Below are 44,530 nucleotides of genomic sequence, written 5' to 3'. Positions count from 1 at the left end.
CGCATGGCACCGACAGCGCGGTTGACGGCCTGGCCGGAGGCTTCGGCGTCGCGCGACGACTGCCGGGCGATCTTTTCGGTCTGGGCGGCATTGTCAGCGTTCTGCTTGATGTTCGCTGCCATCTGCTCCATCGAGGCGGAGGCCTCTTCGGCTGACGATGCCTGTTCGGTGGCACCCTGCGACAGGGTTTCCGAACTTGCCGAAAGCTCCTGGCTGCCCGACGAGACATTGCTCGACGCGGCCAGCGCATCGGCAACAACGCCCCGAAGGCGTTCAATCATGACATTGACGTGGCCAAGTAGTTCGCCGATCTCATCCTTGGTAGAGATCTCAACCGTGCGGGTAAGGTCACCCTCTGCAACGTTGCGCACGCCAGCAGTTGCTCGAGCAAGGCCCCGGCTGATTGTCATCGAAATCCAGATGGCGGCTGACAACGCGATGACGACTGCAACGCCAGCGACGCCGACCATAAGGTTTCGCGTGGTTTCGTAAAGAATATCGGTTTCGGTGTTCGCATCGGCCAGCTGCTGTTTCGACAATGCCACCAGTTCATCGACGGCTGCGTCCAGTCCGTTGGCGGCCTCGCGCCCTTCGGTGACAGACAAGCGCTGGGCTTGGTCAGTCGCTCCCGCCTGAACGGCTGCGCGAATGCGATCGTCGACGGCATCTGCCTTGGCGGCGAATTCCTGAATCTTCAGCCAGCGAGGCTTGCCTTGCTCTGTGGCAATGCTGAGCGCTTTGTCGAGCGCAGTCTTCAACTCGACGCGTGCTGCGTTGCCCTTCTCGCGCGCCGCATCGATCTCCGTGGGAGTCGTGGCGGCAATCAGGTTCTTCTGCTGGCGGATGCTTTGCAACTGCGCCACGCTGACCCTCTGGGCGAGATCCAGGCGAGCGACAGGTCCGTTGGACATCTGCGTCATCGCATTATTCAGCTCGGAGAGACTGGTAACTCCATAGATCGCTGTCGCAAGCAACAGGACGATCATGACAGCGAAGGCCAGGCTAAGCTTGAGTTTGATCGTGAATTTCATGGTCTCACCTTTGTGCTGAGCCGTGGGAGATGGATGAATTGATGCGATCTGCCTCGGCGGCAAAAATCGCATTGAGATTGGGGACGATGATGAATTCCGTCCCTCGCTTGACGAGGCATTCGATGAAATCCGGCCGCCAACGCATGCCGACGCTCGGCGGCGGCTCGCCCGCAGCCCGAAGGAGTGTCGTCACCTCGTGCACCTTGTCCGTGCGGATGCCGGCGAGAACAGGCTCGCCATCGATGTTGATCGCGATGACGATGATGCGGCTGTCGATGGTCGGCTTCGTCGCTTCCATACCGAAAGCGAGCCGTATATCGGCAAGCGGAATAACCTTGCCACGGAAGTTGATCACGCATCCCACGAAGGCTTTGGCCCCCGGGACCACGGTCTCGGGCAGGAGATCCAGGATTTCCTGTACGATCACGGCTTCCAGCGCAAACATCTCGCCGGCGATGTCGAATGTGAGGACTTCCAGCTCGTTACGGCCGTTCCAGAGGTCTTCCGAAATCTTTCTGACTGCTTCGTTCATCCGGCCGCCCGCAGATGCGCCTCCTGTTGTTGTCCTTCGGTCACCAGATGTCCGACGTCGAGAATCAGCGCCACGTCGCCGTCGCCGAGGATGGTCGCACCGGAAAAGGTCGCGACGTCATGATGCAGTTTCGACATGGCCTTGATGACGGTCTGGTGGTCGCCGATGATCTGGTCGACCACCAGCCCCACGCGTTCCGAACCGGTCGAAATGACCACCACTTTCTGGAAAGGATCTGGTTTGGTGCCGGTGCGGAAGAGGTCGCGGAGCCGGAGGAAGGGCACCAGGCTGTCGCGCAGCGAGATGAAGCTGCGTCCGCGGGAGCGCATGTCTTCCTCGATCGACAGTTCCAGGCATTCTTCGACGGCAGAGAGTGGAATAACGTAACGGCCGGCGCCGACACGGACGAGCAGCCCGTCGATGATCGCCAGAGTCAGAGGGATCGCCAGCGAGATTTCAGAGCCCTGGCCCGCATGGCTGGCCACGTTGATCGTGCCGCGCAGGGCGTCGATGGTCCGCTTGACCACGTCCATGCCGACGCCGCGGCCGGAGAGATTGGTGACCTGCTGCGCCGTCGAAAAGCCCGGCTGGAAGATAAGCTGATAGAGTTCCTGATCGGTGAGGTTCGCGTTCGGCGGAATGAGGCCCGATGCTTCCGCCTTTGCCCGTACCCGCTCCCGGTTGATGCCGCGGCCATCGTCCTTGATGGTGATGATGACCTCGCCCGCCTGCTGGCGGGCGGAGAGCATGATCCGCCCCGCCTGAGGCTTGCCGGCGGCAAGGCGTTCATCCGGTGTTTCCAGCCCGTGATCGCAGGAATTGCGGACGAGATGGACGAGCGGATCTGCAAGTCGCTCGATGACGCTTTTATCGACTTCGGTGCTTTCGCCCTCGGTGACGAGCTCGATCATCTTCCCGGTCTCGTGGGAAAGATCGTGCACAAGTCGGCGGAACCGGCCGAAGAGCTGGGTGACCGGCACCATGCGCAGCACCATCATGGTATCCCGAAGCTCGCCGGAGAGGCGTTCCACGTCTTCCGAAACGGCGCGCAACTGCAGATCGCCGCTGCCGCCCGCAAGCTGGCTGAGGCGGGATTGGGCAATCACCAGCTCTCCGACCCGGTCCATCAGCTCGTCGAGCTTTTCGGCGGGTACGCGGACATTTTCGGAAGTTTTGCTGGCCTTGGCGTCGGTTGGGAGTGGAGCGACAGTCACAGGGGCCGATACGCGCGACGCTGAAGCCGTGACGGGCTCCGTTGCGGCTGGCTCGGCTGGCTGGACCGGTGTCTCCCGACTTTCCGGGGACCTTGCGGCGGAAGTGGCGGCCTCGACGGCGGTAATCTCCAGCTGCATGTCGTCCATGACGAAGATGAAGACATCCTCGATTGCCGAGCGGGGCTGGGACGTCAGCAGCTCTACATTCCAGGAGATGTGGAGATCCGTGGGGGAGAGAAGATCAAGTGACGGAATTGTGGAACGGTCGGCGACGATCCTGCATTCGCCAAGCTCGCGCAGTTCGTCAAGCAGCGGAAGAGGATTCGTTCCGTTCGCCATCGCGTTCTGCGGCAGACTGAAGCGAATCTTGAATAAGGTCCGGGCAGGTGCACTTAGGGCCTGAGCCGCGCTGGGATTATCGGCGCCTTCGACGGCTGCCCTCAGGTTTGCGAGCAATGCCTCGCTGGTTGCCTCATGATCGGCGGCCGGTGTTTCCACCAGTGCCCGCATGTGGTCCTTCGCTTCAAGAACGGCGGTGATCAGTGCCTGGGTTGCCGGAACCTCGCCTTTGCGGACGCGATCGAAGGCAGTTTCGCAGTGATGGGTGAAGGCGGCGAGGGCGTCGAAGCCGAACATGGCTCCCGAGCCCTTCAACGTGTGGAGACCGCGGAATACCGCGTCTATCCGATCCTTGTCGCCGAGGTTTACGTTCAGGTCGAGAAGGCCGGCTTCGATCTGTTCCAGAAGCTCGGCCGCTTCCGTTCTGAAAACCGCGATAGGATCGGGAAAGCTCATTTGCCAAGCACCTTTCGGACGATTTTCACGAGGCTCTCCGGGTCGAAAGGCTTTGTCAGCCATCCGGTGGCGCCGGCCGCTTTGGCCTGCTGCTTCATGTCGTTATCGGATTCCGTCGTCAGGAAGATCACCGGGACCCCCATGTGAGCCGGCATCTTGCGCAGCTCGCGGATCATCGTCAGGCCATCCATGTTCGGCATGTTGAGATCGGTAACGATCAGATCGAACTGGCCGGCATTGAGCTTGGCGATCCCGTCCATTCCGTCCACCGCTTCGGTAATCTGATAACCGGCATTGCTGAGGGCAACGCGGGTCGTCAGTCGGATGCTGGCGGAATCGTCGACCGTGAGGATACTGGCGCTCATTGAATTCCCCCTTGATGGAGCCAGAATGTTGCATCGTCAGCGGACATTCCTTCGAGGAACCCGCTGCGTTCCAGGACATCGAGAACCGAGCCGTTGGCAGGCTCGGCGAGCACGATGTTTTTCCCGGTGGAAACGGCATAGATGCGCGCAGCTTCCATCAGCTGAACAAAGCTGATGTCCGCCTGGCAGTCATCCGCAAACGCAATGGTTGTGGACCTGTTCTTGTCGATCAGCTGGAGCATTTCCTGCCGGATAGCACCTATTGCGCGTACCGTCAGGTTCGGTGGCAGATGAAAGCAATCTTCTTTAAAATCGGCGATAGACATCGAACCTCAATATAATTCCGCAACAGCTGAAATACCTGCAAAACACTGACCTTACATCGTTAATGGGGTGTTAATGGTCCGTGGCGAAATTTCGCGGCGTAATTATAATAAGTTGTAATTCGCATCCGTTTTCGGAGCGAAAAATTAACTACAAGCGGCAAAACCGGCGGCGTGTTTCGTAGGAATTAACCCCTTCACCCAAAGATTGGTCCCTGCGCAGGGCAAACTCACACCACGACTTTCTGGTGTGGCCCTGTTCCAAAAGGATGCAGGCGAGTTCATCGCCCGAGTTTCGGCAGGAGAAAGCCCCATCGGGGGGCTGAAAGGGTGAGGCAAAGTGGCTGTCAGGGCATCAGTTTTTGAGGTCGCGGAAAGCTCCGAGGACATTCTGTTCTTTATTGACCGGATGGAGGCGGCCCGGTCGCGTATCGAGGAACGATTCCTTGAGGGCGGTGCCGCGCTTCTATCCATTCTCGACGTACTCAACAAGCTGATAGGCTCGCTCGATCAGTTGACGGGCTCGCTTGATGAGGGAACGGCGAACGCCACCATGGCGGAATTAAAGAATACCGTGGACCGGCTATCGCACCTGACGGAACTGGAAGCTGTCCGCCAAGTGGGATTTCAGGAAATCGCACTAACGGAACGCAAGCTTCAGCCGCAGATCGAGGAGATGCAGGAGACGCTGCGCTACCTGCGAACCTTTGCCGTGACCGCAAAGATCACCGGGGCCGGTATTTCGGACTTTGCCGGTTTCGCCGAGGAAATTCTGGAAAGAATCCAGGAGGGCACGCGGCAGGTCAATGACTTTGCCGGCAAGCTCAGCACACTTGGCCAAGGCCTGGGTCCCGTCATGGTCAAGGGCAAGGCGACTTTGGCAAGTTATGACAAGACGGTGCCGCGCATTGTGGAAGGGCTCACGGAGGGCGCAGCGGAGATCGGCAAGCATCGCAAATCGCTTGTCGAGCGCGCTGTCAGAGTGCGCGCCGTGGCCGGTGCCATCCAGACGAAGTTGGCTACGACGCTTTCGGCAATGCAAGTCGGCGACATTACCCGCCAGCGCATCGAGCATTGCCAGTCGAGCCTCCGGATCTTGTCGGAATACCTGCGATCACCCGCTGCCGCCGGATTGAGCGAGGAGCAGCGCGAGAGCCTGTCGCTGATCATTCGCATGCTGGTATCCCAGCAGCTCAATCAGTCGATCTTGGATTTCGATCGGGACACGACGAAAATCGTCGCCACCGTTGCAAGTTTTCGCTCTGACCTGTCGGAGATCGAGGCGCTGCGTGCCGCGACAGCCGAGAACGGCTCCGGTGGAGGCGAGAGCGCGATCCGTGAGCTGGAAAACAGCGTGGCGGATGCCCGCAGTGCCGTACGGAACGTGGAGGGCGTTGCCAGCCAGGCAAGCGAACTTAGCCGATCGACTGGCAAGACGGTGCAGCAATTGCTCGACGGTATCGGCATCGTCCGGGCTGTGCGCACCGACATTCACTACATGGCGCTTAACACAAACTTGCGTTGCGGCAAGATCGGCGAAGAGGGCAGAGCAATCAACGTCGTCACCGCCGAGCTCCGGAATTTCGCGGCCTTGCTTGACGAGACGGCCGAGAAGATTCTCGCGGAACTCCACACTTTGGAGGCCGCTTCCAGCAAGCTGAATGGCGTTCAGGGTGAAAGCGAAGAGGAATCTCTCGATCTGCGCCTGGCTGCGGCGCTCGAAAATATCCGCGTGGTGGGTGACCGGATGGATGCCCAGATGGCAGCACTCGGTGACCAGAGCAAGACGGCTGTGGGTGAGATGGATGCGTCGCTGGCGCGCCTCAACTTCAATGCCGAGCTTGGGGAAGTGCTGCGCTCCTGTGCCAGGGAACTTGAGCTTGACGGTCCCGTGTCTGAAGCGCCCGGCATTGAGGAACCGCTCGCCGATCTCGGCGCCCGCATTGCTCGTCTCTACACCATGGTTGCGGAACGTGAACTGCACGCCGAGGTGTTGGGTACGGCCCCCCCGGTGGAGGTCGCCGCTGTCGCAACGGTTATGTCCGACGAGGACATCGACGATGCGCTCTTCTGACGTCACCGCCGGAAACGCGAAATTCTCCTGCAGTTATATAAGACAACGGCCCCAACCGGTATCTTCATGGCGCCATGAGGGGCGCTTCCAATCCGTATTGCTCGGCGAGTTTGGCGAAAGACTCGCGGGTTGCGGGATCGAGCGGGATGCCGCGCTGGCGGCGTTCCTCCGCGACCGCCCACTCCCGGTCTCCCGGAGCCATGACCCGCATACCGTCTCTTGCGGGCGAGCTGCGCAATGCCTCGAGGTAACGGTGCATGCCGGCCTGGAAGATCTCTTCGGAAACGAAGGCGCCGGGTCTTATCGCCACAATAAAGGCGCCAAGGGCGCGGGGCGTGGAAAAATCCGGCCCGTTCATCGGCAACAGGTCGAAACTCAACCCCATACCGGAAAGAACGGCGCTCAGGATTTCCACAAGGCCCGCCAGCCCCGCGCCCTTGAAACCGAATTCCGCGCCGAGTGGCGCCAGCATTTCCACAAGCGACGGATCCTGTGTGTCTTTACCTTCGATATTCGAAGCGACGGCGGAGGGAAGTTCTCGTCCGAGGCTGCGGTAAAGTTTCACGCGGTTGTAGGGTATAGCGCTCGTTGCCATATCCAGGAGCCATGGGTTTTGACCTTGAACGGGCACGGCAAAGGAAATCGGGTTGGTGCCGTGAAAGCGCATTGCACCATCGTGGAGACGAACGAAGCTGTCCGAGTTGCAGAAAGCGCCGCCGACATAGCCTTTCGCCGCCGCCTCCAGCGCATAGGCGCCGGCCGGCCCGAAATGTGAACTGTTGCGGATGGAGACCGCACCGATGCCGGCAGTTTCGGCAAGCTCGATAGCCTTTTCCATGGCGCGATAGGCGGCGAGCGCTCCATGGCCATGGCCCGCATCGAGCCAGGCAGCCGCTGCGCCGGTCTGGGTGATGCGTATGTCGGGCCGCGGGTCGACCCGTCCTTCTGTCATGACGGCTACATAGTGATCGAGAAGCCTGATCCCGTGGCTGTCAACGCCCAGCCGGGAACCATGCATCATGGCGCGCGTGGCGGCACCGGCCGTGGCTTCATCGGCTCCGACAGCAAGCAGTATCGCCCGGCAGAACCGATCAGCTTCCTCGACGGAGACGCGCATAACGACCTCTTCGGCAGCCGGTTTTGTGTTCATAGGATCGTCCTGTTCGAGCATTTCCGCGAATTAATGTACCATGTGTACACTAGACATCATAAAGCTTGTAGCAAGAACTTTGTACCTATTGTTTGGCGGCGGCGCCGGGACGCATGAATTGAACGATGGCGAGTCAGCTGGTAAAATTTCCGAAAACAGATATCGCGTTCTCAAGATGATCGCGGACAGGAGGCGGCGCGCATGAGCAGCGTGGAACGGCAGCGGCAGAGGCCGGCGGCGGGCGCTGCCCCTCGTCTCTACCAGCAGGTCCTCGAAATTCTGGCGACCCGCATCGCTGAGGGGAGCCTGGCGGCCGGTGTGCGTCTCAACGAATCCTCCGTGGCCGAACAGTTCAAGATCAGTCGTGCTCCTGCCCGGCAGGCCCTGGTCGAGCTGGAACGGCGTGGCCTTCTCGAAAAATCGGCCGGTCGTGGTTACGCCGTCCGCTCCAACACCTTTGGCGGCATGGAGGCCGCTGCTCGCATCCGGCCGATTGAGGACCTCCCCCTTACACAATTCTCTAGCTGGGAGAAGATTTATGGCGAGGTCGAAAGCGAGATCGCAGCCCGGTGTTCCTTCGCCGGCTGGCGCGTCAACGAGACGGAGCTGGCCCGATTTTACGACGTCAGCCGCACCGTGGCTCGTGATGTCGTTGGTCGATTGCAGCAGCGCGGCATCGTCCGCAAGGACGAGCGTTCGCGATGGATCGCGCCGGCTATGACGCCTGATTACGTGGGCGAACTCTACGAGCTTCGGTGGCTTCTGGAGCCGGTGGCGCTGGAAAAGGCTGCGGCAAAGACTTCGCCGCAGTTTATCGCCGGAATGCGTGCCAATCTCGAAGCGGCGGTCGAGAAGGCGGGCGAACTTGCCGGACCGGATCTCGATCGCCTGGAGGAAGAGCTGCATATCACCTTGCTCGGAAACTGCGAAAACCGGACACTGATGCAGGCAATCAGCTTGCCGCAGGCGCTCCTTGTGACACATCGGTTCCTCTATCAATGGATGCCGCGGCTTTTTGGCACCGAGCCGTTCCTCGCCGAACATCTGGAAATCGTCGAGCGTCTGCAGGCTGGGAGGGTCGAGGAGGCTGCGCAGTCGCTCAAGCGCCATCTTCAAGTCTCGCAGGAACGGGCGATCAACCGGATCACACTGGTCACGCGGCAGGTCAGCCCGCACGATGTGCCCTATCTGGAAAAGCTCGATTGAGGTTGCGGAATTGTGCTCCGCATCGAGATAGCTGCACCTAAAGCCTTGACCTTTGACCGCGTCTCCGTCATTTGGACCGCCTTTACGTGATGTAGCGCCGGATATGGGACGAGCCCCGTCGGCGCTTTGGAAGAGAAAACAAAATGACCAAGGCTACATCCTCGGCGCCGTCTCAGCGCATGCTTCGCGTTGGCGAACAGGTCCGCGCCGCCATAACCCAGGTCCTGCAGCGCGGCGACGTGCGCGACGATCTGATCGAAAAAACCGTGATCTCGGTATCCGAAGTGCGTATGTCGCCGGACCTGAAGATTGCGACGGCTTACGTCACTCCGCTTGGGCTTCCGGACCACAAGGCCGTCATCGATGCGCTCAACCGCAACGCCAAATTCATCCGCGGTCGGCTCGCCGGCCAGCTTCGGCAGATGAAATACATGCCGGAAGTCCGTTTCCGCGACGATACCAGTTTCGACAACTACAAGAAAATCGACGAGCTCTTGCGTTCGCCGGAAGTCCAGCGGGACCTCGACAGCGATAGTGAAGACCAGGAATAACCAGAGAACGTATGTCCAAACCACGCAAACCCAAAGGCCGGCCGGTTTCCGGCTGGCTGATCCTCGACAAGCCGATCGATTTCGGCTCGACCGAAGCCGTTTCCAAGATCAAGTGGCTTTTCAACGCCCAGAAGGCGGGGCACGCCGGCACGCTCGATCCGCTTGCCTCCGGCATGTTGCCGATCGCGCTCGGCGATGCGACGAAGACTGTGCCTTACGTCATGGATGGTCGCAAGATCTATGAATTCGCCGTCAGCTGGGGCGAGGAGCGCTCGACTGACGACCTCGAAGGTGAAGTTACGGCCGCGTCAGACGCGCGACCCGACGAACAGTCGATCCGCGATCTCCTGCCAAAATACACCGGCGCGATCAGCCAGATCCCGCCGCAGTTCTCGGCAATCAAGATCGCCGGCGAGCGTGCCTATGACCTCGCCCGCGACGGTGAGACGGTTGAAATTCCGTCCCGTGAGGTGGAGATTTTCCGCCTGACGCTGCTCGGCACGAGCACCGACAAGGCGCATTTCGAGGTTGAATGCGGCAAGGGAACCTACGTTCGCGCTTTGGCTCGTGATTTCGGCCGTGATCTCGGCTGCTACGGGCATATCTCCGAACTGCGCCGCACATTCGTCGCCCCGTTCGGGGAGGACAAGATGGTGCCGCTTGCGGATCTCGTAGCGCTGGAAACGATCGAGGACCGCGACGAACGTCTGGCCGCGCTCGATGAATTCCTGATCGATACGGCGGAGGCGCTTTCGAACCTGCCGCATCTGCCGGTGACCGACGATCAGGCGCATCGCCTGAAGATGGGCAATCCTGTAATCCTGCGCGGCCGCGATGCTCCGCTGGCGGAAGCGGAGGCTTATGCGACGGTGCGGGGCAAACTGGTCGCAATCGGCGAGATCGGACAGGGCGAATTCCGCCCGAAACGGGTCTTCGGCTAACCGCTCCTAAGCCCCGAATATCGGCTCTTCCAATCCGCCGGTGAATGGTTTATAGGCAGCGCCAGCATAAAGGTAGCCTTTGGGGCTCCTTTTTGCGGTTTCACGGCCAAGGCTGGACGACATCCCGGCTTTTGGCGTCCCTTATTCCTCTCCATAGAAAGGATCGTACGATGTCGATCACTGCAGAGCGCAAAGCCGCCCTCATCAAGGAATACGCTACCACCGAAGGTGATACGGGTTCCCCGGAAGTACAGGTCGCGATCCTCACGGAACGCATCAACAACCTGACCGAACACTTCAAGGACCACAAGAAGGACAACCACTCCCGTCGTGGTCTCCTGACGCTGGTTTCCAGCCGCCGCTCGCTTCTTGATTATCTCAAGAAGAAGGACGAAGGGCGCTACACCAAGCTGATCGGCAGCCTGGGTATCCGCCGCTAAGAACTCTTCCGGCGGGCCTGGAAACGGTGCCCGCCGTTTGCTTTTCGGGCCTTGCCCGATGACAATATCTCGCTGTGCGCTAAATAGTACGGCAGGAACCTACGGCGAACCCGGATGGGCCGGTTTCGCCAGCAACCACTGACCTGTCATGGGGCAGGATTGCCGGATGCTTTCGGCCAAAGCTCGAGTGCTTTGGCCAGGTTTTCTTAACAAGAGACCACCGCCAGAAGCCTCCTGCTGTCTTGCCCATGATGCGTCACATTGATTGCGGTCGATCATGCGTTGCGCCGGAACAGGCGGTGCGTGTGCTTCCGCATTGAAGGACAAGACATGTTCAATACCCACTCCGTAGAGATCGAATGGGCAGGCCGCCCGCTGAAGCTGGAAACGGGCAAGATCGCCCGCCAGGCTGACGGGGCCGTGCTCGCAACCTATGGCGAGACAGTCGTTCTTGCCACCGTGGTGTCTGCCAAGGCGCCTAAGCCGGGCCAGGATTTCTTCCCGCTGACCGTCAACTACCAGGAAAAGACCTATGCCGCCGGCAAGATCCCGGGCGGCTATTTCAAGCGCGAAGGCCGTCCGAGCGAAAACGAGACCCTCGTTTCCCGCCTGATCGATCGCCCGATCCGCCCGCTTTTCCCGGAAGGCTACAAGAACGACACGCAGGTTGTCGTCACCGTTGTTCAGCACGACCTTGAAAACAACCCGGACATCCTGTCGATGGTTGCGACCTCGGCCGCACTGACGCTTTCCGGCGTTCCTTTCATGGGTCCGGTCGGCGGCGCGCGCGTTGGCTATATCAACGGCGAATACGTCCTGAACCCGCATCTCGACGAGATGGATGAATCGAGCCTCGACCTCGTCGTCGCCGGTACGCAGGATGCCGTTCTGATGGTCGAATCCGAAGCCAAGGAGCTTCCGGAAGACATCATGCTTGGCGCCGTCATGTTCGGCCATCGCGGTTTCCAGCCGGTGATCGACGCAATCATCAAGCTTGCCGAAGTGGCCGCCAAGGAGCCGCGCGATTTCCAGCCGGAAGATTATTCCGCGCTCGAGGCCGAAATGCTCCAGCATTTCGAGGCCGAACTCCGCGAAGCTTATAAAAACACCCAGAAGGCTGAGCGTTACGCCGCTGTCGACGCCGTCAAGGCGAAGGTCAAGGCTCACTTCCTGCCGGAAGAGGGTGAAGCAAAGTACACGGCTGAAGAAGTCGGTGCCATCTTCAAGCACCTGCAGGCAAAGATCGTTCGCTGGAACATTCTCGACACCAAGAGCCGCATCGACGGCCGCGATCTGGAAACCGTTCGTGCGATCGTCTCGGAAGTCGGCATTCTGCCGCGCACCCACGGTTCGGCACTCTTCACCCGTGGTGAAACGCAGGCGATCGTCGTTGCCACGCTCGGCACCGGTGAAGACGAGCAGTATGTCGACAGCTTGACCGGCATGTACAAGGAGCGCTTCCTGCTCCATTACAACTTCCCGCCCTATTCCGTGGGTGAAACCGGCCGCATGGGCTCCCCGGGCCGCCGCGAAATCGGCCATGGCAAGCTTGCATGGCGCGCCATTCGCCCGATGCTGCCGTCCGCCGAGCAGTTCCCCTACACGCTGCGCGTCGTCTCGGAAATCACCGAGTCCAACGGCTCGTCCTCGATGGCAACCGTCTGCGGCACCTCGCTCGCTCTGATGGATGCCGGCGTTCCGCTTGCAAAGCCGGTTGCCGGTATCGCCATGGGCCTGATCCTTGAAGGCGATCGGTTTGCGGTTCTCTCCGATATCCTCGGCGACGAAGATCATCTCGGCGACATGGACTTCAAGGTTGCCGGTACCTCCGACGGCATCACCTCGCTACAGATGGACATCAAGATCGCGGGCATCACCGAAGAGATCATGAGGGTCGCTCTCAGCCAGGCCCAGGGCGGCCGCAAGCACATCCTCGGCGAGATGGCGAATGCCATCACCGAAAGCCGCGACCAGCTCGGCGAATTCGCGCCGCGCATCGAAGTGATGAACATTCCGGTCGACAAGATCCGCGAAGTCATCGGTTCGGGCGGCAAGGTCATCCGCGAAATCGTCGAGAAGACCGGCGCCAAGATCAACATCGAAGACGACGGCACCGTCAAGATTGCCTCTTCGTCCGCCAAGGAAATCGAAGCGGCCCGCAAGTGGATCCACTCGATCGTCGCCGAACCGGAAGTCGGCCAGATCTACGAAGGCACGGTCGTCAAGACCGCCGATTTCGGCGCCTTCGTGAACTTCTTTGGCGCCCGTGACGGCCTCGTGCATATTTCGCAGCTCGCCTCCGAGCGGGTTGCCAAGACCCAGGACGTCGTCAAGGAAGGCGACAAGGTCTGGGTCAAGCTGATGGGCTTCGACGAGCGTGGCAAGGTTCGTCTGTCGATGAAGGTTGTCGACCAGGCCACCGGCCAGGAGATCCCGCAGGAGAAGAAGAAGGCCGACGGCGAAGCCGCCGAGTAAGCTTCCTTCCTCCCAGGGAGAAAATTGAGGCGCGGAAGCTCTTCCGCGCCTTTTCTTTAGCTGAAACAGACACCTGCCCAGAGAACGACAATGAGCCGCGACGCTTTGAAAACCCTGCTTCATCCCTTCTTCACAGACGCGGTTCCCATGCCCCGCGACGGTGAACGCGTGATCTTCCTGGGCGCAGAAGGCGGCAGTATCCTGCCTGAGGGCTTCGCGGGTGAGATAACAGCCGTGCAACCCTTCCGGCCGCTTTTCCGCACTCTGCGGGAAGGTGCGTTTCCCGAAGCCGAAGGCGACGGCTATGACGTGGGGTTGGTTCTCTGCGGCAAGCATCGCGGCGAGAACGAAAACCGCACGGCGGAGGCTCTGGAGCGGGTCCGGGCAGGAGGCATGATCGTTATTGCGGGCGGCAAGGAAGACGGCATCCAACCGCTCAGAAACACGCTTCTGAAGCTCGGGATCGAGCTGGACTACACACCGAAATACCACGGTGTGGCGGTGTGGTTCGCGCGGCCGGAAAACGCCGATGCGGCGATCAAGGCATTGAAGAAGCAGCCCGTGACATTTGAAGGCCGGTTCGAAGCCGCGCCCGGCATGTTTTCCCACGACCGCATCGATCCGGGTTCGGAACTCCTGGCCGGTCGCCTGCCGACGGATTTCGATGGCAATGCCGCCGATTTCGGTGCCGGTTGGGGCTATCTGTCCGTGATGCTGGCGGAAAAGTCGCCGCGGGTAAATCGCATCGATCTTTTCGAAGCAGATTATCAAGCGCTGGAATTCGCCAATAAGAATCTTGCCCGCAACTGCCCGAACCTTAACGCCCGCTTCTACTGGCAGGATCTGGGCGCCGAGCCGCCGAAGGAAAAATACGACCTGGTGATCATGAACCCGCCGTTTCATGAAGCTCAGGCCGCCGATCCGGAACTCGGCAGGACGATGATACGGACAGCGGCGGCTGCACTTAAGAACGGTGGCCGATTGATGCTGGTCGCCAATCGCGGCCTGCCCTACGAGCCGGTTCTGGCATCTGATTTCCGGGAGCACGGTGAGACCTGCCGCAACGCTCGGTTCAAGGTTCTCTGGGCAAAAAAATAAGTCATAGAAAAAAGACCCTGCCGACATCATCGGCAGGGTCTTTTCTTATTGTTCCTGAGGCTTCGGGATTATTCCACGTCGGCTTTGCGGAGCTTTTCGAGCGTCGGCAGCGACGTGATGCTGTAGCCGGCGTCGACGTAATGAACTTCCCCTGTAACGCCGCGGGAAAGATCCGACAGAAGATAGAGCGCTGATCCGCCGATATCCTCGATGGTCGGCGTGCGGCGCAACGGGGCGTTCTGCTGGTTCCATGAATAGATGGCGCGGGCATCGGAAATACCGGCGCCCGCCAGCGTGCGCACCGGACCGGCCGAGATCGTATTGACGCGGATATCGCGCGGGCCGTAATCGGCTGCGAGATAGCGAACCGACGCCTCCAGAGCCGCCTTGGCAACGCCCATGACATTGTAGTTGGGAATCACTCGCTGGGAGCCGTTGTAAGTCAGCGTCAGCATTGAGCCGCCATTCGGCATCAGCTCGGCGGAGCGCTTGGCGATTTCGGTGAATGAGAAGCACGAAATGACCATCGTCCGGCTGAAGTTTTCCCGCGTCGTGTCCGCGTAAAGGCCTTTCAGCTCGTTCTTGTCGGAAAAGCCGATGGCGTGGACGAGGAAGTCCAGGGTACCCCAGCGTTCCTTGATGGCCGCGAAAGTCGCATCGACCGAAGCGATATCCTCGACGTCACAAGACACGACGAAATCGGAACCGAGTTCCGCCGCAAGCGGCTTCACGCGTTTCCCCAGTGCGTCGCCCTGAAAGGTGAAGGCAAGCTCGGCCCCTTGGGCAGCGACTGCCTTGGCAATCCCCCAGGCGATAGAATGGTTGTTGGCGACCCCCATGATCAGGCCGCGTTTCCCCTGCATGATTCCCGTCATGGAATTATCCGTTGTAGCGCTGGAAGACGAGCGTGGCATTGGTGCCGCCAAACCCGAAGGAATTGGAAAGAGCAATATCGATCTTGGCATTGTCGATGCGGCTGCGAACGATCGGCACGCCTTCGAATTCCGGATCGAGGTTCTCGATATGGGCGCTCTCGCCGATGAAACCTTCCTGCATCATCAGGAGGCTGTAGATGGATTCCTGCACGCCGGCACCGCCCAACGAATGGCCGGTCAGTGACTTTGTCGACTGGATGTGAGGTATCTTTGCGCCAAACACTTCGCGGATGGCGCCGATCTCCTTGGAATCCCCGACCGGTGTGGAGGTGCCGTGAGTATTGATGTAGTCCACGTCGCCTTTTACGGTTGCAAGCGCCTGACGCATGCAGCGCACGGCGCCCTCGCCGGAGGGAGCGACCATGTCGTACCCGTCCGAAGTGGCGCCGTAGCCGACGAGTTCGGCGTAGATTTTTGCGCCGCGGGCCTTTGCATGCTCCAGTTCTTCCAGAACCAGGACGCCCGCTCCGCCGGCGATTACGAACCCGTCGCGGTCGACGTCATAGGCGCGCGATGCCCTGTCGGGATCATTGTTATATTTGGTCGACATGGCACCCATGGCGTCGAAAAGGTTCGACATCGTCCAGTCGAGATCTTCGTGGCCGCCGGCAAACATGACGTCCTGCTTGCCCCACTGGATCATCTCCGCCGCGTTGCCGATGCAATGGGCGGAGGTCGAGCAGGCCGACGAGATGGAATAGTTCACGCCGTGGATCTTGAACCAGGTTGCAAGCGTTGCGGAAGCCGTCGAAGACATGGCCTTCGGCACGGCGAACGGACCGATCCGCTTCGGGCTGTTGTTCTTGATGGTGATCTCTGCCGCTTCGATCAGCGTCCGCGTCGAGGGGCCGCCAGAGCCCATGATGATGCCGGTACGCTCGTTCTCGCTGTAGTCCTTTTCCTCCAGTCCCGAATCCGCAATCGCCTGCTTCATTGCAACATGGTTCCAGGCGCCGCCTTGGGACAGGAAGCGCATGGCGCGGCGGTCCACGAGATCGGTCGGGTCAAGCGACGGTCTGCCCCACACTTGGCATTTGAAGCCGTGTTCGGCAAAATCTGGTGAGAATGAAATGCCGGACTTTGCCTGACGCAAGGATTCGGTGACTTCGGCGGCATCGCTTCCGATCGAGGATACGATACCGAGACCCGTGACAACTACCCGTCTCATCTCATCAAAACCTTTTCTTACTGTCCTGTTTCGGCACGAGCCGCCGTCAGGCTGCCTTTTCCTTCGACAGGCCTACACGGAGGTCGGTCGCCTGATAAATGGTTTCTCCATCCGCCTTCAGCCAGCCATCGGCGGTGCCGAGCACCAGTCGGCCGCGCATGACGCGCTTGAAGTCGATGCCGTATTCCAGAAGCTTGGTGTCCGGGCGGATCATGCCCTTGAACTTCACTTCGCCGGTGGAGAGCGCCATGCCACGACCCGGCTCGCCGAGCCAGCCCAGGAAGAAACCGGTCAGCTGCCACATCCCATCGAGACCCAGGCAACCAGGCATGATCGGATTGCCTTCGAAGTGGCAGGGAAAATACCAGTCGTCGGGGCGCACATCGTATTCTGCCCGAAGGTAGCCCTTGTCGAAAGCGCCGCCCGTTTCGGAGATATCCGTGATGCGGTGAACCATCAACATGGGCGGCAGGGGCAACTGTGCGTTGCCAGGCCCGAATAGCTCGCCGTGTGCACAGGCAATAAGTTCTTCATAAGAGAAGCTGGACTGTCTGCTTGCCATAAAATTCCGTTCCCCCCGTTGAAGCCTTCGACCTTTTGTTGTGTGACCATTATTGCATGAATGGTCGGATTTAAAGCGTGCCGACAGCGCCCCACATTCCGCCCGGGGATGGCGGCCAGATGCGGGAACATCCGTCTGTTCAGGTTCGCATATAGGAAGCTACGGGCGCAAACCAGAGGCTTGTGGAGGAAATAACGCGATTTTCGGCACGTTAAGAGGGGTATCCTCCGGAAAGTATTGAAAGTGGTGCCTGTAAAAGTTATATCGCAAAGTCAAGATACCTTATATTCACATGCACGGTGGGAGCTGACAGGTACTATGGCTGAAGCCATTACTGACATCGAGACGAGATTGCGCCATTCTGGCCTGCGTCCGACCCGGCAGCGTGTGGCACTCGCCGACCTGCTGTTCGCCAAGGGCGACCGTCATCTGACTGTCGAGGAACTGCACGAAGAGGCGACGGCAGCAGGCGTTCCGGTGTCGCTTGCCACGGTATATAATACGCTTCATCAGTTTACCGAGGCCGGCATGATCCGGGTCCTTGCGGTCGAGAGCGCCAAAACCTACTTCGACACGAATATTTCGGACCATCATCACTTCTTCGTTGAAGGCCGAAACGAAGTCATGGATATTCCCGTGAGCAACCTGGAGATCGGCAACCTGCCGGAAGCTCCGGAGGGCATGGAAATAGCTCATGTGGATGTGATCATCCGCCTGCGCGAGAAGAAGGCCTGATAAAGGCTTACTCCCCTCTTTTCCCCTTGATGGCCTCGGCTGCGGGCCTGCCCGGCCGTGGCCTGTATCGCGGCAAAGTCCAGCCGTAATGGATTGCGCCGCCGCGCAGCAGGAACGCGGCTGCCGCCCCCAGGCCGGAGCTGACGGAGAGCGGCAGATCGAGGGCGTTCGCTGCGGTAAAGGTGCCAGCCCCGGCAAGAGTTGCGGTAATATAGATTTCAGGGCGGAGAAGGACGGACGGCTCGTTGGCGAGAAGATCGCGGAGAATACCTCCGAATGCTGCGGTCAGTGCACCGGTGACGATGGCAATGGTCGGCGACCCGGAGACATCAAGACCTTTGGCCGCTCCAAGTACGCTGTAGGCGGCAATCCCTACCGCATCGAGCCAGATCAGCATCCGATAACGCCACTCCACGCGATGCGCCGTGCAGAAAACGAAGGCGCCGGTTGTCACGCAGATCAGGATATAGGTGGGATCCAGAACCCAGAAGACCGGCGTTCGCCCCAGAATGATGTCTCTCAACGTGCCGCCGCCGAGCCCGGTGACGGCGGCAAAGAAGAGGAAGCCAACGAGGTCGAGCTCCTTTCGCGAGGCGGCAAGGGCACCTGTTGCCGCAAACAGAGCGACACCGGCATAATCGAGCATCATCAGCAGTGACATGCAAACTCCAGCGTCGCGCAAGTGGCAGAACCTACCATAACCGCGGATAGTCGCGCCCGCCATCGGTGGTTGCGCGCCGTAAACAGATGAATTTGCGGAGGAAAGCCGTGAAGAGGCTCCTGATCGTTCTCGCCCAGGTCGTGGCGCTGATCCTGGCTCCTGCTCTTGCCCACGGGCAGCAGCAGCTCGTCAGCGATCCGGAAATCTATGAAAAGGATCATTTCCGCAGCGAGTGCAAGATCGCCCAGTTCGATCCGGGCTTCATCGAACGGTTCGATATCAACAACGACGGGATTATCGACCTCGTGTCGAATCACGGCAAACTCGTCTGCGACGGGAAACGCGGCCCGGCCTGCAGCAATGACGGCTGCCCCTATAACTTCTATCTCCAGGCCAAGGAGGGTGGCTATTTCATGATCGCTACCGCGCAGCTCTACGGCTACGATTTCGTCAAGTATTTCGGCAATATGGTCTTCCTGTTGAAGATGCACCCGCGCTATTGCGACCGCACCGACGCCGAACCATGTGAGATGCGCGTGCGTGTAAAGGGCGGGCGCTTCCTGACGATCTCGAAGAAATAGTCACTGCGGAAAAGTCGTCCCGATTCGCCCCGTCAGATAATAGGCGACAAGGCTCATCCATTCCCGTGCGGCGGTGGTGGCAAGTTGGGCGTTGAGAGACGGTTGCGTAAAATCCACCGACCAAGAGACGACGCCGCTCGTGCGGTAGTCCACCGGCCAGGGCGTGAACGCGATTCCCGCTTTACGGAAAAGACCGACCGATCGCGGCATATGATAGGCCGAGGTGATCAGCAGGCAATTTTCGAGCCCCTCGCTTTTCAGGAGCTCGGCTGTCTTGAGGGCATTCTCATAGGTCGTCCGCGAGGCATTCTCCTTGACCAGCCGGTCTGTCGCCACGCCGAAAGCGGCAAAGAAGCGTTCGGCGGTTTGGGCTTCGCCTTCGTAGCCGCCGCTGATCGATCCGTCTCCACCTGAAATCAGGAGCCGTGCCTGCGGATGATTTCGCGCGAGCCGCAGCGCTTCGACAAAACGGTCGGCCGCCTGGTTGAGCTCGATGCCGCCGCGCGCCGTGTTGATCTCGTTGTCGAAGGCCCCGCCGAGTACGATCATGCAGGCAACATCCACTGGATCTGAGGCCTGCCTCGCAAAGCGCGCTTCCAGTATCTGCAGCGCCACGGTGCCTGTCGTCGTGAAGAGTGTAACGAGCAGAACGAGAGCGGCGAGCAGCGCGGAAAGGCCGCTGAGCCCGCGCCGTCCGGCAAAGGCAAGCAGTGCCGCCAGGGCGCTCAACAGAAATGCGACCGACAGCGGCTGGGCGAACACCCAAAAAAGCTTTGAAAGCAGGAACATATGGCCCTTCGGAAGTGTCTATGCGCGGCGCCTTGCGGCCCCCATCGGCTGCTGGTGGAAATGCAGATGCAAGGACCGTGGCAGAAGAATGGTGGCGAAGGCCAGAAAAACCACAGCCAGCACGACGACCCAAAGGGCATTGTTGCCGAGATATTTTGTAACGAACGCCCCGGACACGGCGCCACACGCCATGCCTGTCCAGGGCACCGTCTGAATGACCCACCCTGTCGGATTGCGATCCCCCACGATCCAGCGGCCGATCCCGCGCCCGAAGCGCGACAGCGCACCGGTAATATAGGTGAGCCCGATCGGCAACCCTTCGATATGTTCGACGGTTGCGTTGATCATGCCCATGGCCAGAATGACGAGGTAAAACTGTATCCGCGGATATTCCGCCTCGGGAAGGAACGCCGCTACGGCAAGTGTCACGGCGACGCCTGTGAGGACGACGAAGGTTCGCAGCACCGAAAGCGTGTGGGCAAGCACGATGCCGAGCGCGTTGCCGATGACGAAAACCCATAGGGCGAAATAAAGGATCAGCGCATGGGAATAGTCGCTGTTTGCGAAGGACAAGGCAGCGCGGGTGGTGTTGCCGGTCATGAATGAAACGAAATCACCGGAAAGAAGGAGGCCGACCGCGTCGGTCATTCCGGCGACGAAGGAAATCGCTGCGACGAGCGCCAGACCGGTAACTGTGCGTCTTCTTTTGATGATATAGCGGCGTCTTGCCCTGCTCATGGAGGCCCCTTCCTCCCCTTGTTTTGTGCGAATCGAGTTGCGGATGCGTTCTTCCGGAACGATGCCGGATCAGTTGGAAAGAAATCGGAAATAGTGGCCGGAGGCCAGTCCTATTTCGTCCGTAGCCAGTTCTCGATACCCTTAGCCGCAGCCCGCCCTGTCGAAAAGCACGCTGTGAGCAGGTAGCCGCCGGTCGGCGCCTCCCAATCCAGCATTTCTCCAGCCGCAAAAAGCCCCGGTACCGCCTTCAGCATATAGTTCTCGTCGAGCTCGCTCCAATCGAGCCCGCCTGCAGACGATATGGCTTCGGTGATAGGCCTCGGGCGAAGAAGTGGGATCGGCAGGCCTTTCATAAGGATTGCCAGCTCCTGGGGAGGAAGCTGATTTGCCTGGGGAACGAGTTCGCGAATGAGAGCTGCCTTTACGCCTTCCAGGCCGGCACCCTTGCGAAGCCGATTGGCAAAGCTGGCTTTGGCATCCTGCCGAGCGAGGTCCCGCTCAAGGCGTTCGACCGATCGGCCCGGAGCAAGATCGACGGCCAGGTTTGCATGTCCGTGGCGTTTCAGCCTGTCTCGCAATGCGGCCGAATGCGCATAGACCAAGCTCCCTTCGATCCCATGTTTGGAAATCACGAATTCACCCTGGAGCGTGCCCGCGGCTGATGTGGCCGATACGGATTTGACGGGCGCTCCTTCAAAGCGCTGACGAAACGTATCGCTCCAGTCGACGTCGAAACCGCAATTCGCCGGCTGAAATTCATTGATGGTAATCCCCATCTCTTGCAGCCAGGGCACCCAGGCAGCGTCGGAGCCGAGCCGTGGCCAGCTTGCCCCTCCGAGCGTAAGCAGCGTTGCGTCAGGGTGAAGTGTAATTCCGCCATCCGGTGTCTCGAACCGATAGCCGCCATCGGCGAAGCCGACCCATCGATGCCGCGTGCGGAGCTTTACGCCTTGGACCTCAAGCCTTCGCAGCCAGGACCGCAGGAGTGGTGAAGCCTTCATTGCAGTCGGAAAGACGCGACCGGAGGTGCCGACGAAGGTTTCAATCCCAAGGCCCTCGGCCCAGCGCCGGACATCTTCCGGCGTGAAAGCATCGAGTGCGGGCAGCAGGCGAGCGGAGGCCGCGCCAAATCGTCCTGCGAATCGCTGATATTCCTCCGAATGGGTGATGTTGAGACCGGACTTGCCGGCCAGCAGGAACTTGCGGCCAAAGGTCGGCATGGCTTCGTAAAGCGTAACGGAGTAGCCGGCGGCAGAGAGGACCTCCGCCGCCATCAGTCCTGCCGGCCCGCCGCCGATGATCGCGATCTGTTTTGTCATGACCTCCGGTTACGGCAGATCATCACGCTTTTCCATAGCCGCCTGCCGTTGGCGTCACGACGGTGACGGCTTCGCCCGCGTTGACGACGGTCTGGGCGCAGCCACCAAGCTCTTCCAGCATGCCGTCCAGCCGGCGGACGATCATATGCCCGAGTTCGCCTTCCTCGCCGCCGGCGAGGCCATGCGGACGGATCGTCCGATGCGAGGAGAGGATGGCGCAGTCCATCTTTTCGAGAAAACGGATGGTGCGTCTGGTGCCGTTGCCCGCCGACCATTTGCCCCTGCCGCCGGAATTCTCGCGGATGTGGAAGTCTTCCAGCAGAACGGGATAACGCGTCTCCAGAATTTCGGGATCCGTGAGGCGCGAATTGGTCATATGCACGTGGACGGCATCCGTGCCGGAAAAACCCGTGCCGTCATTGAAGCGGCCGGCCGGCGACCCGGAGCACAGCGTTTCGTAGTACTGGTAGATGGCATTGCCGAAAGTCAGATTGTTCATCGTCCCCTGACTGGCTGCCATGGCACCGAGTGCGCCAAACAGCGCATTGGTGACATGCTGGCTGGTTTCCACGTTGCCGGCGACGACGGCGGCCGGATATTGAGGTTTCAGCATCGACCCTTCGGGCACGACGATGCGGATCGGCCTCAGGCAGCCGGCATTCATCGGGATGGAGCTTTCCACCATGACGCGGAACACATAGAGCACGGCTGCGCGCGTCACCGGTTCCGGCGCATTGAAGTTGTTCTTTTTCTGGGGGCTCGTTCCTGTGAAATCGACAGTCGCTTCCCGCTTTTCCTTGTCGACCGTGATTTTGACTTTGATGACGCTGCCCTGATCGGTGGGATAGGAAAACTCCGCGTCGTTCAGCTTCTCGATGACGCGCCGGACGCTTTCTTCCGCATTGTCCTGCACATGGCCCATATAGGCCTGCACGACGTCCAGCCCGAACTGCGCGATCATCTTGCGCATCTCGTGCACGCCCTTTTCGTTGGCGGCGATCTGGGCGCGAAGGTCGGCTACGTTCTGCGCCACGTTGCGGGCCGGGTAGGGGTGATCGGAAAGAAGTCTTGTGATGCCTGTTTCGTCGAACCGGCCACGGTCGACGAGCAGCACGTTGTCGAACAGCACGCCTTCCTCATCGACGGTCGTCGCAAGCGGCGTCATTGAGCCCGGCGCGGTTCCGCCGACATCCGCATGATGTCCGCGCGAAGCGACGTAGAACAGGATCTTTTCGCCTTTTTGATCGAAGACCGGCGTCACGACGGTGATGTCCGGCAGATGCGTGCCGCCGTTATAGGGGGCATTCAGCGCAAAAACGTCGCCGGGGCGGATCTTGCCCCTGTTGGCGGCAATCACGGTTTCGACTGAGCGGTCCATGGAGCCAAGGTGCACCGGCATATGCGGTGCATTTGCGACCAGTGCGCCGTTCTCGTCAAAAACCGCGCAGGAAAAATCAAGCCGCTCCTTGATGTTGACCGAGGAGGCGGTGTTCTGCAGCGTCACGCCCATCTGTTCGGCAATCGACATGAAGAGATTATTGAACACTTCGAGCAGAACCGGATCCGCCTGGGTGCCGATCGGTTTCGCGCGGGAAAGTTGGGCGACGCGTTTCAGGACGACGTGGTTCAGCCTGGTGATCTCGAAAGCCCAGCCGTCTTCCACGACGATCGTCTGGTGCGGTTCGACGATCAGGCATGGCCCCTTTGCATGAGCACCCGGCTTGATGTCCTCTCGGACATAGACCGGCGCCTCGCGCCATGCGCCGCCGGAGAAGAATTTCGTTTGTTCCGTCGCGGTCGGAGCGGCACTATCCAGCGAGAATTCCGGTTCGGTGGATTCCGCGCCGCCGCCGATCGCCTCGACTTCGTAGGCTTCGAATATGATCTCACGGTTCTCGAAGATGAAGCCGAATTGTTTCCTGTGGGCTGTCTCGAATGCCGAGGTCATGTCGGCAACGCCGCCGAGGACTACGGGCAAGGTCGTATCGGTGCCCTGATAGCGCAGGTGAGCTCGGTGCAGCACGGCTACCCCGGCTCCGGAAACCCCCTGGCTTGCCATTTCCTCGATCACGCTTGCCGTGAGCTCGTCACGGATGGTGTCGAGCGCTTCGAGTGCCACCGCAAGCTCTTCGGAAACCGTGCGTTGGCGGGTGGCGCGGATATCCGCCAGACCCATGCCATAGGCGGAGAGAATCCCGGAGAATGGGTGGATCAGCACCGTCGAGATGCCGAGCGCATCAGCCGTCAGGCAGGCATGCTGGCCGCCGGCACCGCCGAAGCAGGTCAGCACGTAATGGGTTACATCGTAGCCGCGCTGGACGCTGATCTTCTTGACCGCATTGGCCATATTCTCGACCGCGATCGCGACAAAGCCGTCAGCCACTTCTTCAGGAGAGCGCCCGTCGCCGATGACCTTCGCCATCTCCTCGAAAGCGGTACGCACGGCACCTGCGTCGAGCGGCTGGTCGCGGTTGGGGCCGAAGATCCTGGGGAACAGCTCCGGCGACAGCTTTCCAAGCATCACGTTGGCGTCGGTAACTGTCAGCGGTCCGCCGCGCCGGTAGGCTTTCGGGCCGGGATTTGCACCGGCTGAGTCCGGGCCCACCCGGAACCGTCCATTTTCGAAATGCAGGATCGAACCACCGCCGGCGGCGACCGTATGGATCGACATCATCGGTGCGCGCATCCGCACCCCGGCCACCTCGGTCTCGAAGGAACGTTCTAACTCGCCGTCGTAGTGGGAGACGTCCGTGGACGTACCGCCCATGTCGAAGCCGACCATCCGTTCGAAGCCTGCCAGGCGCGATGTTTCGACTGCGCCGACCACCCCGCCGGCGGGCCCGGAGAGGATCGCGTCCTTGCCCTGGAAGAGCCGGGCAGCGGTGAGGCCGCCCGAAGACTGCATGAACATCAGCTGCGGGCCGCCTTCGCCGTCAGCGCCCAATTCGGCGGCAACCTGATCCACATAACGGCGCAGGATCGGCGAGAGATAGGCATCGACCACCGTCGTGTCGCCGCGGCCAACCAATTTGATAAGCGGCGAAACTTCGTGGCTGACGGAAATCTGACTAAATCCGATCTCTCTCGCGACCTTTGCCGCAAGTTGTTCATGAGCCGGGTAACGATAGGCGTGCATGAAGACGATGGCGACGGCGCGGAAGCCGTTCTCGAAGTGCTTCTGGAGAGCCAATCGGATCGCGGTTTCGTCCGGCGTGGCCTCGACGGTCCCGTCGGCAAGGACGCGCTCGTCGACTTCGACAACCGCCTGATACAGCAATTCCGGTTTGACGATCTTCTTCGCAAAGATATCGGCGCGAGCCTGGTAGCCGATCGCCAAAGCGTCGCGGAAACCGCGCGTGGTGACGAGAAGCGTCTGCTCGCCCTTCCGTTCGAGCAGGGCGTTCGTGGCCACCGTCGTACCCATCTTTACGGCGCCGATCCGTTCGGGAGGAATCGCTTGGCCGGCGGGAACGTCCAGCAGCTCGCGAATTCCCTGCACTGCGGCATCGCGGTAGGCTTCAGGATTTTCGGAAAGAACTTTATGCGCAATGAGCGTCCCATCCGGCTTCCTGCCGACGATGTCGGTAAAGGTGCCGCCGCGATCGATCCAGAAATCCCATTTGCCCTTCGTCATGTTCCGCCCCTGTCGCTCGTTGCTTTGCATTAACGAAAACATTTCATCGATAAAACGTCAATGATTAGTTGACAACAAATTGCCTCTTGAAGCATCATGCCTCCATAAAGGGCAAAGAGCCGCAAAGAGCTCCGCCTCATAACGGCAACCGAGGGGAGCCGATCATGATCTTTTATCCTGTTTGCAGGAGGATACCCCATGTCCTCCGCTGAACTGCGCCATAGCGTGCTGCCGGATTGGCTGCGCAAAATTCTTGATGGTCTCTATCTGATTTCCGGCTGGTTGGCCGGCCTGTTCCTCGTCGCCATCTTCCTCCTCATGCTTGCGCTCTCCGCCGGCCGGCCGCTCGACATCGACGTACCTTCCGGCGACGACTTCGCTTCCTGGTGCATGGCTGCTAGCGCCTTCCTGGGGCTCGCTCACACGTTTCGTTCCGGCGAGATGATCCGCGTCGGCCTGTTGATCGAGCGGATCAGCGGTCCGGCAAGACGGGCGTTGGAGGCGACGGCATTGGCGATCGGCACGGTTGCCGCGACCTATTTTGCCTGGTTTGCCTTCGATATGACGCGTACCTCCTTCCAGTTCAACGATCTGTCGCAGGGTGTCATCGCCGTGCCGCTGTGGATCCCGCAGCTTGGTTTCTGCGGCGGGTTGATCATCCTGGCGATCGCATTCGTCGACGAGCTCCTGCACGTCCTGTTCGGCGGATCGCCGCGCTACGAGAAACCGGAGCCGGTCACTGCTGAGGAAGTCATAGAACGCGCCATGCAGAGCGGGGCCTGAGCTGATGGGGACAATCGAACTCGTTGAAATAGCCGGGGTGGTTCTTCTTGTGCTGTTGGCACTGCTCGCCGGCGGAGTGTGGATCGGGGTCTCGTTATTGATCTGCGGCTTCATCGCCATGCTGTTCGTGCCGGGCATCCCGATTGGCGCGGTCCTTGCCACAAATTCCTGGAGCGGCGGCGCCTCCTGGTCGCTTGCAGCCCTGCCGCTCTTCGTCTGGATGGGAGAGATCCTGTTCCGGACCCGGCTGTCGGAAGAGATGTTCCGCGGCTTGTCGCCCTGGCTCGGCTGGCTCCCCGGCCGCCTGATGCACGTGAATATCCTTGGCTGCGGCCTTTTTGGCTCGATCTCCGGCTCCTCGGCCGCAACGACGGCGATGATCGCCAAGATCGCCCTGCCGGAACTCAAGAAGCGTGGCTACGACGAGATGGTAAGCCTCGGCTCGCTTGCAGGCGCCGGCACGCTCGGCATCCTCATACCGCCATCGATCACCATGGTGGTCTATGCGGTCGCGGCAAACGTCTCGATCATCCAGATCTTCCTTGCAGGCTTTCTGCCGGCCCTCATCGTCATGGCGCTCTATTCCGGCTACATCATCGTCTGGTCTCTCCTCAATCCGGACAAGACCCCGCCGGCGCCTCCGAAAATGAGTTTTAAAGAGAAGCTCAGGGAATCGGCGAACCTCATTCCGGTGACGCTCCTGATCGTGCTCGTCTTCGCGACCCTACTTCTCGGCTGGGCGACTGCGACCGAGTGCGCGGCCTGGGGTGTGCTCGGGTCGCTCGCAATCGCCGCATGGTCCGGTTCCCTGACGAGAAAATCCTTCTGGGAAAGCGTCATGGGTGCCACCCGGCTCACCTGCATGATCATGTTGATCCTGACAGGCGCCGGTTTCATGTCGATTGCCATGGGTTATACAGGCATCCCGAACGCGCTCGCGAACTGGGTCGACAGCTTCAATCTGAGCCCCTATGCGCTGATTGCGGTTCTGACCATCATGTATATCCTGCTCGGCGCGGCTCTCGATGGTCTGTCGATGATCGTTCTGACCACCGTCGTCGTTCTGCCGATGATTCAACAGGCGGGGTTCGACCTCGTGTGGTTCGGCATCTTCCTTGTGCTGATCGTCGAAATGGCCGAAGTTTCCCCGCCCGTCGGCTTCAACCTCTTCGTGCTGCAGACGATGAGCGGCCGAGACAGTTTGACGGTGGCGAAAGCTTCGCTGCCCTTCTTCTTCCTGCTCGTGGCGACCGTCGCCATCATCACGGTTTTCCCGGATATCGTGATGGTCCTGCCGAAAATGGCTTTCCCGGGTTAGCTTTGGCGAAAAAGATTAGCTTCATAGAAAAAGGAAGGGAACTGACATGAAACGCTTGCTTTCGAACCTCATTTTTTCGGGTCTTGCGGGTGCGGCGCTGATTGCCGCCGCAGGCTCGGCACTCGCACAGACCGCATGGGTTCTGCCGTCGGCCTATCCGCCCGCAAACTACCACGTCCAGAACCTCAGCCAGTTCGCATCCGACGTGGATGCCGCGACTAAAGGCGCTTTGAAGATCAACATTCATCCGAACGCCTCGCTCTTCAAGGCGCCGGACATCAAGCGTGCCGTGCAGACTGGCCAGGCGCAGGCGGGCGAGGTGCTGATCTCGCTGCATGAGAATGAAAACCCGGTTTTCGGGATCGACGTGGTGCCGTTCCTAGCAACCAGCTTCGACCAATCGAAGAAGCTGTGGGCGGCTTCCAGGCCGGCAATCGAAAAGGCGCTGGATGCACAGGGATTGAAGCTGCTCTACACAACGCCGTGGCCGCCGCAGGGCATCTTCACCAAGAAGGACGTCAACGGCGTTGCGGATCTCAAGGGCTTGAAATGGCGTGCCTATAATGTCGGCACATCCCGTATCGCCGAGATCGTCGGCGCTCAGCCGGTCACGGTCCAAGCGGCCGAACTGCCCCAGGCTCTGGCGACAGGCGTCGTCAACGGCCTGATGACATCGAGCGCCACCGGGGTCGATTCCAAGATCTGGGAATCGCTGACCCACTATTACGACACTCAGGCCTGGATCCCGAAGAACGTCGTCTTCGTCAACAAGGCGGCCTTCGCGGCTTTGGACCCTGCCGTCCAGAAGGCCGTGACCGATGCAGCGGCTGCCGCGGAAACCCGGGGCTGGGGACTCGGGGCTGAGAAGACAGCGGCCTACATGGAGACGCTCAAGAAGAATGGCATGCAGGTCGTCGAACCCAGCGCCGATCTGAAGAAAGGGCTCGGCGAGGTTGGCGCAAAGCTGACGGAAGACTGGTTGAAGAAAGCCGGAGCCGATGGCGCTGCTATTCTGGACGCCTACAAGAAGATGTGATTTGAGAGGCGCCGTCGGCATTCTGCCGCCGGCGCCCTCATTCCCGGGAAGAGAAGCCATGTCATCGGAAAAGGATAGTTTCGGCCCGATCGTTTCCTCCGGGCATCTGGCGACCGGCGCCTTGCCGGCTCTCTCCGAAATCGAATTCGGCATGATCATGCTGAACCACGCCTTCAATCGCTGGATGATACGCTGCATGGCTGCCGCCGGCGTGCCGGACCTCTCCCCGGTCGACATCCTGGTGCTGCACAATATCAACAGCCGCAACAAGCCGAAGACGCTCGCCGATATTGCCCTCGTTCTGAACATCGAGGACACGCACGTGGTGACCTATGCGCTGAAGAAGCTCGAGCGCATGAAACTCATAAAATCGGGAAGGCGCGGCAAGGAAAAGCTGGTCATGGTGACCGAAGCCGGTGCCGATGCCTGCGCCCGGTATAAGGCTATGCGCGAGAGCCTTTTGGTGCGCTCGGTCCTTGCGACGGAAGTCTCCGCCGAATCCCTTTCGGAGGTGGCGGCGCGGCTGCGGGCGCTTTCCGGCCACTATGATCAGGCAGCTCGCGCTGCTGCATCCCTTTAAGAAAACAGCGCGTCCACCAGGGGATGGTTGGGGTCTTCTAGCCCGTCCAGGACGTTGAAATGATGTTTGTCTGGTTCTTCGACGACCGCAGTCTCGGCGCCGAGCCCTTTCCAGATGTTGGCAAGCAGCGCGTTCTGGCGGATGAATTCGGATCGTTCGCCCGCTCCCACCCAGCAGGTCACTCGAGCCCCCGACATCGGCTCGAGAAGCGCCGGACTTTCCCGGTAGGCTTCTTCCCGGTCTATCCGCTGCTTCTCGTTCATCTTCGTCTGCATGAGGGGTCGCAGATCGTGGACGCCCGATAGCGAGACGACGTTGACGATACGGTCGCGTACCGCTTCCGGCAGCGGCGAGGTCGAGGAGATCATTCGCGTCACCAGATGTCCACCGGCGGAATGACCAATCAGCCGGATCGGCCCATCCACCTCTTTGGCCGCGGCCTCGATCGCCTTGCCGATCTCAAGCGTGATGTCTGCGATCCGGTTTTCCGGGGCGAGCGTGTACATCGGCATGGCGACGGCGTAGCCCCGTTCTACGGCGCCCCGGGCGAAATGCGACCAATAGCTGTTATCGAGCCCGATCCAGAAACCGCCATGGACAAAGACAACGAGGCCGGCGGGCTTGTTTTGCGGCAGAAAGAGATCGAACCTGTTGCGCGGACGTTCCCCATAGGGAAGGCCAAGCCTCGTGCGTTCCAAAGCAGAAAGAGCTTCGCGATAGAGCCGCGCCGGCTCGACCCACGCGGTCGGCCAGCGATCACCTTGGGGAATGTTGATGCCGTTGGCATAGGCATTGTCCCAATCGCTGATCCGGTGGCGCATCATCATTTCTCCGCAGTCGCTGTTGAAGCGGCGTGATACTGGCACCGCAGCCGTTCCGTTGGAAGCCCTCAGCGGGAGGATGGCAAAAATTATTATAAACTTAAAGTTTCTCTCTTGCCACGGACCGAAAGCGGTGCTTTTCTGAACAAAAGGCAAAAAGCCGCATCGACAAGAATATCTGGGAACTGAAAAATGCTGGGACCGTCAGGCCATCGGGATACGTTTGCCCGTGACAATCTTCCGCCGTTCGATCAGTGGCCGGATATCAAGCTCGGGGCCTTCGAGTATCCGGAATGGTTGAATGCGGCGGTAGAGCTGACCGATCGCATGGTGGAGAAGGGTTTCGGGGATCACACGGCCCTGATCGGCAACGGCCGCCGCCGCACCTACAAGGAACTCTCCGACTGGACGAACCGGATCGCTCTGGCGCTCACGGAAGACTACGGCCTAAAGCCGGGCAATCGGGTGCTGATCCGCTCAGCCAACAATCCCGCCATGGTCGCCTGCTGGCTGGCGGCGACAAAGGCGGGAGCCGTTGTCGTCAACACCATGCCGATGCTGCGTGCCGGCGAACTCGCCAAGATCGTCGACAAGGCCGAAGTCTCCATAGCGCTCTGCGACACCCGGCTGATGGATGAACTGGTCGCCTGCGCCAAGGAAAGCAGATTCCTCAAACAGGTGATCGGCTTCGACGGCACGGCAAACCATGATGCCGAACTCGATCGGGCGGCGCTCGACAAACCGGTGCGTTATGAAGCGGTGAAGACCGGCCGTGACGATGTGGCGTTGCTGGGCTTCACATCCGGATCGACCGGCGTCCCGAAGGCGACGATGCATTTTCATCGCGATATCCTGATCATCGCCGATGCCTATGCGAAGGAAGTGCTGGCCGTGACACCGGACGACGTGTTCGTGGGCTCGCCGCCGCTTGCCTTTACCTTCGGTCTCGGGGGGCTCGCCATTTTCCCCTTGCGCTTCGGCGCTGCCGCCACACTTCTGGAGCAGGCCACGCCGCCGAAGATGATCGAAATCATCGAGACCTATAAGGCGACCATCAGCTTTACCGCGCCGACCGCCTATCGCGCCATGTTGGCGGCGATGGACAACGGTGCCGATCTCTCCTCGCTTCGCATCGCGGTATCCGCGGGTGAAACTTTGCCGGCACCCGTCTTCGAGGAATGGGTGAAGATGACCGGCAAACCGATCCTCGACGGGATCGGCGCGACGGAGATGCTGCACATCTTCATTTCCAACCATCTGGGTGATGCCAAGCCGGCCTGCACCGGTAAACCGCTGGCGGGTTACGAGGCCATGGTCGTCGATGAGGATATGAACGAAGTGCCGCGAGGGACGGTCGGCCGGCTTGCCGTCAAGGGGCCCATCGGTTGCCGTTACCTGGCGGACGAACGCCAGAGAGATTACGTCAGGAACGGATGGAATATCACGGGCGATTCATTCGTCGAAGACGATCAAGGCTATTTCCATTTCACAGCCCGTTCCGACGACATGATCATCTCGGCGGGCTACAACATTGCCGGTCCGGAGGTCGAAGCGGCTCTGCTGAAGCATGATTCGGTACTGGAGTGCGCCGTCATCGGCGTGCCGGATGAAGCGCGTGGAATGATCGTGGAGGCCCATGTCGTCCTTGTTCCGGGTTCCGAGGCCTGCGAGGCTATGGTCAGGCTCCTTCAGGAGCATGTGAAAAGCGTCATCGCTCCTTACAAATACCCCCGCTCCATCGTCTTCGCCGACGCCCTACCGAAGACCGAATCCGGAAAAATCCAGCGATTCCGCCTAAGGCAGAGGCTATTGGCGTAACCCCCGCTCATGCTCGTCGCTTCCGGCACGAATGTAGAGTGGAAGTTTCCGCGCAAATGTGGAAGGTACTGAAAATGCTTGGCGGGTTGCTTTCCGCCGACGTAATAAAACTGGGAACGACACAACAACAAACGGGAGTTCGTCACATGAAGAAACTGCTTGCTGCGGCCACTGTGGCGCTCAGCGTCAGCACCTCGGGACTGGCCTTTGCCGAGCCGCTGAAGATCGGCATGATCACCACGCTTTCCGGTGGCGGCGCCGGCCTCGGTATCGATACCCGCGATGGCTTTATGCTGGCGATCAAGAATTCCGGCAACAAGGACGTCACGGTCGTCACCGAGGACGATGCACAGAAGCCGGAACTGGCTGTCCAGATCGCAGATAAGATGATCCAGAGCGATCAGGTCGATATCCTGACCGGCATCGTTTGGTCGAACCTCCTGATGGCGGTTGCCCCGAGCGCAGTCGCGCAAGGCAAGTTCTACGTCTCCACCAATGCTGCTCCGGCGGCGCTTGCCGGCGCCAACTGCAACAAGCTCTATTTCAATGCCGCCTACCAGAACGACAATCTTCATGAGGCTATGGGCGAATATGCCAACAAGAGCTACAAGAAGATGTTCATCCTCGCCCCGAATTATCCGGCCGGCAAGGATTCGCTGACCGGCTTCAAGCGCTATTACAAGGGCGAGCTGGCCTCGGAAGTGTACACGCAGGTCGGCCAGACCGACTATGCTGCCGAAATCGCCCAGATGCGCGCCTCCGGCGCCGACGGCATTTTCGTCTTCCTGCCGGGTGGCATGGGCATCGCCTTCATGAAGCAGTTCGCTCAGTCGGGCGTAAAAATCCCGGTCATGGGCCCGGGTTTCTCCTTCAGCCAGGACGTCCTGCCGGCGATCGGCGATGCGGCGCTCGGCGCCAAGGCTTCCGGCCAGTGGGCTCCGGATTTCGACAACGAGGCCAGCAAGAAGTTTCTCGCGGATTTCCAGAAGGAATACGGCCGGCTGCCGTCCATCTATGCCGTCCAGGCCTATGACGCGGCCCAGCTGATCCTCTCGGCGGTGGGGAAGGCAAGCGTCAAGGATGCCGATGCCTTCGGTGCGGAACTCCGCAAGGCCGACATCAAGTCTCCGCGCGGAAAATTCAAGTTCAATACCAACCAGCATCCGATCCAGGACATCTACCTGACCGAAGTGGTGAAGCAGAACGGCGTCCTGACCAACAAGACGGTGGAAAAGATTTTCACCGATCACAAGGACGCCTACGCCAAAGACTGCAAGATCTAAGGCTATATCGTGACCCTCGCACTTGCTCTCGAGCAGTTGCTGAACGGCCTGCAGCTCGGCGTCATGTTGTTTCTCATGGCTGCCGGGCTGACGCTGATTTTCGGCGTCATGGGCCTGATCAACCTCGCTCACGGTTCGCTCTACATGGTGGGTGCTTTCGCATGCGCCACCGTGGCGGCCTGGACCGGCTCATTCTGGATCGGGCTTGTCGCCAGCCTCGCTTGCGCGGCGGCGGCAGGCGCGATCGTGGAACTGCTGGTGATCCGCAGACTTTATGACCGCGATCACCTCGACCAGGTGCTGGCAACTTTCGCGCTGATCCTGATGTTTTCCGAGGGCACGCGTTGGCTTTTCGGCTCCTTTCCTCTTTATCTCGATATCCCGCCGCTGCTTCAGGGGGCGGTGCCGCTGCCCGGCGGCACGGAATATCCGGTTTATCGTCTGGCGATTATCGTTGCGGGGGCGGCTGTCGCCTTCGGCCTTTACATGCTGATTACCAGGACGCGGCTCGGCATGCGTATCCGTGCCGGCGAAAGCGATCGCGAGATGATCGGCGCGCTTGGGGTAGATATTCGCACTCTATATACGGTGGTTTTTGCACTTGGTGCGGCGCTGGCTGGCCTTGCTGGGGCGCTGGTCGGTGCCCTGCAGTCGGTGCAGGTCGGCATGGGGGAACCCGTTCTGATCCTCGCGTTCGTGGTGATCGTGATAGGCGGCATCGGCTCGATCAAGGGGGCGCTTCTCGGTGCTCTTCTGGTGGGCGTCACCGATACGATGGGCCGTTTCCTTCTGCCGAAAATCCTGGCGCTCTTCGTGCCGCCGGCTCAGGCGGGCATGATCGGCGGCGCGGTGGCCTCCATGCTTATCTATATCGTCATGGCGCTCATCCTGGCGGTGAAGCCGCGCGGCCTTTTCCCGGCAGCGCATGCGTGAGGCCAGGATCGTGACCCGCGAGAACCTTATCAACCTTATTCTGGCCGTGCTCCTGCTTGCCGTACCCGTCGCGGCGAATGTACTCGGCCAGCCTTTCTACATCACGCTGGCGACGCGCGTGGCCATCCTGGCTCTCGCCGCGACCGGTCTCAATCTGGCACTCGGCCTCGGCGGTCTCGTTTCTTTCGGCCATGCGGCCTTTTTCGGAATCGGTGGCTACGTCGCCGGCATCCTCGCGACGCATGCGTTCTCCGGCGAGCCAATCCTTTTCGGCCTTTCCGGCACGAACCAGATGTGGGTTATCTGGATTCTGGCCGTGTTGTCCGCTGGTCTCCTCGGATTGGCCATCGGCGCCATCAGCTTGAGGACATCAGGTGTCTATTTCATCATGATCACGCTCGCCTTCGCGCAGATGGTCTATTATTTCGCGGTTTCCTGGCCGGCCTATGGCGGCGAGGACGGGCTCTCCATTCTCGTCCGCAACCAGTTCCCCGGCGTGATGACGATGCGGCCGATGAGCTTCTTCCTGATCTGCTACGTGATCCTGCTTACAGGCATCGGCCTTTTCGCGGTGATCCGTGCTTCGCGTTTCGGTTCGGCGCTGCAGGCGGCGCGGCAGAACGAGGTGCGGGTCTCGACGGTAGGCATCCAACCTTACCGCATCCGGCTGACTGCCTTCGTGATCTCGGCGATGATGACCGGACTGGCCGGAGCGCTGTTTGCCGATCTCAACCGTTTCGTCAGCCCATCCATGCTGTCCTGGCATATGTCCGGCGAGCTGATCGTGCTGATCATCCTCGGGGGTACAGGGCGCCTGTTCGGGCCGCTGGCAGGCGCGGCGCTCTATGTTGCTTTCGAATATGCACTCGGCGGGATTACCGAGCGCTGGCAATTCTTCCTCGGTCTCATCCTGCTTCTCGTGGTGCTATTTGCGCGTGGCGGATTGCTCGGACTTCTGGCCGGGAGGGCGCGCCATGGCTGATGCAGTTCTGGAAATCTCCAATCTGGCAAAGAATTTTGGAGCGTTGCGCGCGACCGACGGCGTGACGCTCGATCTGCGTCCAGGAGAAATCCATGCGTTGATCGGCCCGAACGGCGCTGGAAAATCAACCCTTATCCACCAGATATGCGGCACGCTCAGGCAGGACAGCGGTATGATCCGTTTTGCCGGCCAGGACATTGGTGGTCTCGGTGTCGCCCAACGTGCGCGGTTGGGGCTCGGGCGGACATTCCAGGTCTCGTCGCTGGCACCGGATTTTTCCGCGCTTCGCAATGTGATGCTGGCGGTCCAGGCCAAGCAGGGATCGAGCTTCCGTTTCTTCAAACCGGTCATGCGGGACAAGGGCTTGATCGACGCGGCCATAACCATCCTGGAGCGCGTCGGGCTGGCCGCGCGAGCCCGTGTCCCCGCTGCTGAACTTTCGCATGGCGAACGCCGGCAGCTCGAAATCGCAATGGCGCTGGCGCTGCAGTCCAAGGCGTTTCTGCTCGACGAGCCCATGGCGGGCATGGGGCCGGAGGGCTCGAAGTCGCTCACGCGGTTCCTTGATACCCTGCGCCATGAAGCACCGATTCTGCTAGTCGAGCATGACATGGACGCTGTTTTCGCGCTCGCCGATCGCATTTCGGTTCTTGTCTACGGCCGCATCATCGCCACAGGCACCGTAGAAGAAATCCGCAGCGATCCGGCCGTGCGTACCGCTTATCTCGGAGATCACGCCTGATGTTGCTCGAGGTATCGAAGATCGAAGCGTTCTACGGCGCGAGCCAGGCACTGTTCGGAGTCGATCTTTCCGTGGCGGAAGGCGAGGTCGTGGCGCTGATGGGCCGCAATGGCATGGGCAAGACAACGACCATCCGCGCCATCTGCAACCTCAACCCTCCGCGTGCGGGAGCGGTCAGGCTTGGCGGCGCGGATCTCAAGGGCAGGCGTCCGCATCATGTGGCAAGGCTCGGCATAGGGCTGGTGCCTGAAGGACGGCGCTGCTTCCCCAATCTCACCGTATATGAAAACCTGGTGGCCGCCGCGCGGCCGGGCCAGTGGACCCTCGACCGCGTCAACGAATTCTTTCCGCGGCTGAAGGAACGGCAGACCCAGATGGCGCGTTCGCTTTCCGGGGGAGAGCAGCAGATGCTGGCGATCGGACGTGCGTTGATGACCAATCCGCGGCTTCTGATCCTCGACGAGGCGACCGAGGGACTTGCCCCGGTCATCCGCCAGGATATCTGGAAGGCTATACGCCGGCTGAAGGCCGAAGGTCTGTCGATCCTGGTGGTGGATAAGACGCTTTCCGAGCTTTTGCCGGTTGCGGACCGTGGCGTCATCCTGGAAAACGGACGAAGCGCCTGGAGCGGCAAGCCCGCCGATCTGACGATGGAGCTGCAAGACCGATATCTCGGGGTGTGAACGATGAGTGGTGAAGCAACGAGTGCCGATCTGGAACTGATCGCTCATGGACCGCATGGGCGCAGCAAGCCGGAAACGCGGCTTTGGTTGCGTATGCTCTCCACGACGAAATTGATCACCAACGAAATCCGCCGCCGGCTTCGTGCCGAGTTTGGCGCGACGCTGCCGCAGTTCGACCTCATGGCCCAGCTTTACCGCGAGAAGGATGGCCTGCGTCTCGGCGAGCTTTCCAAGCGCACCATGGTCACCAATGGCAATGTCACCGGTCTAGTCGAGCGGCTGGAAGTGGACGGCCTGGTGCAGCGTGTCACGCCGGACGGGGACCGGCGCGTCACCGTCGCCAAGCTGACCCCCGCCGGGACCGAACTCTTTGTCGCCATGGCGGCAGCCCATGAAGGCTGGCTTCGCGATATCATGGGGGATGTCAATCCGGACACGATCGCATCGTTATGGTCGGAGATAGGGGCGGTAAAGGCCTCCGCCAGCAACCATCTTTCCGGCGCGGCCTTCGAATAGTAAGGATCGTCTGCGCAAAATATTTCGGGTGAGAGATGGCAGACCTGCAGGCGATCGTTGATGAGATCCATGAAAAACTGACGCCGCGGCTGGGCGAAGGCAAGGTCGCCGATTATATCCCCCAGCTCGCGCACGTGGATCCCAAGAAATTCGGCATGGCGATCGTCACGGTTGACGGCGAGGTGGTCAAGGTTGGCGATGCCGATCTTCCCTTTTCGATTCAGAGTATTTCCAAGGTCTTCACATTGACCCTGGCTCTCGGCAAGCACGGCGAAACGACTTGGAACCGTGTGGGCCGCGAACCTTCAGGTTCCGCTTTCAATTCCATCATTCAGCTGGAGCATGAGGAAGGAAAGCCGCGAAATCCTTTCATCAATGCCGGTGCAATAGCCGTGAGTGACCTGGTGCTGGCCGGGCATACGCCGCGGGAGGCAATCGGCGAGATCGTCCGCTTTGTGCGTTATCTCGCCGACGATGAATCAATCGCCATCGATCCGGATGTGGCGAAGTCGGAACAGGCGACCGGCTATCGCAACTTCGCGCTGGCGAATTTCATGCGCTCCTTCGGCAAGCTGGATCATCCGGTAGAGCATGTACTCGGCGTCTATTTTCATCACTGCGCATTGGCTATGACATGCATGCAGTTGGCCAAGTCGGGCCTTTTTCTCGCGGCATCAGGCCGCAATCCGCTGACCGGACATACGGTTGTCTCCAAGCAGCGGGCACGCCGCATCAACGCGCTGATGCTGACTTGCGGCCACTACGATGGCTCGGGCGATTTCGCCTACCGCGTAGGCTTGCCCGGCAAAAGCGGTGTCGGCGGTGGCATCCTGGCCGTTGCCCCGGGCCGGGCCTCGGTTGCGGTATGGTCGCCAGGATTGAACCACAACGGAAATTCTCTTCTGGGCTCCTTGGCGCTCGAAATGCTGGCAACCAGGACCGGTTGGTCCGTCTTCGGTCATTAAATCCATAAAAAAACCCGGCCGAAGCCGGGCTTGAAGTAGGTGGCAGCGTTGTGATCAATCCTCGCTGGCTGCCATCTGCGAGAGCACTTCGCCGCGGCCGCGTGCCCTGAGGATCAGCGGAATTATCAACGCCAGGGCTGCGAGAAGGAGCAGCCCGGCTGCGATCGGCGATTGCACGAGCGTCGTGACGTCGCCCTGGCTGATGGCCAGCGACCGACGGAGCTGCTGTTCGGCAAGCGGACCGAGGATCAGGCCGACGACCACCGGCGCAATCGGATAACCGAAGATCCGCATGGCATAGCCGAGCAAGCCGAAGGTCAGCAGCATGCCAAGTTCGAACACGGACGGATTGGCGCCGATCGTGCCGAGGGTCGCAAACAGCAGGATGCCTGCGTAAAGCCAAGGCTTCGGAATGGTCAGCAGTTTGACCCAGAGGCCGACCAGCGGCAGGTTCAGGACCAGCAACATCAGGTTGGCGATGAGCAGCGACGCGATCAGGCCCCAGACGAGCTGGGGGTTGGTCGCAAAGAGCAGCGGACCGGGCTGCAAACCGTATTGCTGGAAGCCGGCGAGCATGATCGCGGCGGTTGCCGTCGTCGGCAGGCCGAGTGTCAAGAGCGGCACCAGGGTGCCGGCCGCAGAGGCATTGTTGGCGGCTTCCGGACCTGCCACACCTTCGATCGCGCCGTTGCCGAATTCTTCCGGATGCTTGGTAAGGCGCTTTTCGGTCGCATAGGAGAGGAAGGTGCCGATCTCGGCCCCGCCGGCCGGCATGGCCCCGATCGGGAAACCGATCAGCGTCCCGCGCAGCCATGCTTTCCAGGAGCGCGCCCAATCCTGCGCACTCATCCAGATGGATCCGCGCACGGCTTCGACCTTGTCCGGTCCCTTGTCGCCTTGGGCGGCGATGAAGAGGGTTTCGCCGATCGCGAACATGGCGACAGCCATGGTCGTGACCTCGATCCCGTCCAGCAGGTCCGGAATTCCGAAGGATAACCGGTTCTGGCCGGTCAGCTGGTCGATGCCCACGACGGAGAAAGCGAGGCCGATAAACAGCGAGGTCAGGCCGCGCAGCGTCGAGTCACCGAAGGCCGACGAGACGGTGACGAAGGCAAGCACCATCAGCGCAAAATATTCGCGAGGACCAAAGACCAGCGCCAGCTTGACGATGTAGGGGGCGATGAAGGCCAGCAGCAGGGTGGCGATGAGGCCGGCGACGAAGGAGCCGATCGCCGCGGTTGCCAGCGCCGGCCCGCCGCGTCCGGCGCGCGCCATCTTGTTGCCCTCGAGGGCGGTGACGATGGAGGCGCTTTCGCCAGGGGTATTGAGCAGGATCGATGTCGTCGATCCGCCATACATGCCGCCATAGTAGATGCCCGCGAACATGATGAGTGATCCCGTGGGATCGAGCCGATAGGTGACCGGCAGCAGGAGTGCCACCGTGAGTGCAGGGCCGATGCCTGGCAGCACCCCTACGGCCGTGCCGAGGGTAACGCCGATCAGCGCGTAAAGGAGATTGAGCGGCTGTGTGGCGGCGAGAAGCCCCTGCAGAAGGAATTCAAATGTAGCCATGGTCTTTTTCTCCGGCGCCGATCACAGGAAGAGGTGTTCCAGCGGGCCTGCCGGAAGCGAGAGCTGCAGCAGTCCGGCAAATATCAGCCAGATGACGAGACAGAGGACGATGCCAACGGGAATCGTGATCCAAAGCTTGCGCTTTCCGAAACCGGCCGCCGTAAGCGCGAACAGGATACCCGTTGCAATGGAAAAGCCCACGGTCGTCAAAAGCAGCATCTGGGCTGCAAGACCCGCAACGATCCAGGCGACCGGGCCGAATTGCTGCTTTTCGCGTTCGGGAAAATCTCCCCGGAAGGCTTCGACGACGGTCCAGATGGCCAGGCCGATCAGGGCGAAGGCGATCCAGTTCGGAACCGTGGCCGGACCGACCTGCGAATAGCCGGCCATCTCTTTGAGACGAGAAACGTCTACGAAGATGACTGCGGCAATTGCGGCAAGAACGGCGGCGATAGCAAGCGCCGCCCTGTCGGGGCGGCGCTGTCCGGTGCTTGTTTTGTTGTCCAGGCTCATTTGACGAGTCCGATGTCCTTCAGGACCGCTTCGGTCGCAGTAATATCCTTGGCGAGCTGGGCGTCGAAAGCCTCGCCGGACAGATAGGTATCAGCCCAGCCCTTGGTCTTCAGCGTCTCCTGCCAGGTCTTCGACTTGACGACCTTTTCGACATCCGCCTGAACGGCCTTCTTCTGCTCGGCCGAAAGGCCCGGAGCGGCTGCAACCATGCGCCAGTTCTGCAGCACGACGTCGAAGCCGGATTCCTTCAGCGTCGGAGCGTCGACGCCCTCGATCTTCTTGTCGGCGGACACAGCCAGCAGGCGCAGCGTCCCGGCCTTGATCTGGGATTCGAATTCGCCGTAGGACGAGACGCCCGCGGTCACCTGGCTGCCCAGAATAGCCGCGAGTGCTTCGCCGCCGCCGGAGAAGGCGATGTAGTTGATCTTGGTGGGATCCACGCCAGCGGACTTGGCAAGCAGGCCGACGAGGATATGGTCGGTGCCGCCGGCCGAACCGCCGCCCCAGGAAACGGCGCCTGGATTTGCCTTCAGCTTGGCAACGAGATCGCCGATCGTCTTGATGTCCGACGAAGCCGGGACGACGATCGCCTCATATTCGCCGGTCAGGCGGGCGATCGGGGTGACGTCCTTCAGGGTGACGGGCGATTTGTTGGTGAGGATAGCGCCGACCATGACATAACCGCCGACCATCAGCGCATTAGGCTTGCCCTTCTGCTGGCTGGCGAATTGGGCAATGCCGATGGTGCCGCCAGCGCCCGGCACGTTCATGACCTGCACATTGCCGGAGATCTTCTCCTGCTGCATGGCGGTCTGCAGCGAACGGGCGGTCTGGTCCCAGCCGCCGCCCGGCGCTGCCGGCGCCATGATGGTGTAATCCGCGGCATAGGCTGGCAGTGCAAGTGCTCCAGCAAGAATGGAAGCGAGAAAGAAGTGTTTCAAGGGTAAATCCTCCGTTGGCGTCCTGATCTGACGCGAATTGTTCTCAGGCGAAACGAAGGGATGGAAAGGGTGTGCGGAAACCGCCAACCTGAACTCCTCCCGTCGTTGATCGGGTCCCGCCTCCACGGGGCCGATTAGACATAAGCCAACATATCAAGCTGACATCTACCTGACAGATTTCGCCATCTTGACTTTTGGCAAGAGGTTAACGGGCATTCGGTCGGAATTTTTGTGGTTATTGCAGCCTGAGGACCTCGTTCCATCGGGCTATCAACCGCGCCCGTTTTACCTGATCGAGATAAACCATCAGTCCGAGGCTGACCGGCACCGGCTTCAATTGACCGCCGAGCATCTCCCGCATCGTCGTGGCGGTATTGTTGCCGGCAACTTCCGGACTGACGGCCGGGATCTGCAGTTCACGCGCCATGATCGTCTGGCCTTCCTTGGACATAAAGAATTGCAGGTATCTTTTGCCTAATTCCGGCATGTTGGCAGCCTGCGGCACCAGGCCGATGCGCGACATGACGACCGTGTAGTCCTTCGGCAGCACAATTCCGACATCGGGATACCGGGACGCCCAGTCGGCCGCATAGGAGCCCAGAATGTTATAGCCGAGCGCGAAACGCCCGTCAGCCACGCGTTCCAGAATGGCCTCGCTGGTCGAATATAGCTTGACGCCCGCGGCGCCCATCGCCTGGATCACCGACCAGATGTCGCCGAATTGTTCCTGGTCGCGGGCCATGAACAGGAAACCCACGCCGGACCGCTCAATGTCATAGGTACCGATCCTCCCGTAGATCGCATCCCCCTGCTTTTGCAGGAAGTCCACGAATTCCGCCCGTGTCGAAGGTGGAGGAAAATCCTTAAAGCTGGGTTTGTGGTAGACGAATACGGCAGGCTCAAAGGTTAATGCATAGGCGGTGTTGCGCCAGTTGGCCCATGCCGGCCACTGGCCGCTCATGGGCAGGTCGCTGCGTTGGGCATAACCGTCGTTGGCGAGCTTCACCTGCAGATCCATGGCGGAGGAAAAGGCGAAGTCCGCGGTCTTCTTGCCTAAATCGGTCTCCCGCACGATCCGGTCGTAGATCTCGCCCGTCAGCATATCCTCGTAACGAACCGTCACGTCCGGGTTGGCCTGCTGGAAGCCGGCGATCATAGGTTTTGCGAGCGGTTCATCGAGCGAGGAGTAAACATGCAGAACCGGCGCGTCCTCGCGACCGGAAAGAGCCGGAAACGTAGTCGTGCCTGCGGCTGCAAGACCGGAGGAAAGAGCAAGACAGAGCAAGGAGACGAGCGGACCTTTCATCCGTCAACAATGCCTCACCGATGGCGCGGGGACAAGGCGGCGGCAGGCGCGTGGCATTCCCGTCACGGTCACGCGAATGCAGCCTGCATCTGCTTGTTTTATAATCCGGCGTCCTTACGTTCGTTCGGTCTTTTCGCCTTCGGGCGCCACTCGTCAGCAAGGTCAGATCCATGTCGCTTTCGCTCTATGATATTTCGGTACCTGTCTTCATTCGCGCCTTCGGCAATCTCAGTGAAATCCTCAGGAAAGCGGAGAGATTTGCAGATGAAAAAGGCATGGCGCACAAGGAATTGCTGGAGGCTCGGCTGATCGAAGACATGTATCCGCTTCCCGCCCAGGTCCAGCGGGCAAGCGACACGGCCAAGTTCGTGCCCGTGCGCGTGGCCCAGCTGGAAAACGTACCGATGACCGATGACGAAGTGACCTTCGCCGATCTGCATGCGCGCATTGAAAAAACGGTGACTTTTCTGAAGAGCGTCGACCCGGCCAGCATGGAAGGCCGCGATGAGGCCGAGGTGGTACTGAAGACCCGCACGGGCTCCACGACCTTCACCGCAAGAAGTTATGTTTTGGGCTTCGCCATTCCAAATTTCTACTTCCATGTAACGACCGCTTACGCGATTCTACGCCACAAGGGCGTTCCCATCGGCAAGATGGATTATATCGGCCGGTCGCAGTAACCATCCTTCAAGCGCCTCCGTGACATCCCCGCTTCCGCGCGTTTATAATCGCGTCCTGAAGTTGGGGGAGTTCGTGCGCATTCTTCTGGTCGAGGACAATCAGGCACTGGCCGAGGGGCTGTCGGCCATCCTGCGAAGCAGCGGTTATGCGGTCGACGCGGTGGCCGATGGTGCGTCCGCCGAGGCTGTTGCGGCGGCGGAGACTTATGATCTGGTGATCCTCGACCTGAACCTTCCGGAAATGGATGGGTTGGACGTTCTTCGCGCCATGCGCGCACGAGCGAACAAGGCTGCCGTGATGATCCTGACCGCGCGCGGTACGCCGGAGGAGCGGGTAAGGGGCCTCGACCTTGGTGCCGACGACTACATGATCAAGCCCTTCGATATTTCCGAATTCGAAGCCCGCATCCGGGTGCTCTTGCGCCGGCAAGCGGGCTTGAGGAGCTCGATTGTCAATTACGGCGGCATTACCCTCGACCTCACGTCCCGAACCTTTTCCAGCCAGGGCGTACCGCTCGATATCCCGGCTCGGGAGGTCGCACTCCTGGAGCTCCTGTTCCTGCGGGCGGGCAAAGTCGTCTCCAAGGATGCCATCATCGGTTCTTTGAGCGGCTTTGACGACGATCTGTCGGCCAATGCGATCGAGCAATATGTAAGCCGCTTGCGCCGCCGCCTGGCGCCGTACGGGCTGACGGTCAAGACCGCCCGAGGCATCGGGTATTATCTTGAAACCCTGGCACCTGGCTCATGACGCCCTCCGCTGCCTATTCGCTTCGGCGCCGGCTGCTCGCCTGGCTCCTGCTTGCCACTGCCGTCATCGGCACGGCTGCCATGATCGATACTTGGGACGAGGCGGTCGATACGGCCAATGAGGTTTCCGATCGGGTTCTTGCCGGTTCGGCGCTCGCCATCGCGGAACGGGTGATCGTTGCCGAGGACGGATCTCTCGAGGTCGACATTCCCTATGTCGCGCTCGAAATGCTGACTTCAGCCGCGCAGGACCGGGTTTTCTACCGCGTCGACGGGCCGCCGGGAACGTTCATCACCGGCTATCAGAACCTCCCGTCGATACCGCGTCGCGAGGGACAGGCCGCCGCATTCGAGAATGCCACCTTCCGCGGCGAGCCGATCCGTGTCGCGGCGCTCGCCCGGTCGGCCTCAACCGGCATCAATTCGGTACCTTTCATCGTTACCGTTGCCGAAACAACCATCGCCCGCCAGCATCTGACGCGGACGATCCTCATCCGATCGGCTTTGCGACTGCTCTTCATGATCGCCGGTGCTGCCGTGATCGTCTGGGTGGCGGTGACGCTGTCGCTGCGTCCGCTCTACCGTTTCAGCGAGGCAATCGCCGAACGCAGTCCCGACGATCTGCATCCGATCAGCGAGCGGGTACCCAATGAGGTGCAGGGGCTTGTCGATACCGTGAATTCCTTCATGGTGCGGCTCGAGGGAGCGCTGGAGGCGCTCAGGCATTTCACCGGCAATGCGAGCCATCAGCTGCGTACGCCGCTCGCCATCATCCGCACGCAGCTGGCGCTTGCTGGCCGTGCCACGGATATTGGAGTGGCAAGGGAAGCCACCCGCAAGGCCGACGAAGCCGTTGCCGATGCGGAACGCATCCTCGCACAGCTCCTGCTGATGGCGAGGATCGATGCGACGAAGCGGTCGACGTCGATGCAGAAGATCGACCTGAGGGCCTTGGCGCAAGGGGTCACGGCCGAGCACGTGCCCTTCGCCG

General features: G+C 60.5%; 43 protein-coding genes (1 of these 43 running past the window's edge). 24 read left to right on the top strand and 19 right to left on the bottom strand.

Annotated features, from left to right (window positions below; genetic code table 11):
• From EDE09_RS17645 to EDE09_RS17625, 5 genes are all read right to left on the bottom strand, one after another.
• Window positions 1-1,031 (bottom strand): HAMP domain-containing protein (locus EDE09_RS17645; RefSeq protein WP_132411982.1); only part of this gene is annotated, 1,031 nt, incomplete at its 3' end.
• A gap of 4 nt (window positions 1,032-1,035) precedes the next feature.
• On the bottom strand, window positions 1,036-1,563 hold the full coding sequence (locus EDE09_RS17640; RefSeq protein ID WP_105373554.1) for a chemotaxis protein CheW: 528 nt from the start codon (window positions 1,561-1,563) through the stop codon (window positions 1,036-1,038).
• Window positions 1,560-3,572: a chemotaxis protein CheA gene (locus EDE09_RS17635; protein WP_132411980.1), complete on the bottom strand. Its 2,013-nt coding sequence runs from the start codon at window positions 3,570-3,572 to the stop codon at window positions 1,560-1,562. The genes EDE09_RS17640 and EDE09_RS17635 overlap by 4 nt, the downstream gene beginning before the upstream one ends.
• On the bottom strand, window positions 3,569-3,937 hold the full coding sequence (locus tag EDE09_RS17630; protein ID WP_105373556.1) for a response regulator: 369 nt from the start codon (window positions 3,935-3,937) through the stop codon (window positions 3,569-3,571). The genes EDE09_RS17635 and EDE09_RS17630 overlap by 4 nt, the downstream gene beginning before the upstream one ends.
• Entirely contained in the window at window positions 3,934-4,263 is a 330-nt protein-coding gene (locus EDE09_RS17625) for a hypothetical protein (RefSeq protein WP_132411978.1), read from the bottom strand. The genes EDE09_RS17630 and EDE09_RS17625 overlap by 4 nt, the downstream gene beginning before the upstream one ends.
• Window positions 4,264-4,600: 337 nt before the next feature.
• On the opposite strand from EDE09_RS17625, the gene EDE09_RS17620 reads away from it, so the two are divergent.
• The gene (locus tag EDE09_RS17620; protein WP_132411976.1) at window positions 4,601-6,334 is read left to right on the top strand and encodes a hypothetical protein; all 1,734 of its coding nucleotides are present in this window, start codon (window positions 4,601-4,603) and stop codon (window positions 6,332-6,334) included.
• Window positions 6,335-6,398: 64 nt separating this feature from the next.
• Here EDE09_RS17620 and EDE09_RS17615 read toward each other — a convergent pair whose 3' ends face one another.
• Complete coding sequence (locus EDE09_RS17615; RefSeq protein WP_245505184.1) at window positions 6,399-7,484, bottom strand: Ldh family oxidoreductase; 1,086 nt, start codon at window positions 7,482-7,484, stop codon at window positions 6,399-6,401.
• A 201-nt stretch (window positions 7,485-7,685) separates the two neighbouring features.
• Between EDE09_RS17615 and EDE09_RS17610 the strand changes: the two genes are divergently transcribed.
• The 6 genes from EDE09_RS17610 to EDE09_RS17585 all read left to right on the top strand — a co-directional run bounded on the left by EDE09_RS17610 (window position 7,686) and on the right by EDE09_RS17585 (window position 14,195).
• Window positions 7,686-8,690 carry a GntR family transcriptional regulator gene (locus tag EDE09_RS17610; protein ID WP_132411974.1) on the top strand — a complete coding sequence of 335 codons (1,005 nt, stop codon included), beginning with the start codon at window positions 7,686-7,688 and terminating at the stop codon, window positions 8,688-8,690.
• Between the two features lie 143 nt (window positions 8,691-8,833).
• Entirely contained in the window at window positions 8,834-9,241 is a 408-nt protein-coding gene (rbfA, locus tag EDE09_RS17605; protein WP_112796181.1) for a 30S ribosome-binding factor RbfA, read from the top strand.
• 11 nt (window positions 9,242-9,252) lie between these two features.
• A complete protein-coding gene (gene truB / locus EDE09_RS17600) occupies window positions 9,253-10,182 on the top strand; it encodes a tRNA pseudouridine(55) synthase TruB (RefSeq protein WP_105373561.1) in 930 nt (309 codons plus the stop codon).
• 170 nt (window positions 10,183-10,352) lie between these two features.
• Entirely contained in the window at window positions 10,353-10,622 is a 270-nt protein-coding gene (gene rpsO, locus EDE09_RS17595) for a 30S ribosomal protein S15 (protein WP_105373562.1), read from the top strand.
• Window positions 10,623-10,952: 330 nt separating this feature from the next.
• Entirely contained in the window at window positions 10,953-13,097 is a 2,145-nt protein-coding gene (pnp, locus tag EDE09_RS17590; protein WP_132411972.1) for a polyribonucleotide nucleotidyltransferase, read from the top strand.
• 90 nt (window positions 13,098-13,187) lie between these two features.
• A complete protein-coding gene (locus EDE09_RS17585) occupies window positions 13,188-14,195 on the top strand; it encodes a class I SAM-dependent methyltransferase (protein WP_132411970.1) in 1,008 nt (335 codons plus the stop codon).
• Window positions 14,196-14,263: 68 nt separating this feature from the next.
• Here the strand turns inward: EDE09_RS17585 and fabI are convergent, their stop codons facing one another.
• The 3 genes from fabI to fabA are packed head-to-tail and all read right to left on the bottom strand — an operon-like array spanning window position 14,264 to window position 16,860.
• Window positions 14,264-15,070: an enoyl-ACP reductase FabI gene (gene fabI / locus EDE09_RS17580; RefSeq protein ID WP_132411968.1), complete on the bottom strand. Its 807-nt coding sequence runs from the start codon at window positions 15,068-15,070 to the stop codon at window positions 14,264-14,266.
• Between the two features lie 4 nt (window positions 15,071-15,074).
• Window positions 15,075-16,298 carry a beta-ketoacyl-ACP synthase I gene (gene fabB / locus EDE09_RS17575; protein WP_105373566.1) on the bottom strand — a complete coding sequence of 408 codons (1,224 nt, stop codon included), beginning with the start codon at window positions 16,296-16,298 and terminating at the stop codon, window positions 15,075-15,077.
• Between the two features lie 46 nt (window positions 16,299-16,344).
• Entirely contained in the window at window positions 16,345-16,860 is a 516-nt protein-coding gene (fabA, locus tag EDE09_RS17570) for a 3-hydroxyacyl-[acyl-carrier-protein] dehydratase FabA (protein ID WP_105373567.1), read from the bottom strand.
• 318 nt (window positions 16,861-17,178) lie between these two features.
• On the opposite strand from fabA, the gene irrA reads away from it, so the two are divergent.
• The gene (irrA, locus tag EDE09_RS17565) at window positions 17,179-17,595 is read left to right on the top strand and encodes an iron response transcriptional regulator IrrA (RefSeq protein WP_105373568.1); all 417 of its coding nucleotides are present in this window, start codon (window positions 17,179-17,181) and stop codon (window positions 17,593-17,595) included.
• A gap of 7 nt (window positions 17,596-17,602) precedes the next feature.
• Here irrA and EDE09_RS17560 read toward each other — a convergent pair whose 3' ends face one another.
• Window positions 17,603-18,256: a trimeric intracellular cation channel family protein gene (locus EDE09_RS17560; protein WP_132411966.1), complete on the bottom strand. Its 654-nt coding sequence runs from the start codon at window positions 18,254-18,256 to the stop codon at window positions 17,603-17,605.
• 107 nt (window positions 18,257-18,363) lie between these two features.
• Between EDE09_RS17560 and EDE09_RS17555 the strand changes: the two genes are divergently transcribed.
• Entirely contained in the window at window positions 18,364-18,837 is a 474-nt protein-coding gene (locus EDE09_RS17555; RefSeq protein ID WP_105373570.1) for a hypothetical protein, read from the top strand.
• Here EDE09_RS17555 and EDE09_RS17550 read toward each other — a convergent pair whose 3' ends face one another.
• From EDE09_RS17550 to EDE09_RS17535, 4 genes are all read right to left on the bottom strand, one after another.
• Window positions 18,838-19,626, bottom strand: a complete 789-nt coding sequence (locus EDE09_RS17550) for a YdcF family protein (RefSeq protein ID WP_132411964.1) — start codon at window positions 19,624-19,626, stop codon at window positions 18,838-18,840.
• Window positions 19,627-19,644: 18 nt separating this feature from the next.
• A complete protein-coding gene (locus tag EDE09_RS17545) occupies window positions 19,645-20,364 on the bottom strand; it encodes a YoaK family protein (RefSeq protein ID WP_105373572.1) in 720 nt (239 codons plus the stop codon).
• A 110-nt stretch (window positions 20,365-20,474) separates the two neighbouring features.
• Window positions 20,475-21,683 (bottom strand): TIGR03862 family flavoprotein, encoded by a 1,209-nt coding sequence (locus EDE09_RS17540; RefSeq protein ID WP_132411962.1) that lies wholly within the window; start codon window positions 21,681-21,683, stop codon window positions 20,475-20,477.
• A 22-nt stretch (window positions 21,684-21,705) separates the two neighbouring features.
• Window positions 21,706-25,317 (bottom strand): hydantoinase B/oxoprolinase family protein, encoded by a 3,612-nt coding sequence (locus tag EDE09_RS17535; RefSeq protein ID WP_132411960.1) that lies wholly within the window; start codon window positions 25,315-25,317, stop codon window positions 21,706-21,708.
• Window positions 25,318-25,515: 198 nt separating this feature from the next.
• Between EDE09_RS17535 and EDE09_RS17530 the strand changes: the two genes are divergently transcribed.
• The 4 genes from EDE09_RS17530 to EDE09_RS17515 are packed head-to-tail and all read left to right on the top strand — an operon-like array spanning window position 25,516 to window position 29,034.
• Window positions 25,516-26,100 carry a TRAP transporter small permease gene (locus tag EDE09_RS17530; protein ID WP_112796197.1) on the top strand — a complete coding sequence of 195 codons (585 nt, stop codon included), beginning with the start codon at window positions 25,516-25,518 and terminating at the stop codon, window positions 26,098-26,100.
• Between the two features lie 4 nt (window positions 26,101-26,104).
• Window positions 26,105-27,418, top strand: a complete 1,314-nt coding sequence (locus EDE09_RS17525) for a TRAP transporter large permease subunit (RefSeq protein ID WP_105373576.1) — start codon at window positions 26,105-26,107, stop codon at window positions 27,416-27,418.
• A gap of 46 nt (window positions 27,419-27,464) precedes the next feature.
• Entirely contained in the window at window positions 27,465-28,454 is a 990-nt protein-coding gene (locus tag EDE09_RS17520; RefSeq protein WP_112796199.1) for a TRAP transporter substrate-binding protein, read from the top strand.
• Window positions 28,455-28,512: 58 nt separating this feature from the next.
• Window positions 28,513-29,034 (top strand): winged helix DNA-binding protein, encoded by a 522-nt coding sequence (locus EDE09_RS17515; protein WP_105373577.1) that lies wholly within the window; start codon window positions 28,513-28,515, stop codon window positions 29,032-29,034.
• On the opposite strand, the gene EDE09_RS17510 is transcribed toward EDE09_RS17515, so the two are convergent.
• Entirely contained in the window at window positions 29,031-29,858 is an 828-nt protein-coding gene (locus EDE09_RS17510; protein ID WP_165924207.1) for an alpha/beta hydrolase, read from the bottom strand. The two genes, EDE09_RS17515 and EDE09_RS17510, sit on opposite strands and share 4 nt — an antisense overlap.
• A gap of 189 nt (window positions 29,859-30,047) precedes the next feature.
• On the opposite strand from EDE09_RS17510, the gene EDE09_RS17505 reads away from it, so the two are divergent.
• The 8 genes from EDE09_RS17505 (at window position 30,048) to EDE09_RS17470 (ending at window position 37,777) form a co-directional block, all read left to right on the top strand.
• Window positions 30,048-31,673, top strand: a complete 1,626-nt coding sequence (locus tag EDE09_RS17505; protein ID WP_132411958.1) for an AMP-binding protein — start codon at window positions 30,048-30,050, stop codon at window positions 31,671-31,673.
• Window positions 31,674-31,819: 146 nt separating this feature from the next.
• The gene (locus tag EDE09_RS17500) at window positions 31,820-32,956 is read left to right on the top strand and encodes an ABC transporter substrate-binding protein (RefSeq protein ID WP_132411956.1); all 1,137 of its coding nucleotides are present in this window, start codon (window positions 31,820-31,822) and stop codon (window positions 32,954-32,956) included.
• 9 nt (window positions 32,957-32,965) lie between these two features.
• Window positions 32,966-33,889: a branched-chain amino acid ABC transporter permease gene (locus tag EDE09_RS17495; protein ID WP_132411954.1), complete on the top strand. Its 924-nt coding sequence runs from the start codon at window positions 32,966-32,968 to the stop codon at window positions 33,887-33,889.
• On the top strand, window positions 33,882-34,871 hold the full coding sequence (locus tag EDE09_RS17490) for a branched-chain amino acid ABC transporter permease (RefSeq protein WP_132411952.1): 990 nt from the start codon (window positions 33,882-33,884) through the stop codon (window positions 34,869-34,871). Before EDE09_RS17495 ends, EDE09_RS17490 begins: the two co-directional genes overlap by 8 nt.
• Window positions 34,864-35,613, top strand: a complete 750-nt coding sequence (locus tag EDE09_RS17485) for an ABC transporter ATP-binding protein (protein ID WP_132411950.1) — start codon at window positions 34,864-34,866, stop codon at window positions 35,611-35,613. Before EDE09_RS17490 ends, EDE09_RS17485 begins: the two co-directional genes overlap by 8 nt.
• The gene (locus EDE09_RS17480; RefSeq protein WP_207914861.1) at window positions 35,610-36,296 is read left to right on the top strand and encodes an ABC transporter ATP-binding protein; all 687 of its coding nucleotides are present in this window, start codon (window positions 35,610-35,612) and stop codon (window positions 36,294-36,296) included. The genes EDE09_RS17485 and EDE09_RS17480 overlap by 4 nt, the downstream gene beginning before the upstream one ends.
• A gap of 3 nt (window positions 36,297-36,299) precedes the next feature.
• Window positions 36,300-36,812 carry a MarR family transcriptional regulator gene (locus EDE09_RS17475; protein ID WP_132411946.1) on the top strand — a complete coding sequence of 171 codons (513 nt, stop codon included), beginning with the start codon at window positions 36,300-36,302 and terminating at the stop codon, window positions 36,810-36,812.
• A 35-nt stretch (window positions 36,813-36,847) separates the two neighbouring features.
• A complete protein-coding gene (locus EDE09_RS17470) occupies window positions 36,848-37,777 on the top strand; it encodes a glutaminase (RefSeq protein WP_105373584.1) in 930 nt (309 codons plus the stop codon).
• A 54-nt stretch (window positions 37,778-37,831) separates the two neighbouring features.
• Here EDE09_RS17470 and EDE09_RS17465 read toward each other — a convergent pair whose 3' ends face one another.
• The 4 genes from EDE09_RS17465 to EDE09_RS17450 all read right to left on the bottom strand — a co-directional run bounded on the left by EDE09_RS17465 (window position 37,832) and on the right by EDE09_RS17450 (window position 42,109).
• Window positions 37,832-39,349: a tripartite tricarboxylate transporter permease gene (locus EDE09_RS17465; protein ID WP_132411944.1), complete on the bottom strand. Its 1,518-nt coding sequence runs from the start codon at window positions 39,347-39,349 to the stop codon at window positions 37,832-37,834.
• Window positions 39,350-39,370: 21 nt separating this feature from the next.
• On the bottom strand, window positions 39,371-39,862 hold the full coding sequence (locus tag EDE09_RS17460; RefSeq protein WP_132411942.1) for a tripartite tricarboxylate transporter TctB family protein: 492 nt from the start codon (window positions 39,860-39,862) through the stop codon (window positions 39,371-39,373).
• Window positions 39,859-40,803, bottom strand: coding sequence for a tripartite tricarboxylate transporter substrate binding protein (locus EDE09_RS17455; RefSeq protein ID WP_132411940.1), 945 nt, complete (start codon window positions 40,801-40,803; stop codon window positions 39,859-39,861). Before EDE09_RS17455 ends, EDE09_RS17460 begins: the two co-directional genes overlap by 4 nt.
• A 235-nt stretch (window positions 40,804-41,038) precedes the next feature.
• A complete protein-coding gene (locus EDE09_RS17450) occupies window positions 41,039-42,109 on the bottom strand; it encodes an ABC transporter substrate-binding protein (RefSeq protein ID WP_112796222.1) in 1,071 nt (356 codons plus the stop codon).
• Between the two features lie 170 nt (window positions 42,110-42,279).
• Between EDE09_RS17450 and EDE09_RS17445 the strand changes: the two genes are divergently transcribed.
• The 3 genes from EDE09_RS17445 to EDE09_RS17435 all read left to right on the top strand — a co-directional run.
• Window positions 42,280-42,789 (top strand): DUF1993 domain-containing protein, encoded by a 510-nt coding sequence (locus tag EDE09_RS17445; protein WP_112796224.1) that lies wholly within the window; start codon window positions 42,280-42,282, stop codon window positions 42,787-42,789.
• Window positions 42,790-42,862: 73 nt separating this feature from the next.
• Window positions 42,863-43,540, top strand: a complete 678-nt coding sequence (locus tag EDE09_RS17440; RefSeq protein ID WP_105373590.1) for a response regulator transcription factor — start codon at window positions 42,863-42,865, stop codon at window positions 43,538-43,540.
• Window positions 43,537-44,530: the 5' portion of a sensor histidine kinase gene (locus EDE09_RS17435; RefSeq protein ID WP_132411938.1), read on the top strand. Its footprint extends 389 nt past the window's final position; only the first 994 of its 1,383 coding nucleotides appear in the window; its start codon is at window positions 43,537-43,539; its stop codon lies beyond the right edge, outside the window. Before EDE09_RS17440 ends, EDE09_RS17435 begins: the two co-directional genes overlap by 4 nt.

The sequence above is a fragment of the Neorhizobium sp. S3-V5DH genome, from assembly GCF_004343065.1.
Taxonomy (GTDB): domain Bacteria; phylum Pseudomonadota; class Alphaproteobacteria; order Rhizobiales; family Rhizobiaceae; genus Neorhizobium; species Neorhizobium huautlense.
Note: the sequence above shows the minus strand (reverse complement) of the source record. Positions and strands in the feature narration are given on the sequence as shown.

Excerpts from the sequence above, each read along its gene's own strand:
- irrA (WP_105373568.1), top strand. The coding sequence starts at position 17,179 with ATGGCTGAAGCCATTACTGACATCGAGACGAGATTGCGCCATTCTGGC.
- EDE09_RS17635 (WP_132411980.1), bottom strand. The coding sequence starts at position 3,572 with ATGAGCTTTCCCGATCCTATCGCGGTTTTCAGAACGGAAGCGGCCGAG.
- EDE09_RS17535 (WP_132411960.1), bottom strand. The coding sequence starts at position 25,317 with ATGACGAAGGGCAAATGGGATTTCTGGATCGATCGCGGCGGCACCTTT.
- EDE09_RS17465 (WP_132411944.1), bottom strand. The coding sequence starts at position 39,349 with ATGGCTACATTTGAATTCCTTCTGCAGGGGCTTCTCGCCGCCACACAG.
- EDE09_RS17490 (WP_132411952.1), top strand. The coding sequence starts at position 33,882 with ATGCGTGAGGCCAGGATCGTGACCCGCGAGAACCTTATCAACCTTATT.
- EDE09_RS17445 (WP_112796224.1), top strand. The coding sequence starts at position 42,280 with ATGTCGCTTTCGCTCTATGATATTTCGGTACCTGTCTTCATTCGCGCC.
- EDE09_RS17540 (WP_132411962.1), bottom strand. The coding sequence starts at position 21,683 with ATGACAAAACAGATCGCGATCATCGGCGGCGGGCCGGCAGGACTGATG.
- EDE09_RS17585 (WP_132411970.1), top strand. The coding sequence starts at position 13,188 with ATGAGCCGCGACGCTTTGAAAACCCTGCTTCATCCCTTCTTCACAGAC.
- pnp (WP_132411972.1), top strand. The coding sequence starts at position 10,953 with ATGTTCAATACCCACTCCGTAGAGATCGAATGGGCAGGCCGCCCGCTG.
- fabI (WP_132411968.1), bottom strand. The coding sequence starts at position 15,070 with ATGACGGGAATCATGCAGGGGAAACGCGGCCTGATCATGGGGGTCGCC.
- EDE09_RS17520 (WP_112796199.1), top strand. The coding sequence starts at position 27,465 with ATGAAACGCTTGCTTTCGAACCTCATTTTTTCGGGTCTTGCGGGTGCG.
- EDE09_RS17450 (WP_112796222.1), bottom strand. The coding sequence starts at position 42,109 with ATGAAAGGTCCGCTCGTCTCCTTGCTCTGTCTTGCTCTTTCCTCCGGT.
- rpsO (WP_105373562.1), top strand. The coding sequence starts at position 10,353 with ATGTCGATCACTGCAGAGCGCAAAGCCGCCCTCATCAAGGAATACGCT.
- EDE09_RS17530 (WP_112796197.1), top strand. The coding sequence starts at position 25,516 with ATGTCCTCCGCTGAACTGCGCCATAGCGTGCTGCCGGATTGGCTGCGC.
- EDE09_RS17460 (WP_132411942.1), bottom strand. The coding sequence starts at position 39,862 with ATGAGCCTGGACAACAAAACAAGCACCGGACAGCGCCGCCCCGACAGG.
- EDE09_RS17560 (WP_132411966.1), bottom strand. The coding sequence starts at position 18,256 with ATGTCACTGCTGATGATGCTCGATTATGCCGGTGTCGCTCTGTTTGCG.
- EDE09_RS17615 (WP_245505184.1), bottom strand. The coding sequence starts at position 7,484 with ATGAACACAAAACCGGCTGCCGAAGAGGTCGTTATGCGCGTCTCCGTC.
- EDE09_RS17640 (WP_105373554.1), bottom strand. The coding sequence starts at position 1,563 with ATGAACGAAGCAGTCAGAAAGATTTCGGAAGACCTCTGGAACGGCCGT.
- EDE09_RS17470 (WP_105373584.1), top strand. The coding sequence starts at position 36,848 with ATGGCAGACCTGCAGGCGATCGTTGATGAGATCCATGAAAAACTGACG.
- fabA (WP_105373567.1), bottom strand. The coding sequence starts at position 16,860 with ATGGCAAGCAGACAGTCCAGCTTCTCTTATGAAGAACTTATTGCCTGT.
- EDE09_RS17630 (WP_105373556.1), bottom strand. The coding sequence starts at position 3,937 with ATGAGCGCCAGTATCCTCACGGTCGACGATTCCGCCAGCATCCGACTG.
- truB (WP_105373561.1), top strand. The coding sequence starts at position 9,253 with ATGTCCAAACCACGCAAACCCAAAGGCCGGCCGGTTTCCGGCTGGCTG.
- EDE09_RS17485 (WP_132411950.1), top strand. The coding sequence starts at position 34,864 with ATGGCTGATGCAGTTCTGGAAATCTCCAATCTGGCAAAGAATTTTGGA.
- EDE09_RS17610 (WP_132411974.1), top strand. The coding sequence starts at position 7,686 with ATGAGCAGCGTGGAACGGCAGCGGCAGAGGCCGGCGGCGGGCGCTGCC.
- EDE09_RS17550 (WP_132411964.1), bottom strand. The coding sequence starts at position 19,626 with ATGTTCCTGCTTTCAAAGCTTTTTTGGGTGTTCGCCCAGCCGCTGTCG.
- EDE09_RS17625 (WP_132411978.1), bottom strand. The coding sequence starts at position 4,263 with ATGTCTATCGCCGATTTTAAAGAAGATTGCTTTCATCTGCCACCGAAC.
- EDE09_RS17505 (WP_132411958.1), top strand. The coding sequence starts at position 30,048 with ATGCTGGGACCGTCAGGCCATCGGGATACGTTTGCCCGTGACAATCTT.
- EDE09_RS17525 (WP_105373576.1), top strand. The coding sequence starts at position 26,105 with ATGGGGACAATCGAACTCGTTGAAATAGCCGGGGTGGTTCTTCTTGTG.
- EDE09_RS17510 (WP_165924207.1), bottom strand. The coding sequence starts at position 29,858 with ATGATGCGCCACCGGATCAGCGATTGGGACAATGCCTATGCCAACGGC.
- EDE09_RS17475 (WP_132411946.1), top strand. The coding sequence starts at position 36,300 with ATGAGTGGTGAAGCAACGAGTGCCGATCTGGAACTGATCGCTCATGGA.
- EDE09_RS17500 (WP_132411956.1), top strand. The coding sequence starts at position 31,820 with ATGAAGAAACTGCTTGCTGCGGCCACTGTGGCGCTCAGCGTCAGCACC.
- EDE09_RS17545 (WP_105373572.1), bottom strand. The coding sequence starts at position 20,364 with ATGAGCAGGGCAAGACGCCGCTATATCATCAAAAGAAGACGCACAGTT.
- rbfA (WP_112796181.1), top strand. The coding sequence starts at position 8,834 with ATGACCAAGGCTACATCCTCGGCGCCGTCTCAGCGCATGCTTCGCGTT.
- fabB (WP_105373566.1), bottom strand. The coding sequence starts at position 16,298 with ATGAGACGGGTAGTTGTCACGGGTCTCGGTATCGTATCCTCGATCGGA.
- EDE09_RS17515 (WP_105373577.1), top strand. The coding sequence starts at position 28,513 with ATGTCATCGGAAAAGGATAGTTTCGGCCCGATCGTTTCCTCCGGGCAT.